Genomic DNA, 57,671 nt, shown 5'->3' on the forward strand with positions numbered 1-57,671 from the left:
AAGCGACGGCCGAACCGGTGGCCATCGAACCACCCACACCCATCCTGACCAGGTAATCAACACCTCCCGCACAGCGGGGGAAGCTCAGTACCGAGAAGCCCGCCTCTCTCAGCGACTCGCTCAGCGTGCCGTAGTAGTCAGTACGTCCTGCAGCCGCCCAGCTCTTGACGAGTGGCGTCGACGTCCTCCGGACGGGCGCCACCCCCGATTTTCCCGACCTCAGGCGGGACCGCAAGGGCTCGGGATGACTACAAACGCCGAGGCCACACACTCCACATGCGGTTGCAGTACTAGCCACAGGGGGCGCTGTACGTGAGGTGGCTGGTGTACTTCGACCAGTCGGGCGGGGGCGGGAGTTGGCCGAGCTCGGCGCAGAGGTCCTGGTACATCCGATTGGGGTCGGCATACCAGAGGCGCACACCGTAGCCGAATGCGGAGGCGGACACGTCGGTGGCGATCAGGCCGTTGTCCGGGCCGAACGCGAGGTCGGACTGATTGGGCAGCGTGACAGCGTCGTCGGCGGTCACCCTGCCCGGGGCGGCCACGTTCCAGACCTGGACTTTGTCGGTGAGAGTCCCGGCGATCCCGAGCAGCCGGCCATCGTCGCTGACGGGGATGTCGAGCGGCTTGCCCTGGATGGCGATCCGACCGACCTGCCTGCCGGGACGGCTGAGATCCCAGAAGGTGAGGGAGTTGTCGTCGCCGGCCGCTATCGCCAAATAGCGGCCGTCGTCGACGGCGGCTGCAGAGTCCGCCGCCGCCGTCACGGTGAACTTCCGCACCGGGTTCCTGGCGTCGGGCACGTCGTACACCAGTACGTTCCGCCCCTGTTCCTGGACGAACATCTGGTGCCGCGAAGTGCTCGCCACGCCCCACGCGCCCCTGCTGTCGGGCAGTGCATGCGGTCCGTCCGGGTGGCGCGAGTCGGTGAGGCTCCAGAGCTGAACGGGCGTGGATTCGTCGAAGGCGACCAGTACACGGCCGTGCTGCTGCAGGCCGAGACCGTCGAACCGGCCGGGCCTCGGCACCGTCGAGATGCGCTGCGGCCGGTGCCGGTCGGAGATGTCCCAGAGTTCGATCGTGTCCAGGCCGTTCGAGAGCGCGAGCAGGTTGCTCTCGGTGCTCGCGACTGCCAGCGGCACGGAGGTGGGATCGGCTGGGCCGGGTGAGGGGACTGTGGCATCGAGGACCGGTTTTGTCGGGTCGCTCGCGTCCCACAGCGCGACCGGTTGCTTGTCGCCGAGGGTCAGCAAGGTGTGATCGTCGTCGAGGAAGGAGACGCTCGTCCAGGCTTTGGGGAGAGACGCCGCGAGGTGCGGGCGGCGCTGATCGCCGATGTCCCAGAGCTGATACCCGTTGTCCGGGTCATGGGTGACGAGGATTCGCCCGGCGAGGCCGAACACCGATCCGGGTCCGAAGGTATCCAGGCTCTGCGGAATTCGCGCCGCCGGGGTGGTCCAGATCCGTAGCTGCCCGTGGTCGTCCCCGGTGGCCACGGTCTGGTTGTCCGACTGGAACGCGACGGCCCGGGTGGCGACCGAACCGGGGCGTACATATGGGCCCGGGGTGAGCATCGAGGACGGCTGCGGGTGCTGATCGAACTTGAACAGCTTCACCGAGCCGCCTGTGCCCACCGTCGCGAAGGTCCGGCCATTGGCACTCACCGCCGAGGAGAAGTAGTCATCGCTGCCGTCCGACGGATCGAGGGGCTGCGCCGACCCCGGGTGGCTCGGGTCCGTGAGGTCGAAGTAGTTGATCTCCCCGTACGTACCGGTGGTCAGCAACAGGTTTCCGGCCGGGTGGAAGGCCACCGTCCAAGCGCTCTTGACCGGGAGCGTCGACAGCACGCTCGGGTGGGCGCCTGTCAGGTCCCAGAGTCGGACCGTGCCGCCGTTGCTCGCGGCGGCCAGCAGTCGGCCGCCGGGGTGGAAGGCCACTCCGGTGACGTCCTGAAAATCGGCCTGGAGGGTGGCGAGTGGGGCGGGGCCCGCCGGATCGGTGATGTTCCACAGCTGCGCGGCTCCGCCGTCGGCGCCGGTGGCGAGGGTGCGCCCGTCCGGGCTGAAGGCCAGGTCGTACGCGACCCCGGTCTGATCGGGCGTGCTGCTGAGCAGCGTCGGGTGGTGGGTGTCGGCGACGTCGTACAGTTGGAGCGAGTCCTTGCCGTGCACCGCGAGCAGGCGGCCGCTCGGGGCGAAGGCGAGGGCGGCGGTGCCGTCGGTGGAGAAGGCGCCCGCGTAGGTCGGGTGGTGCTGGTCGAGGACGTCCCACAGCCGCACCTGGTGGCTATTGTCGGAGCCGGCGAGCGTCTTCCCGTCCGCACTGAAGGCGAGGCTCACCACGGCCCCCGGCTTGTGTTCCGTTGCGGCGGGGTCGTCCAGCGCGACCGGGTAAGGGGCCTCGGCCGAGGCGTACAGCTGATCGCGAGCGCCCTTGGTGGGGGCGGTGTGGAAGGCGGCCAGGCTGAGTCGAAGCGCCATCCCGGGGTCGACGTCGCGCACCTTGCCGGCCTCGTCGGCGAGTTGGGCGGAGGCGATCTGGGCCGCGCGGTGCGCGGCGGCCCGGCTCTGCTGGACGGCGATCAGTCCGGCGACCAGGCCCAGGATCGCGGTGAGCGCGGCGGCGCCGAGACCGAATCGGCGCAGCCGGGCTAACCGGATGCCGGCGGCCAGGAACTCCTGCTCCTCCTCCGTGAGTTCGGGCCGATGGTCGGGTTGTTCGGCCCATTTGCGGGTGCTCGCCAGACGTTGGCCACGCAACAGGCCGGCCCGGCTGCGGTCGTCCCATAGCCATGCCTCGGTCGCCTCGGCGAGCCGTTGGTGGGCCAGCAGGCCCGGGCGGTCCTCGGTGATCCAGTCGCGCAGGCGGGGCCAGGCGCGCAGCAGCGCCTCGTGGGTGATCTCGACGGTCTCGTCCCGCTGGGCGAGCAGTCGGCCCCGGATCAGGGCGTCAAGGATGTCGGGGTGCGGGATATCACGGAGCAGGTCCTCCCGGGCGATCCGGCGGCGGGTGTCATCGGTGTCGTCGCCGAGTCTCACCAGGCGCAGCAGCATCGACCGGGCCGCTCGCCGCCCGGGCTCGTCGAGGCCCAGGTACACGCCGTCCGCCGTGGTGGCCACCGAGTTCTCGATGCCGCCAGCGTCCCGGTACGCCTGGACGGTCAGCGTGTGGCCGTGGCGTAACTGCCAAGTGGCGCGCAGCGCGTGCGCGAGCAGCGGGAGTCGGCCCGCCTCGTACTCGCCGTCGGCGGTGCCGCCGAGATCCTGCAACAGCAGCTCGACCAGGCCGGGTTCGACCTCCAGCCCGACCGACCGGGCGGGGAAGAGGACCGCCTCGCGTAGGCCCTGCTCGGTCAGCGGCCGGACGATGATCGGCCGGTCCTCCAGGGCGGCACGCAGCTGGGGGTATTCGGCGGCCCGGGCGTAGAAGTCGCCGCGCAGGCCGTAGCCCACCAGCGCGCCCGCCTCGGCCAACCCGGCTAGCAGGTCCAGGAATTCGCGCCGCTCCCGGTCGTCCTGAGCGAGCGTGAAGAGTTCCTCCAGCTGGTCGACCAGAACGATCGTGCGGCCTCCGTCCGACGGCTCCGCCAGCCGGCGGCGCGCCTCGGCCATCGGATGGGCGGTGGGGGTGAACACCACCCGCGGCCATTCGGCCGACCCCGGCGCGGGTAACCGGCCCTCGGCGAGCGCGGGCAGCAGGCCTGCCCGCAGCAGCGAGGACTTGCCCGCGCCGGAGGCGCCCAGCACCAGCAACGGCCTGCCGGTGGTGCGGCGTTCGTCCAGTCGGACCAGGAGGTCGGCGATCTCCCGCTCCCGGCCGAAGAACCACCGGGCCTGCTCGGTGTCGAAAGCCGTCATGCCCGGGTACGGGCACTCGGTCACCGGCTCGCCGCCCGGCTCGACCTTCCGGGTGCCGTGCACACCGTCGCTCAGGTGCATGTGCAGGTCGCGCCCGGCCACGTACGCCCGGGCGTCGTCGGAGGCGTTCACCTGCAGGTGAACCTGCGGTTCGTCCTCGCTCATCGCTCGGTGATGTGCAGGTCGCGCCCGGCCACGTACGCCCGGGCGTTGTCGGATGCGTTCACGTTCACCGTAGTGCCACCGGACCCGCTCCCGGTCTCGGGCAGGTGCGGGGCCAGCTCGTCCAGCAGGCGGCGCAGCTCGTCGGCGAGCTGCGGATCGCCCTCACGCAGCAGCCTGGCCAGCCGGCGGCGCCAGTCACCGATCAGCTCCTGCTCCGCCTGCTCGTCGCCGCTCTCCCGAGCCGTCAGCACCTCGCCGCGGGTCTCCTCCAGTTCGGCCACCACGGCCGCGGCCCGCTCCGGGTGCACCTTGCCCCACAACCATCCGACGGCGCTCTTGGCCTTCTCCCAGCTCTCGGTGGCCAGCAACTGGACCACGGTGGTCGCCGCGGTGGCCGCCAGCGCGGTCAGCTCCGGATCCATACCCGTCCCCCTGCGCGAGTCAACTCCCTGACGACCGTTCACCTTAGCCCGAACGGCCTACTACCGGTGGCATGTCATGGCAGGCCCTTGAACAGCGAAGCGTCATACACCGCAAGCGGATTGCGGATGCCTTCTCAGTCGAGGGCCTCTGCAGCGTTCGTCCCGGCTGCCGGTGGGGGAGGCAAGCCGAGGTGGATTCGATGGACGCGAGGGGGCGATGGTGGGAAGGAAGCGCAGGTCGGCGACGGCCAGGCGGCGGGCGGCCAGACTGAAGATGTTCGGGATCGGTGGGTTGGTCGCTGCCGTGCTGCTGGTGATGTTCTGGCACCTGGTGTGGGTGTACGTCGTGGTCGCGCTGGCGGTCTCGGGCGCCCTGGTGGGCGGCTGGACGCTGTGGCGCAAGGACCGTGCTGCCCGGGCCGAGGACCGGCGGTGGCGGGCGCTGGACGCCGTCGCGGCTGGGCACCGCACGCTGGCCGAGGTCGACCGGATGACCGGCACCGAGTTCGAGGGCTTCGTGGCTGGCCTGTGCCGACGGGACGGCTGCACCCAGGTGGAACGGGTCGGCGGGGCCGGCGACAACGGCGCCGACATCAAGGGCGTCCTGCCCGACGGCCGGACCATGATCGTGCAGTGCAAGAGATACGCGCCGGGCAACGCGATCCCCGCCCGGGAGATCCGCGACATGATGGGCGCGCTACAGCATCATCGAGCCCAGGTCGCCGTGTTCGTCACCACCTCCCGGTTCACCCGTCCCGCCCAGAACCTGTGCATCGAGCACGGCATCTGGGCCCTGCACCGCGACCTGCTCGGCCTGTGGAACAACGGCGCCAGCCTGCTCTCCTTCCCCCAGATCAACGGAGCCGGACAAGGCGACCGCCAGCACCAAACACGGTGGAGACGCACCTACGAGAAGTAGACGACTCAGCCGGGCGCGACCTTGTCCCAGGTCGCGCCCGGGGCGCACGGGGCAGCTGCCGCAGACCGGGCGGAGCCAGGCCGGCGAACCGGCCGCGCGGCTACCGCGCCCACCCGACAGCTACGCCCGTGTCGCATCCAGCTGTCGCGCCCCTACCACACCCGGGGAAAGCACCCATCCACGCAGGTCACAGCACACGACAGCACCCCACGCGACAGCCTGCGCCCGGGGACGCGACAGCGGCAGCAGGCCGCCGGCGGGGACGGGCCGATCTGGCGCCGCGCTCGGGCAGGAGCCAGGACACCCCGGCCACCCAGCAGGCAGGCGCCGGCCCCGGCCGGCGGTGATCCGTCCGTCCAGCCGGGGCGGTTGCACGGATCGCGGGTGTGACGCGGACTGCGTTACACCCCCGTGTTGCACCAGTGGCGGGATATCCGTGCGGGTCAGGGGTGTAACGCAGGTTCTGCGTTACACCCGCGTTGCACCCCGCGTTGCAGTCGGCGGCCGGGGTGCACAGGTGACCTGTGACAGCGGAGCTGGACGGCGTGTCACTGAAGTTGGACCGAACGCAGTTCCTGCCAGCGAAGTTGGACCGCACCAGGTCGGAGCAGCGCGCCCGGGTTGTGCACCCGCCGCCGGAGGCCGGACAGCGCGCCGGCGGTGATCCCCGCACCGACTTCGGACAGGCCGTCCAATTAGCAGGAGGACGGGCCCGAGAGTCCGACGTACGACCGCGTCGGCCCCTGACCAGCAGTGATCAACTTCGCTGTCACGAACTGCGTTCGGTCCAACTTCAGTGGCACGCCGTCCAAGTTCGCTGTCACACGACACGGGGCGCGGGCAGCAGCGGGAGCGCGGCAGCCGTGCTCACCCGGCGGTCGTGTCCCTCCAGCCGGCGCACGACGGGCAGTCGACGTAGGCCACCGTAGCCACGCACCCCGCCGGGCAGTCCGCACAGCTCTGCAGGCCCTGCTCGATGGCCTCCTCCTCCGCGCCTTCGTTGAACTCGGGGTCGTCGCGCATCCACTGGCGGGAGTGCGTGTAGAGCTCGCCGGTGGAGGTGATCGCCTCGAAGCGGACCCGGCAGCCGCACACCACCACTCCGGTCGCCACCAGCGCCGGGCTGCGCTGTGGCTCCTGGCGGCGCAGCCACGCCCGCTGTTGTGTGAACAGCGAGTGGTTCTGCTGGTCCACGCGGTCCATGGTGTACTCCGCGCCGGAGAAGAACAGGTCCCTCTGGTTCGGGTCGGCGTCGATGTGCAGGGCGAGCCAGTGCTCCACCGCCAGGGTGATCGCGCACTCGGGCGCGTACTCCTGGCTCAGCACGCGCAGCGCCAGCGCATCGAACTCGTCCACGGGCACCGTCAGGTCCAGGCGCCCGGCCATGGCCAGGCCGACGAGCTCCGCGGAGCGCTCCGCCACCGGCCAGCCCACGCGCTCCTCGACGTGGAGGCCCCAGGCGGGCATGTCCTCGGGGCGGCGATGTCGCACGATTGCGTTGATAGCGGTCATTTGGTGTCAGATCTTCTCGTCCGGGCTGTACTTGAGATCTGACCCCACTTCACCTGTGGACAACTTTCCACGCCCTGCCGCCATACCAGCATGAAAGCAATTAAAGCGGGATGGATCGGGCATCGGCGCCGCCCGGTCGGCGGCCGCCTCCAAGAACCTGTCGCACCTGGCTGTCGCGCCCAGACCTCGCACGGGGTGAGCGCCCATCCGCCCAGGTCACAGGACACGACAGCCCCCAACGCGACAGGGGGCGCGACAGGGCCCGGCAGAGCACATGGCGGAGCCAGGGCGATCTGACGACGCCACCGGAGAACGCGCACACCAAGCCGCCGAGCAGCCGGAGCGGCTCGGCGGGCTCAGGCTCGGCGGGCGCTGACCCCGGCCGGGCCCGGCGCCCGCCGAGAAGCGTCCCGGGCCGTCTCTGCCCGCCGTGTCCGAGGAACACGGCTGCCAGGTCCGGCGGGGCGGCTTGGCGGCCTTCCGGGGCCGCCCGCGCGCCCCGGCCCCCGCCCCACCGCGAGCGGCCGGCACCAGCCGGACGCGAGAGAAGAAAAGCCCGCCGCAGGCGCAACGAACCCTCACCGCCACCGCCCCACCCAACCAGCCAACCACCACCCACAAAGCCAAGGACAGGAAGGGGAAGGAGAGGGTTGTCGGGGTGGTGAGTTTCGCCTTGACGGCCACTCACCACGCCTCCTGACCTGCGCTTTCATCCGAAAACAGGGCGATCCGGCGAGAGGGAGCGGCCTCCGGTTCACGCACCGGTTCACACCACCGGTTGTCGCACCGGTTAGAACACCCGTTGTCGGATCGTGACCGGATCGGCCGATCTTGGTAAGAAATCCGGTGAGAACCGCGGGCTTACCTACGGGTGCTCGCCGCCACCGGGGCGGCGGGCCCCGACCTTTGAGGAGCCCGTGATGGCGACGCCGCCCGAGATCGACCACGCCGTGGTTGCCGCGCTGTACCAGTTCCGGATGGCCACGGCCGAGCAGCTGCGCATCCTGCACACCCCAGACAGCCAGCCGGAGCTGATGCGCCGCCGGCTGCGCAAGCTGAAGGGCGAGGGCCTGGTCGAGGACGTCGTCCTCCCGCAGGCCGGACGGCTGCGGGCCTGGTACCTGACCGAGCGGGGCGCGCGGATCGCCACCCGCTTCCCCGAGCTGGAGAACGTGGCCTCCCCGCCGCTGCCCGAGGACAAGACCGAGGCGCGGCTGCGGGTCGGACACATCCCTGGCCGTCACCCGCACCCAGGCCGCCTTCGTCGCCGGCGCCCGCAAGGACGGGGACGAGTGCCGACCGCTGGACTTCCTGCCAGAGGTCTACCACCGCTACGGCGAAGGCCGGGAGGGCGCCATCATCCCCGACGGCCTGCTGCACTATGCGACCGGCGGCCCTGGCCGGATGCTGTGCCGGGCGTTCGTCGAGGTGGACCGCGGCACCATGGCCAGCGAGAAGCTCGCCGCCAAGCTGATCGGCTACGCCCGCTTCCGCGAGCACCACCCGATCCCGCCGCACCTGCGGCGCACCGTCGGCGCGCAGAGCGTCCTGCCGGCCTGGCAGCAGCACTACGTGGTCTTCCCGCGGCTGCTGTTCGTCCTGGCCGACACCGGCGAGCGCGCCGCCCGGCAGCGCATCCGCGACCTCCAGGGCATCGCCGACGCCCACCCGCTCGTCGCCCGGATGCTGATGACCGTGAAGGCCGGCGCAGCCCGCCTGGCCGACCTCGAGCAGCACGGCACCAGCGCGGCGGTCTGGCACACCCTCACCGACCACACACGGCCCCTGCGCGGGGCCTGGGAGCTGTAGGGCGCAGCGGCGGGCGGGGGCGGCATCAAGGTGCCCGCCCCGGCCATCAAGAGATTCTGGGGCCGTCATCAAGGTGCCCGTCCCAGGCATCAAGGTGTCCGGGGCGGACCATCAAGGAGTCCACCAAGGTTGGTGCTGTTCGCGGCACCAACCTTGGTGGCGGCCGTTACGTGATCGTTGCGGCCAGGGGGGCTGTTCACCAAGGTATCCGCCAAGGTTCGCGGGGTTGCCTTCGGCGACCGTGTGGAGCATCCGGCTCCGCGCTCGGCCGGAGGGAACCTCTGCGATGACGAAGGATGACGGCGCCAGGACGAAGTCCAGGGCGAGGACCGGGGCGGAGCCGGACAGCGAGGTGCGGGAGGTGGAGATCACCTGGGCCGTCATGGCCGCGCTGTTCCAGTTCCGGATCGCCACCGCCGAGCAGCTGCGCCGGCTGACCGCCCCGGACGCGGGCATCGAGAAGATGCGCGGCCGACTGCGGCGCCTGCGCGACGAGGGCCTGGCCGAGGAACTGGTCCTGCCCCAGTCCGGGCGGACCAGGGGCTGGTACCTGACCGAGCACGGGACCAGGGTCGCCGGCGCCTTCCCCGAGCTGGCGGACATCCCCGCCCCGAGGACGCCCGGCGACAAGAGCGCCTTCAAGTACACCCTGTGGCACCAGCTCGCCGTCGTACGCACACACCTGGCGTTCCTCGCCGACGCCCGCAGGCGCGGTGACCGCTACGGGCCGTTCGACTTCATCCCGGAGATCACCCACCGCTTCGCCGAGGGCCGCGAGGGCACGGTGCGCCCGGACGGCCTGCTCTACTACAGCCGCACCGGCGCGGACGGCGCCCGCGTCACCAACCTGGCGTTCGTCGAAGTCGACCGCGGCACCATGGGCGGGCCCCGGCTGGCCGCCAAACTCAACGCCTACGCCCGCTACTGGGCCACCGCGCCACTGCCGGCCGGAGTACGGTCCGGCACCATCGAGGCGCAGGACGGCGGCGTGCCGCTGTGGGAACGCCGCTACGTGCACTTCCCCAGGCTGCTGTTCGTCCTCACCGGCACCGGCGAGACCGGGTTCTTCAACCGGGTCGACCAGCTCCACCTCCACGCCCGCGACCGGCATGTCGCCAGGATGCTCGCCACCGTGCCGGCTGGCGCCGCCCGGCTGGAGGACCTGGAGACCGAGGGGTACGACGGCGCGGTCTGGTGGCCCCTGGTCGATCCGGACGCCGATGCCATGCCCTGGTGGAAGCTCACCGGCAGCGGGCGCTGACGGCAGCGGCGCCGATTCCTTGATGGCCTGCCCCGATCCCGGGGGCGGGCCATCAAGGAATCCACCGGGCACCGGGGGCGGGCATCAAGGAATCGGCGGGAGGGCCTGGGGAGACCATCAAGGAATCGGCGCGAGCCCCGGGGAGGCCATCAAGGTAACGGCCGGCCGCGCCCGGGAGAACAACATCGTCCCTCCACCCCTCCCCCTCCCGCCCGCTTCCTCCTCCGGCCGGTGGCGTCGCGAAGCGGGGCCGCCGGGCCGCCGCGCAGCGGACTACCCGTCACGCCGTCGGCGCGCAGCATCAGGTGGCCGGGATCTTGTCTCCGCTCCTGCTCTGCGCGCCGACTCTTCTACTCGTCCTCTTCTTCGACGGCTCCGGTGCTCGGACTTCACCCAGCACCCGCCGAGGTGTCCTGGGAGAAGTAGTCGGCGCCCGGCGACCTATGGACAAAAGGCCGCTGAGCTGCGCGAACTCCGCTTCCGGCGGCGCCGTCTGGGGCAAGCCCGAGTAGCAACCTCAAGTAGCAAGCCCGAGTAGCAACCGGCAGTAGCAACCTCCAGAAGCAACCGCAGAGGCAACCCGCGCCGGGGCGGCTGCGCCGTGTGCTCGGGAGGTGTGCCGGGACACGTTAGTTGTCACCTGGACAGGCTTGTTGTCACCGCGGGGAAACACTCGTGCCGCGCCGGTGTCGGCCCCCTTGTCCTGTCGCACCGCAGATGGCGGATTCTCACTCGGTCTCATCCGTGCTGTCGGGATCTCACCGCTTCGCGTGCCGAGTGCGAGCTTTTGTGTCCCGTCTCGCTGAGCTTGGATGAGTCTCACTAATCCGGGCTGGGCGGCCTCGGTTCTCAGGTTTGGTGGCTGCCGTCGAGAGTGCTGTCACTCTCTGGGGTGACTTCCGTCCCGTTCTGGGTGGCTTGTCTCACGGAATCCGTGATGGTCATGCTCATGGGTGGGCTACGAGCGTTGAACGGCGGCGCTCCGCCGCAGGTGTCGGATTTCGATCTGGCCTGGCTGGAGCACGGAGTCGAGGTACGGAAGCCTCTGGACCATGCGGCCGAGGTGGCCTTCGAGAAGGCGACTCCGGTCCGGGACTTCCCGTCGTACCGAGGGCAGCGGCACTTTCCCGGGCTGTACTGGGCGGCAACGACCGGGCGGCATGTCGGGTTCGAGTCGTGGTTGGAGCGCGATCACGCGATCCTCTTGGACTTCGATCCGCAGGTCGTGGGGTTCGCTTCGCAGCCGTTCTGGTTGTTCTGGCGTGATGAGGCGTCGGGCCGTGGCCGCTCGCACGCGCCGGACTACTTCGCACGGGCGGACGACGGGACGGGCCTGGTGCTGGACTGCCGTCCGAAGGATCGTGTCGATGCCCGGTCCGCCGCGTCGTTCGCCGCGATGCGCCTCGCGTGTTCACAACTGGGCTGGGCCTACCGGCTGGCCGGGGAGATCCCCGCGGTGCGGGCGGCGAACCTGCGGTGGCTGGCCGGCTACCGCCACCGCCGGTATGGGGAGTCGGCGGGTCTGAACGCGGCAGTGACCGCAGCCTTCGCCGTCCCTGCACCGCTGGTGGCCCAGGCCGCAGCGGTCGGCGACCCCATCCAGGTTCTCCCAGTGGTGTTCCACCTGCTGTGGTGCGGACAGCTGACTGCGGACCTGTCCTACCCGCTGAGCGACCGCACCCTCGTGAGCCGGAGTGAGGAACGATGAGGCAGGCAAGTCCGCGTGGAGTTCTGCGCGTTGGCGATCGCGTTCGCTTCGATGGGCGGGTCCATTCGGTGGCCGGACTCGCGGGAACCACGGTCCGGCTGATCGACAGCAGCGGGGCGCCATCGTTGGTGATGTTCAGCCACCTGATGGCCTCCGACGGGTTCGAGCTTCTCGACTCCGAGCCGGACACCCCGGCGCTTCCGGCGTTCGGATTGCTGGACACAGTTCCTGAACCTGCTTTGCGCAAGGCTCAGTTCTTCGAGCGCCACCTGATCGAGACCGAGACCGGGGTGCCTCCGGATTCACCACCGGGCACGGCTCCCCGGCCGGAGTTCGACCCGAAGTGGCGCACGATCAACGAGCGGATCGTCGCGAAGGCCGCCGAGTTGACCGCTTCGGGGACACCGGTCTCGGAGCGCACGTTGCACCGCATGAGGGTGAGGTGGCGTGACTCTGGCGTCTGGGGTCTGGTCGACCGGCGGGCCACTCGACTGTCCATGCCAAGTACCGGGCGGGCCGACGAACGCCTGGTGGAGGCCCTTATCGAGGTGCTGGCCGATCAGGAGGACAAGTCGACCGGCACCCGGAGCCGAGTGATGCGCCAGGCGGAAAGGCTGGTGGCCGAACGTCACGGTGAGGGGGTGGTGCCCATCCCGCCTCGGTCGACGCTCTACCGGCTGGTCAAGGTTCTGTCCGAGGGCCGGCACAGTTTCGATGCGGCCACGACCAGGCGGTCGCTGGCCCGCCGGCCGGAGGCGCCGTTCACTCCGACGATGGCGGCTCGGCCGGGCGAGATCGTGCAGATCGACACCACTCCGCTGGACGTGCTGGCTGTCCTGGACGACGGGGTGACCGGCCGGGTCGAATTGACCATCGCTGTCGATGTCGCGTCGAGGACGATCTGCGCGGCCGTTCTTCGACCAGCTGGCACGAAGGCCGTCGATGCCGCCCTGCTGCTGGCACGGATGATGGTGCCCGAGCCGATGCGGCCCGGGTGGGCGGACGCGTTGCGCATGTCGGCCTCGCTGATCCCACACGCCCGCCTGATGAGTATCGACGCCCGCCTGGAGCATGCTGCGGCCAAGCCGGTGATCGTCCCAGACACGATCGTCGTCGACCGCGGGAAGGTCTTCATCTCCGACACGTTCACCGCGGCCTGCCGGTCGCTGGGCATCTCGATCCAGCCCGCGCGGCCGGCGACCCCGACGGACAAGGGCGTGGTCGAGCGGACCTTCTCCTCGATCAACACCCTGTTCTGCCAGCACGTCGCCGGCTACGTCGGCTCCAACGTCACCCATCGGGGACAGGACGTCCGGGCGGTCTGGAGCATCGCCGAACTCGCCGACCTCTTTCAGGAGTGGGTCGTCGCCTGCTGGCAAAGCCGGCCGCACGACGGGTTGCGCAGTCCGTTCCTACCCGGCAGGGCGCTGTCGCCCAACGACGTCTACGCGCTGATGGTCTCACGCACGGGACATCTGCCGGTCTGCCTGAGCGGGGACGACTACATCGAGCTGCTGCCGGTGGAGTGGCGGAAGATCAACGACTACGGGATCACCATCGACTACCGCACCTACGACTGCCGGGAGTTGGGCCCCTACCGGCGCCAGCCCTCGGGCATCGACGTCAAGGGCAATCTCTGGGAAGTCCACTACGACCCCTACGACCTCTCTCACGTCTGGGTACGCGACACACGGGCCGAGGGATGGATCACCGTTCCGTGGACCCGGCTGGGGACGGTCTCGGCGCCGTTCGCGGACTTCACCTGGCGCCATGCGAGATCGTTGCTGGCCGCGAAGGGGGCGGACGGCACTGACGAGGGCGCTATTGCGGCTGCGGTCGAGGACCTGCTGACGCGGGCCGGGTCCGGACCCGACAGGCGGGTCGCCGCACGAACCCGGGCCGCGTCCGCGGTCCCCGTCCGCCCGGCCGCCGAGCCTCCCCGGGATGAGGTCGAAGAGGCCGAACCGGACGAGGACGAGGTGATCGGCAAGGTCATCCCCTTCGGCGTGTTCGACGCCTTCACTGACGGGAGCCGCTGATGACGCACGTCCTGGAGCCGGACAGGACCGAGCACCCTCTGACGACGAAGGAAGGCTGGTCCGCCTTCGTCCAGGAGAGCATCGCACCGCCGGTCGCCCTGCCGCCGGCCGTTCTACAGCGGCTGAGCGAGCCCGAGCGGGCGGACTACGACCAGGCCCGCGAGGACTACCACGCCCAGCTGGTGATCGTCTCGACTCCGACGATCCGCCATGTCGCAGCGACCGGCCGCAAGCGCATCCTGCTCAACCGGCACCAGCACTCGGCCCGCCGGGGACTGATCGTCTCCGGTCTCGCCGGGACCGGGAAGACCACCGCTATCACCCAACTGGGCAAGAACTACGAACAACTGGGGCGACGTCGGGGAGAGATCCCCCCGAAGGCCCTGCCGGTCGTCTACGTCACGGTCCCGCCGGCCGCGACCCCGAAGATGCTGGCCATCGAGTTCGCCCGGTTCATCGGACTGCCGCTGCCGTCCCGCTACAGCCAGGTCGAAGTCACCAACAGGGTCTGCGACCTGCTCTGCACACTCGGCTGCCGCCTTGTTCTCATCGACGAGCTGCACAATCTCGACATCGGCACACGGGTCGGTGCCGAGGCGTCGGACCAGATCAAGTACCTCTCCGAACGCATCCCGGCGACGTTCGTCCTGGCCGGCGTCGACGTTGAGGGAACCGGGCTGTTCGCCGGACGCCGCGGCGGACAGATCGCCAGCCGCTACAGCCTCATCCCCACCAGCCCGTTCCGGCACAAGACCGCGGAAGAACGGGCGGCTTGGCAGTCGCTCGTCGCGACGCTGGAGGAAGCACTACGGCTGCACGCGCACCGGCCGGGCACCTTGCTCAAACTCAGTGCCTACCTGCACGACCGCACGGGCGGCATGATCGGCAGCCTGTCCCACCTCGTCCGGGAAGCAGCCCTGGACGCCATGCTCGACGGCACGGAAGGGATCACACGCGCCTCTCTGGAGCGTGTCGACCTGGACGAGAGCGCCGAGCAGCAGAACCTCCCCCGCGCACGCCAGCGCCGCGCACGCGCTTCGAAGCGAACCGCGTGATCACCGGGCTGCGGGTTCTCCCCTTCGCGCCACCGCCCGTTCACGGCGAGACGATCGGCTCCTACTTGAACCGGCTCGCCGACGCGAACCACCTCACCATCGGGCACCTCTCGTCCTTGATCGGCCCAGGACGCCGATATCGCCGAGATGACAACCGAGTCGGCTATTGGACGACCTCGATGCTGCCCCGGCTGGCCGCCCTGACCGGGCGGAGCGTGTCCTCGCTGGTCCACGCGATGCCTCCGCTCGGCACGATCCGCGATCCGGGTCTGCGACTGCCGCCCTCCCTTATTGAAGAGATCACCGAGCCTCGGCGACGTCCGGCCTGTCAACTCTGCATGGCCCGATGCCACATCCGCGGCCTCGTCGTCCGAAACACCCCGTCGCACGACTGCGTCTGCCATCAACATCACCGTTGGCTTCTCGGCGACGAACAGCACGGCCTGGCACAGCTGCCCGAGATCCTGCGCGCCAACCGTCGGCACAGGCGGATCGTCCGCCGCGGCACCCACGCTTCCACGGCACTCGCCTACATAGACGCCCGCGACCGCCTGCTCAAGTGGTTCACCGCCGATGCCAGCACACCGGCGCTTCAGCAGCGATGGCACGATCGACTCCAGGTGCTGGGAGAGGACCCCTTCGGCGACCCATACCGTCCATCCGACGCACGAATCGAGCTGGCCACCTATCCCGAAGCCGTTGTTCTCACCGAATTGTTCGTCTCACCGCACTGGCGAGACCATCCCCAGTTGCCCGCAGAAGCGGCACGGCGTCTCGACATCTCTCCCCGGCAGCTGCCACCTGACGTGACCAGGAAACCGCTACTTCAATGAGAACCCTGACGCGGCCGTCTCAGACCTCTCTCGGGGAGTGCTCAAGGCGATCCGGGCGTTTCAAGGTGATGCAAAGTCATGAAGCGTCAAGCTCACGCCGAGTCGTCCAGATGGTGGAAGGCTCCTTCGAACTCTCCAGACGCGAGCAGCTCGGCGATCACGCTCACCATCCCTCGGATGCCGGGATCCCGAACGATCAGCCCGTCCGAGCACCAGAAGCACCGGCCGCCTGCGGCTTCTCCCGTCTCCTCCCACCTCTTCATCAACCGGCTGACCTCGGCGACTGTGAAGATCGTCGCACTCCAGCGTGAGCCATTTGGGAGGCGAACCTCAGCATCGACGTTGCAGACCTGGTCGAGTACATCACCAGGGTTCGAGAGGAAGAAAGCCTCGAAGCCATCGGTTCGGACACGATAGTAAGGGCCGTCCCATCCGGCCTCGGAACGCAGTTCCGTGCTCATGCTGGTCACCTGGGGAGGATCCCAGCCCGCGACGCCGGGCACAACTGGCTTGCGGGCAGCTGATCACACTGGTGACACCCAGGCCAGTGAGCAGGTAGTTTGCGGGACGACAGAGAGAAGAGTTCGCATGGACTCCCGGATCATCCGCATCCGACGCAAACTAGCCAAGGTGCCCTACGCCGCGCTGCGAAGCCACTCCTTCGGTGAAGAGAAGCACCGGTTCCGCCTCGAACCCCCGCTGCCGGACACGAAGGTCGCCGAGTTCGAGGCCGACCACCACATCGAACTGCCCGATCCCTACCGCAGCTTCCTGACCACACTGGGCGGGGGCGGAGCATCGCCTTTCTACGGCCTGCTGCCGTTGCAGTCATGCCGACCGTTCACGATGGACCACCAAGGCGAGCCCAGCCGCCCTCGGGGGTTCACGTTCGCCAGCTGCCCGCCTCACCGAGGTGACCTGTTCCTGCACATCATCGAGGCAGGGTGCACCGACCTGGTGCTTCTCGGTATCACCGGTCCCCTGACGGGCCGCGTCATTACCGGAAACGCTGACGGCTTCTGGGGCCCCAACGTCTCGTCGGCCACTGACTTCCTGGCCTGGTACGAACGCTGGCTCGACCACATGCTCGCTGGGCGCGACAACCGTGACCTCGAACTGACCTCACCAGCCCTGCGAGCGCCGGTCGACCGCATCCTGAGGCAGCACCGGAACTGCACCCGAAGGGTCCATGCCGCATAGAACGCCAGCATCACTTCGATCGCGCCAACGATCATGGAGTAGCCCATGGGTGCGCTACCGCGATGTCCCGCGCGTGTCAGGACCCACAAACGCAGCCATCCGTTGCTTGGAGCGCGATCGACTGATACCCGGGATCGTCGCCACGGCCGTGAGCGTGTGGTCCGCCCGAGTCCACGGGACCCAGCGACGTTGGAAGCCATGGGAGGCCGAATTCACCTGCGCCTGCTGCGGCGAAGGCTGGGCCCGCGACAAGCTCGAAGAGACTATCTTCATGCTCCCGCCCCGAGCCTCAGGCGAACTACGAGCACGGGTCGATGGTCTGGACTCGGTGTTGCTGCGGCGGACCCATCACGAACCACAGGCAGCTTCCGAACTGGCCTGGTGGCACCGCAGGTTCTGATCACGGGAGCTCGCGCTCGTCGCCCCTGGAAAATGCCATCTTCAATGAGACTCTCGCCACCGACGTCCCAGCAAAAATGACAATTCGCAGGCCAGGGCCCCCTTGTCAGACCGTGATCGACGGGATGGCCATCCCCTCTTGACCAGGCACACCACCAAGGCGTCGGGCCTACCCGCCTCGAATCCCAATCAGACCTGACAACTCGCAGGCTAAGTAGGCATCTACATGTCGCGATGAATGAGACGGGACACTTATGCATCGTTCGGGTGGTTTGGTGGCGTTAACGGCCTGAAATGGCCCCACGTTTCCGGCTCGAACTGGCCCCACTGTGAGGCTGTGGCGAGGATCGTTCCGGCCTGAGGTGGCTCCGGCCTCCGGTTCGAACCGGCCCCAGCTCAATTCGGCCGGAATGGGAGAATCCTCGGCGTCACGATGTGGAAGGCACGGTCGGTGCCGACGCGGGAGGGGGAGGACATGACCCGGAGGGCACTGGGCTACTGGAGGTCTGCACGTGCACCGGAGCTGCCGGATCCGGTGCCGTTGGTGGACGAGGTATGGGATGAAGAGGAGCAATGGCTGGTCGCGATGTACCTCGACCGGGGCCAGCTGGGACGCGAGTTCATGGGGTTCTCCCGGTGCCGCATATGCCAGTGCCTCAACGGCAACGCCGAGCGGATGGACGACGAGTTCCTATGGCCGAGCGGACTCAGTCACTACGTGAGTGAGCACTCGGTCAAGCTCCCCGCCGAGTTCATCAGGCATGTTCTGCGTCGACTCGATGAGCTGGAAGAAGCTGACTACGACCTCACCTGGTGGAAGGAGCAGGCCCACCGGGCCTGAGTCGAGCCCGAGCCGGTGTTGATGGCGAACATTCGCTGGTTGTCGGGCTACCGGCACCCCCGTTACCGGGTCGGCGCCGTTGTCGACCGGCTGCGGGAGGTCTTGCGGAAATCGGCTCTGCCGGCGGTCGCCCGGGTTGCATTCGAGTCGGTGACCCCGGTACGACGGTTCTCGTCGTACCGCGGGCAGCGGTATCTGTCGCGCCCGCCGTGGATCAGGTGCTTGATCTCGTGCACCGCACCTGGGGTGAGACCGGTGAGACGCTCGCGGTCGTGGCCATGGCACATCCTCCAACGCATCGCGAACCTGCAGACCGGGCCCGGCCGGGCCGGTACCGAGTAGCGGCCGAGAGGGATGCTCGGTGCGCTGGCGGGGGCCTCAGTCGCTATGGGCGATAGGCTCGGGATCAGCGTCGAGCGCATCGAGCACCGCGTCGCCGTTCGCCCTCGCCCACTCGGTCAGCATGTGGATCGGATCGATCAACGTTGCCCCGAGCGGCGTGAGCTCGTACTCGACGCGGGGAGGCACCTCGGCGTAGGCGTGGCGGCGGATGAGTCCGTGCGCCTCGAGCCGTCGGAGCGTCTGAGTGAGCATCTTGCGAGAGATGCCGCCGATCAGCTCGATCAGCTCGCCATGGCGCACCGGGCCCTTGCTGAGGCCGTAAAGCACGACGACCGTCCACTTGTCGGCGATGAGCTCGACCGCCAGACGCGCCGGACAGTCCGCGAGAAAGGGATCACCGGGACCGAAACCGCTCATGACGCCAAAGGTACCCGCGCCAAAGGCACCTGCTGGTTCCTATCGGAAACCTAGCCTGGGTTCTCACCCCGTCCCACAAACGCCAGGAGAGTCATGCGAGTCATCACCCAGCAGAGGTTCGGCGGCCCCGAGGTGCTCACCATCGTGGACGCGCCCGAGCCCCGGCCCATCCCTGCGGAGGTTCTCGTCCGCGTCAAGGCGATCGGGCTGAACCCCCTGGAGGCGCGCCTGCGCGCCGGCGAGTTCCCGCTGATCGGCCCGCCGCCGTTCATCCTCGGCTGGGACATCAGCGGCGTGGTCGAGGAGGCGCAGACGTGGCGGTTCAGGCCCGGCGACGAGGTGTTCGGGATGCCGCTGTTCCCGCGGGCGGCGAGCGCGTACGCCGAGGTCGTGGCGGTGCCGGCGTTGCACCTGGCACGCAAGCCGGCGTCGCTCTCGCACATCGAGGCGTCGGCGCTGCCGATCGTCGGGCTGACGGCGTGGCAAGGCCTCGTCGACCTCGGCGGCGTCACCGAGGGCGACCGCGTCCTGGTTCACGGCGGTGGTGGCGGGGTCGGCCACGTCGCGATACAGATCGCGAAGGCGCTCGGCGCGCACGTGATCGCGACCGCCAGCGGGAGCAAGCGGAAGTTCGTCGAGGGGATGGGCGCCGACGAGGTGATCGACTACACGGCGGTCGACTTCACCGAGGCGGTCCGCGACATCGACGTCGTGCTCGACACGATCGGCGGCGACACCGCCGAGCGATCGCTCGAAGTGCTCCGCCCGGGCGGTCACCTGGTGACGGCGGTCGCCGACGAGGATTCCGAGCTCATCACCAAGTTTGAGGCGGCCGGCATGCGCTTCAGCGGCGTCGGGGTCGACCCCGATCCCGTCGCCCTGCGGGGTCTCGTCGAGCTCGTCGAACAGGGCAGGCTCCGGGTCCACGTGCAGGAGACGTTCCCGTTCGAGCGGGTCGCCGACGCGCACCGGCTGCTCGACGGTGGTCACCTCCAGGGCAAGCTCGTCCTCACCGTCTGATCCCGTGAGCTGTCCCTTCCGTCAGTACGGATCCGCGAAAGCCATGTCAGTTGGGAACACCGAGGGCCAGCGTTCGCAATCGATGTGGCACCCCACCAGGTCAACGGCTCACCGTCTGACAGATGTACTTCGACAGGACACCAGCCGCGACGGCGTGATGTCGGACTGCAGCTGGAGCATGACCCGCCAACTATCGCTATCAAGATCCGCCAACTGGCTCCTCCTGTAGGCCTCTGGCCTGCATGGACGGGATAGCGATCCGCCAACTACGGCCTTCGGTCGCACTGGCGTCGCCTCCGGGTGCGCGGCGGGCATCACGCCAGGAACCGGTGGCGCCGGGCTGGGTAGGGCGGCGTGATGGGGACGTAGGCACACACACATGATCGAACATATATTCGATGCCGACCGAACGTCAGATGATCAAGGCTCTACAGCCCCTCGCGGCCGCTGGACCTGCCACCCGCCCGGTCGACGCCGTCACGGCGTAGCCTGGCGCGCCGCTTGTGATCGCAACCGTCACCGTGGAGTCAGCGGCCCCGGTGCCCGAACCCCCGAGCGGGCCCGGGCGCCGTGGGCCGACGGCTTGGTCTGTGCTCATCCGACCTCGGTCGGAAAGGCTGCGGGCTGACGCCCGTCTGCCTTCCGGCCGTATGTTCGCCCGTTCAGCGCTCTGTTCACCAGGGTGTCGGTGAAGAAGGTCGAGGGTCCGCGCCACTGCTCGTCGATGCGCGAACCCTCGGTGACGAGTATCCGGTCACGGGCGTGATCACTTCCGGGCTTTCGCCCGGGCGGCGAGCATCGCCGTGGTGGTGGGGTGCGGCCACGGTGTGATCGCGCGCGCCGGCGGCGGGGGCGTCGCGTTCAGCTCGGCGTCAACCTGAGCCATGTACCGGGCGTTGTCGGCGCGGTCCTCGGCGTCCTGGGCGATCCAGCGCGAGGCGTCATCGCCGGTGGCGTCGATGATGTCGTGCAAAAGCCTGGCCTGCCGGTCCAGGTAGTGACACCGCTCGGTTGCGCTGGCGCGGTAGCCGGCGGCGTCGCGCGCCACCGTCTCCAGATCGGCGAGGACCCGCAGCGGCAGCACGACGTCCTCGGCCGCGACCAGGGCGCGGGCCTGCCCGGCCGAGTGCTCGGCCAGCGCGATCCGCGCCGCCTCGTCGGCGGGCAGCTCGCACTCGACGCCGTTCAGGAAGCCTTTGAGCTTGGCCACCAGCATCGACGCGGTCACGAACCCTCCCCGTCGACCAGCGCAGAGATCAGCTTGCGCGCTGTTGCCTTCGTCAACCGCTTGGAGGCGGTCGCGGCCCGCTCCCGGGGACGGCGCGGCTCGATGCCGGTGCCCTTGACGGCCTTGGCGAACTCGGCGTCGAAGCGCTCCTTGCCGACCTGCTCCACGAGGCTGGTGAGGTACTTCAGCTGAGCGGGAGTGGCCGACTCGGTCTTCGCCGCGGCCTTGCGCTTCGCGCTCTCCTCGCGGATGCGCCCGTAGTACTCGTCGTTGGCCGCCTTGCGGGCCGCCTCGGCCTCCGGGCTGCGGCAGGTGACCTGCACGCTCTCGTACCAGGTCTGGGTGCCCGGCTGCCCGGTGACCGCCTCCCACAGGGCATTCGTCGTCAGCGTCGACTCATCGACGCCTTCCGTCAGCCCGGGGCCCACGACGCCGTAGTAGCCGGTCTTGCCTCGTGGCAGGACCGTGAAGCCGGCGGGGATGGCGTGGGCTTCGAGCCAGTCCTGGCCGCAGCCACAGTGCGTGGCGTGGTAGCGGCTCCACTTGCTTTCCAACGGCTCGTATACCAGACGGTCGCCGTAGTACTTCGTATCCCGCGCGAATCCTGACATCGCATCAGTCTGCCGCGCGGCGGCACCGACCGGCGCCGGAATCACCCGGTGGGCGCAAACTCACCTGTCGGCCTCAGTCCTCCGCCGTCTCGTCGTCCTCGGCGGCGGCCGCTTCCGGGTCCGCAGCGGCCGAAGCGCCTCGCCGACTGGGGAATCAGCGAGAGAACCCAGCATGTTGATGTGCTGCCGGACGGCCGACCCGGTGACGTCTCTGGTACTAGGAGTGCAGGCGGTTCACCGCGCCGGGGCCGCCGCCATCGAGTGGCTCTGGGCCTGGCTTCGCGTTAAAACGGCCGTTTTAGCGCGGGGCTCGATCGGCCATGCGGTACGCGTTCGGCGACGAGCCGTAGCGTCGAAAGGGGAGTCCGGGGAAGCGTTTCGGTCGAAACGCTTCCCGCGGCGCCCGCCCCCCGGGCGCGACTACCGTTGGGTGGGCCCGTGCCTCCGTTGTTGTCCGTCCTGAGCAGCTCGGCGCAGGTGCGCCGCTTGCTCGCCCGTTGTTGCGGTCGACTGGCGCTTCCCGGTCGGGGCGGTGGTGGTCGAGCGGGATCGTGCCGCGGCGGCTGACAGCCCGGGACCCGCCGGCCCGGGGATCCGGGTGGCGCCGCGGCGTAGTTCAGCCAGGGTCTGGGCACTCGTGCGGATCGCGTCTTCCACTGTGCGGACCGCCGGGCTCAGGGCAGTTCGGCGGCCGAGCTCGCCTCGCAGTTCTGCGGTGAGCCCGAGGGTGCGCTGGCTGTTCGGTTGGGCCAGCCTCGCGTGGATCACGGCGTCCGGGATGAGAAGGACGGGACGCTGCAAGTGCGGGCCCTCGTGTGCCCAGTGGAGCAACCGGTCCAGGCTGCTCTGGACTTCCTGCGCGTCGAGCAGCGACTGGCCGGCAGCGGCACTCGACATCGGAATGATGGCCCAGGCATCCGTGAGGGCGATGCGTAGCCCCTCGTAGGTCGTCGCGTTGACCTGCCCTGTGGCGACGAACCGGAGAACGACGTCCTGCTGGCGTGTCAGCCAGCCGTCGGCGTCGGCGGTCGGCAGCGGGCGGGCCCGCTCGGTGAGGACGGCCTCAGCAGCGGCCGGTGGGCGCTGCATGGTGCCGTCGGCCTGACGGGTGTTCGTGTAGAGGTCGGCCCCGCTCCGGTTGGTGACGATCACCCGGTGGACGTCGGGGCTCTCCTCGGCCGCAGCCACCGTGACCGGGATCGCGTTGTAGGAGGCGTTGGCCCACTCGGGCCAGACCCACCGGCCCGCCTCGGCGCCGGGCGCCAGATAGCGGTGCATGGCATCGAGCCGGCTGCGCTCCGCCCGTACCGCGAGGGCCAGGATCCATACCTGGTGCCGATCGCGGCCTTCGGGGAGCGGGGCGGCTAACTCCTCGCCGCGTTGGCCGGTCGCGAAGAACTTGGCGTCGGCGAGCACCGCTTCGGGGTTGCGGAAGGTGCCCTCGGAGACGAAGGAGTACCCGTGTTCGATCGCGTGGGTGAACGCCATCTGCATCCAGGCGTTCGCCGCCTGCTGGGTGGCCGGGACCATCGCGATGGGGTCGGTGTCCATCAGCTCGGCGAAGGCGGGGTGGAACTGGCGCATGTCGTCGCCCGACAGCTGGATCACGTCGCGGTCCGCGTTCTGCTCCCGAACCGCTGCCATCGCCCGGCTCTTGCCGGCGGCCGGCTGTGCGCCGGTGAGGATGGCGATCGGCTGGTTGCTGGGCTGGCTGGCGCCGAAGACGTACGGCACGACCAGCCTGTCGAACAGATCCCGCAACTGGCCAGCGGTCAGCTCGTACGGGTCCAGATCAGCCACGACGCTCCTTGAGCAGGCGGATCTCGGCCGTCCACACGGCGATGTTGGTGATCATGGCGTCCCGGTCGTGGGCACCGACAGCCAGCCTCGCGTCTCGGAGTTCGATGACCTTGTTCCACCAGCGGCGACGCTCGTCCTCGGTGGTGGCGTTCTCCGAGAGCTTCACGTAGCGGGCCGACAGGTTGGTGGCGGTGTCGGCGAGCATGTCGTAGACCACGGAGGTGGGCACGTCGTCCGGGATGGCCGGGGTCGGGTTGTGGTCGGTCATTGGGGGCCGCTCTCTTTCGGTGTCGGAGACATCGTTGGGGTGGGAACCGTCAATGGGTGGAGCCTGCGGTCACTCGGACACCGGGCTACTGCCCTTCCGCGGTGGTGACGGATGCGTCCACCGTGAAGTTCTGCCGGCGCATGTTGCGGAGCTCTGTAACCGTGACGGCCCGCTACCCGCCGGCTTCCTCGACCAGGCGCCGTACGGCGGCTGCCGGTGCGGTGGTCAGGTCATTCAACGAAGAGTCCTTCCGGTCGGGTGCCTTCTTGCGCCATCTTATCGTGAACACCATAAAATGGTGGGCATGTTGACTGGGAATCACGCGGAACAGTCCGACCTCGGAACCGACCACGGATCCAAGATCATTCGGGCGCTGGAGGAAGCGTGGGACGCGATCCGGCACAACCACCCCGGCATCCCCGGCGTCGTCATCGTGACCGGGCACGGACGCCAGCCCGGCGAGAGCGCGGTGACCTGGGGGCACCACTGGCCCGGGCGGTGGACCGCCGTGGACGGCACGGCGGTGCGGCCCGAGCTCTTCGCCGGCGGCGAGCTGTTGGCGCTCGGGGGACGCCGCATCCTCCAGACCCTCCTCCACGAGGCCGCGCACGCCCTTGCGACCGTTCGGGGCGTCAAGGACACCTCGACCTCCGGCCGCTACCACAACAAGGAGTTCGCCAAGCTCGCCACTGAGCTCGGTCTCAAACCACCCGCTCGTCCCGATGAACAACGGCGCGGCTACAACGACTGCCTCATCACGGACCAGACCGCCAGCCGCTACGTCCAGTCGATCTCGACACTGGACGCGATGGTCGGCCACCGCATCGAGGACCCGATCGCCCGGCTGATCGCCGCCGACTCGGCACAGCCAGGGGAGGAGCTGCCGACGGCCGTCACGCTCCTGCCCGGCGCGATCGGAACCGACCTGCCCCCGCTGCCGGAGTCGAAGCGGCGCACCAGTGACCCGCGCGGAGGCAAGCGCCTGACGATCGTCTGCCAGTGCGCAACCCACACCGCGCGCGATGCCCACGGCGGCACGCGGCAGGTTCCGGGCCCGAGGAAGATCACCGCGACGCCGGGCCTGCTCGACGGTGGTCCGGTTCTCTGTGGCATCTGCGGCAGCGACTTCGAGCCGGAGGGGTAGGCCCGCGCAAACCCGAGAGGTCCGGGCTCCACCCATAAAGAGGAACCGCGGCCGGGGCTACGGCGCCGGGTCGTCACCCTGTGCTGCTCTCCCGGAGCGGCAGCAGATCACGGGCAAGGCTTAGTGTGGCATAGATGCTAAAACGGCCGTTTTGACTGGAAGGCTCCCCTAGGATCTGACTGCTGGTCACCCGGAGGAACGGAGTCTGCTGGTGCGGGGAGAGTCTGCGGCGACGGAGACGGCGCGCTCGCTGCGCGCGATCACCGACGAGCTGTCGGGAAAGTTCTGGGAGCGCGACGACGTGGTGCGCACGCTCGTGGTGTCCGTCCTGGCCGGCCAGCACGCGCTGCTGATCGGACCGCCGGGGACGGCGAAGTCGGAGTTGGCCCGGGAGCTGACCGGCCGGATCGAGGGTGGCAACTACTGGGAGATCCTGCTGAGCAAGTTCACGGCGCCGACCCGGCTGTTCGGGCCGATCGACGTCGCCTCGCTGGCCCGCGGCGAGTACCGGCAGGTCTACGAGGGGCGTGCGACGCAGGCCCACATTGCCTTCATCGACGAAATTTTCAAGTGCTCCACGGCAGCGTTGAACGAAACCCTGGGCCTGCTGAACGAGCGGATTTACCACCCGGAGAACGGCGGGGCCCCGATCCACTGCCCCCTGATCAGCGCGATCACCGCCTCCAACGAACTGCCGACGGGCGAGGACAGCGCCGCGATCTACGACCGGCTGCTGGTCCGGCTGGAGGTCGGCTACCTCGTCGACCCGTCGAACTTCGCCGCGCTGGTGCGCTCGGCGGTCCAGCTGCCGGTCACCGCGAAGCGGACGACGGTCGAGCTGGCCGCGCTGCAGCACGCGGTGAACGTCGCGGTGCCCTCGGTCGCGGTGCCGGATCCGATCGTGGATGCCGTGTGCACGCTGCGGGCGTCCCTGCGCCGCAAGGAGCTGGTCGCCTCGGACCGCCGCTGGCGGCAGTCGGTACGCCTGCTCCAGGCGTCCGCCTTCCTCGACGGCCGCCAGGAGGTCGCCGACGGCGACCTGGCGGTGCTCACCCACGTGCTGTGGGACTCCCCCACCGAGCGCCCCCTCGTCGAGCGCGAGGTGCTCCAGCTGGTCAACCCCGACGCCAAGGAAGCCCTCGACCTGGACGATGCGATCGCCGAGCTCGAAGCCGAGCTGGACGCGCGGGCCGGCCGGTCGCGCGAGGAGCTCAGCGAGTGGGCGATCAAGGAGGCCAACAAGAAGCTGGCCCGCGCCGGGAAGCGACTGACGGCAATGCTCGCCGACGCGACCACCGCCGGGCGCTCCACCGCCACGCTGGACCGGGTCATCATCCGCCAGCGTGCCGTGCACGCCCGGGTGCTGACCGAGGCGCTCGGCGTGGACGCCAGCATGGTGCAGGCCCAGCTGTGATTCGACGGCGCAAGCGGGAGGAGCCTCGGTGGGCAAGAGGCTGAACAAGCTCAAGGACCTGGCCCGCAGGGCCGGACGGTGGCTCGGGTCGGCGGCCGCCGCTGCACCCGAGCAGACGTCGGCGGTGGTCGCCGACCGCTTCGACCAGATGGCCTGGCGCGAGGTGGTCGAAGTGGCCCCGGCGCTGCGGGACCTCGTTGAGGACCTGGGCGAGAAGCACGACTACGTCCACGACCTGCTCGCCGACGTCTTCCTGGCCGCCTACAAGGTGCCCCCGCAGGTGCGGGAGCGCTCGGAGATGACGCCCTCGCGACTGGTCAACCACCAGGTCATCACGGCCATGGTGGCCTCCCCCGAATTCGAGGAGCTGCGCCGCGAGACAGCCGGAGACCCCTACGCGGCGGCGATGGCCGTGCTCGCGCAGGCGTCGGAGCTTCGCCGGCTGCTGGAGCATGCCCGCCGCGCGCAGGAGGAGGCTCGGCGGGCCGAGGAAGCGCGACAGGAGGCCGAACGGGCCGCCCAGGCGGTGGGCGATGCGATGGAGCGTGCCGGCGCGAACGCCGGTGAGGACGGCGTCGTCCCCGAAGCCGTCGCCGCGGACGTGGAGCGCGCGCTCCAGCAGGCCGAGGCCGCGGACGAGACGGCCCGGTCGGCCGCTGCCGCCGCCGAGGCGGCGCTCGCGTCTGCCGCGCCGGGCATCCGCGCCGCCATCCGCCGGGCCGTGGCCCAGGCCGCGGACAACGCCCGCGAGGAGACGGCCCTGATGCGGGCGTGGGGCATCGGCCCGGGCCAGCTGGAGCGGATGCCCTTCGAGCAGCGCGCCCGCCTGGCCGAGCGGCTGCGCACCGGCCGCATGGCCCGGTTCGCCGAGCTGATCGGCCGGTTTAGGCAGATGGCGTCCGGCGAACGGGCCCGCAGGGTCGAGCACGCGCCGGGCGAGCTGGTGGGGGTGACCCTCGGCGCCGACCTGGCCCGCGTCGTTCCCTCGGAGGTCGCCATGCTCGGCACGCCGGCCCTGCGCGCGGTGTTCGCCGCCCGCTTCGCCGAGCAGCAGCTGATGCTCTACGACAACCGGGGCGAGCAGCCCGCCGGCCAGGGCGCGATCATCGCGTGCGTCGACTGCTCCTCCTCGATGACGGCCCCCTACGGCGGATCCGGCATCACGGGGGAGGCGTGGGCGAAGGCGTGCGCCCTGGCGCTGCTTGACCAGGCGCGCCAGGCGAAGCGTGACTTCGTCGGCATCCACTTCTCCTCGGCGCACGAGGTGAAGGTCTTCCGCTTCCCCGCCGCGGCACCGGCTGCCATCGGCGACGTCCTCGACTTCGCCGAGCACTTCTGGGGCGGCGGCACGGACTACCAGGCGCCGCTGACCGAGGCCGTGACCCTCCTGCAGGCCGAGTACAACACCGAGGGCCGCCAGCGCGGCGACATCGTGTTCATCACCGACGCCGAGTGCGAGGTGGGCGAGGACTGGATGCGCTGGTGGAACGATGCCCGCCACCTGCTGGGCTTCCGGACCTTCGGCGTCGCCATCGGATCACCGGACGCCACCGAGCCCGGCGGGGTGCTCGACGCCCTGTGCGACAACCTGCGGGCGATCGATGACCTCACGGACGCCCGCGCCGCCGCCGACCTCTTCCGCGTGATCTGACCTTCCTCCCACACTCCGCACCCTGACCTTGGAGACCACCACCGTGACCGCCGCCCAGCCGCAGCCCCCGCATCCCGATCTGGCGACCGGCGACGCACTTCTCGACACCTACGCCGCAGCGCTGGCCGGCGGCGACGCACCCCTGCTCGGGCACCTGGTGCTCTACAGCGTCTTCGATGGCGCCGTCACCCGGGACGACCTGGCGCGCTGGTTCGCCGAACTCGGCCTGGACCCCGATCTCCTGCCGCCGCCCCTGCGGCCCGTCGACGCCTACGAGCGGATCACCGGCCCCGACGGCGTTCGCTACAGCTACCCCCTGGACGACCCCACGGCAACCGGGCGCGACGGACGCAGGAAGCGGCGCAAGCCCTCCGAGCTCGGACGCTCCGCCGTCCTGATGGTGCGGCCCGTACGCCGGGACTCCGACCGGATCGTGCGGCACATCGTCCGGGAAGTCCGGGACGAGCAGAGGACCAAGCTGCGCTACGACACCCGCCTGGGCGCCGTCACCTTCCACCGCGACCACGCCACCACCGCCGACGGCGCCGGCACCCTGCAGGTCGAGCCCGACCACCAGGCCATTGCCAAGCTGCCCGTGGCCGAGCAGGCCACGGTGCACGAGATGATCGAGGGCCTCAAGACCAGCTACCAGCGCCGCTGCACCTACCTGACCGGCGACAAACTGCGCGCACTCGTGCGCCGGTACGTCGAGGATCTGAGCGCGATCAAGGTCCGCCCGACCGGCGGCGTGTATTTCGTCCACCGCCAGTACGCCCCGGCGCTCGCCGCGCTGCGTGAGCTCGTCAGCCGGTTCGGCACGGGCAGCCACCTGGTGCGCGTCCCACTCCCGGACCAGGAGGAGATGCGCGAGATGATCGTCGCCGCCTTCACCACCAAGGCGAAGGATGACCTGGACCGTCTGGCCAAGGACATCGCCGTCGCCCAGCACACCGGCCGCAGCGCAGACCTGAGGCGCCTCTACGACCGGTTCGCCGCGTTGCAGAAGGCGACCGACGAGCACGCGGCCCTGCTCTCGACCTCCCTGGACGACACCGCCTCTGCCCTCCAGCTGGTCAAGATCCAGCTGGGCAGCCTACTCGCGACCGCCGACGAGGGCGCGTAGCCGCGAAGCACCCCGTCGCCCACAGCTCCAGGGCATCCCAGTCGACGCAGTGGGTCCACTGCGAAGGCAAAGTCACGGTGTCGTTCGTGACGACAGTGTCGACCTGAGGAATGTCGAAAACCAGGCCAGATCGGACACCGCGCGGTACTACAGTCCCATCGTGACGAACCTGACGAACGACCAGAACGGTGCGGCCATTTCCCGCGCCGCAGCCCTCGACCTGATCAAGGCCGCCGACTCCATCCTCACGACCGACCTCAGCGTCGAGGCGGGCAAAGCCCGGATCTTCGGCGCGATATACAGCTGGTGGCGTCTGGTCTGCCGCACCTCGGAGGCCGTCCTCCTGCTGACTGAGCAGGGGTTCACCGCCGAGGTCGGCCCGCTGATGCGGAACATCTTCAACCACGCCTACGCCATCCACTGGCTCGCCGACAACGGAGACGCCGCCATCGAGGCGCTCGCTGCCAAGGATGCGGACGACCGGGAGAAGCTCTGCAAGAAGCTGGAGGACACCGGCTGGGTCCGGGCCGCCGAATTCCGCGCCGAACTGGACCGCCAGACCGCCGCGCAGCCGACGGCCCCCGTACGGACGCCCACTGAGCAGGCGCTGCACGGCAAGTTGGTCCACGAGCTCCGCAACGTCTTCGACATGCTCGATCATTACGGGTCGCCCGACCTGTACCCCGTCTACGCGCACCTGTCGGCGCTCTCCCACACCAGCGGCCTGACTGCGCGCCTGTACCTGGAGCAGGCCGACGACGGGACTGTCCAGATCCGCCGCACCGCCATCGACCTCGGGGCCCATGCTGATGTCGTGCAGGTCGCCCTCAGCCTCCTGCAGGTTGCCACCGTGGTGAGCCCGATGCTATCTGGTGACCCGTTGCGGGCCGCGATCGACCAGGCGACCGCCGACCTCGGCGTAGCGGGAGTCCAGCTCCTCCCGGTGCGTGTGAAGTAGGCCTGACCTCCTCTGAGGGCACGGCCGGTCGAATCCCCGGGCTGTCCGACTCACGTCGTCGGACAGCCCGGAGCCGCAGCCTGGGTAGAAGTGGCGCAGCAACGGGTTGGGCGGCCACCCCGGCGCGTAGGGATCGGTGCACGGTGCCTCGGGTTAAAACGGCCGTTTTAACCCGAGGCACCGAGGACTACGGGGTCGGCGGCGCCCAGTGGGCTGGTGCTCGGTGAGCCGCTGCCACAGCGTGTCTGCCATGGTCAGCGGGTCAGGCGATAACGTCATTCCGGTTCCCTCCGATGGGAGTTGGCTCACGGGGTCTGGGTCTTCAGGGCGTTGGGTTCGAGCTGGAAGAAGACGACGTTGGCGTTCTCCAGGAGGTGCCCGGTCCGCTCCAGGATGGTGTCCTTGAGGCGGTCGATCAGCTCGGTGAGGATGTCCAGTCGGGTGGTGGTGGAGGGGTCGCGTGTCACGAGGCCGTGGTCGCCCACCGTCACCTGGTGCTGCGAGGGACCGATGGCGCCGGAGAGCGTGACGACCCAGTGGTACTCGACGGCGGCCACGGCTAGCCCTCCTCGACCTGGTCGGTGGCGAGCCGGTAGACGGCGCGGTCGGGGTCGGTTTTGATGATGAGTCCGGTGTCGGCGAGGTGGCGCAGGATGATCTCGGCGCCGTTGGGGGTGGTGTCGAGGCCGCAGATTCCGAGTACCTCGGCAGCGAGCTGGACGTCCCAGGGGACCTCGGGGCCGCGGTTGGTGATCTCCTGGCTGAGGGTGGCGTGGCGTCGGGTGGGCAGCGGCAGCACGGCGGCGGCGAACGTGTCGTACAGCTCCTCGGGGACCTTGTAGCCGACGACCTTGCCGAAGCCGGGTCCCCGGCCCTGGACCGGGGCCAGCATGGTCGCGGGCCACCAGCCCTCGTTGATGCCCCGGTTGAGTGCTCGCTTGAGGCCGTTGCTCCAGCCCTTGAGGCTGTCGGTGCCGTCCTCGCCGCGCAGCTTGGTCGCTGCGACGTAGCCGCCGCGGCCGAGGGCTTCTTCGAGGATGTACTGGGAGCGGGGCGAGAGGGCGAGGTAGTAGCGCTCGGCGCGCTCGGGGGTCCAGGTGTCGTCCTGGTCGACGGTGACGGTGCCGGCGTAGTGGGCGAGGAAGGCGTGCGCGCGGGCGAGGTCTTCCTCGGTTGCGGCGTCGATGGTGAGCTGGAGGGTGATCTTCACGAAGCGTCCCGGTGTATATGACGTGGATTAAGGCTGGTTGGACGTGTCCGGGCCAGCGTAGCGCCTGATGTCTCGTCAATCCACCTCAATCCAGCATTCATATGAACGAGACGCCCCGGTTGTCCTCGACCCGAGAACAACCGGGGCGCCGAGGCGCGAGGTAGCGGATAACGTATTGTTATGCGCTAGAATCCGGCCATGCCGACGAGTCAGCTCGACCCGATGGAGCGCGGGTTCGTTCCGTCCCTTGTGTCCAGTCCGTTGCAGGACGCGGTGTTTCGCAAGGTTGTGGACGACCTTGGGCAGGTTCAGACCGGAAGATATGGGCAGCAGCGCTTCTACACCCCTCGCGTAGAACTCCTGGCTCAGGTGGTTACGCCCGAGACCTTCGTTTTCGTCCTGGAATGGATCTCTTCGACCCGCCGTGGGTCGATCAACACCAAACGCACGTATGTGGACGACATTCGGCGGGTGTGGGGCGGTTACGCCCAAGAGCTCGGCCACGAGCGGTTCTCCGTCGGCTGCTTCACTGCGGATCAGATCACCACGTGGCGGATCCGCGAGGAGGCCCAGGGCGCCCGGCCAGCCACGATCGCCCGCTACCTGCGCTCGCTGTCCTCGCTGCACGTGTACGTCGCCGAGCGGCGCGAGGACGTGCGCAACCCGGTGCTGCGCGACGACCTCCCGAGGATCGACAAGGGCAACACCAGCAGCAGCACCCCGGTCCTGGAGAAGGAAGAGGTGCAGGCGCTCTACATAGCGGCGGACGGCGAACTCGACCTCCTGGTAGTCGAGTTGCTCTACACCCTGGCCGGCCGGGTCGGCGAGATGTGCGCGGCCGACGTCACCCACCGGATCGAGCGCGGCCGACGCTCTTTCCTCGACGTGACACGCAAGGAGGGCAAGGAGCGGATCCTGCCGCTCGGCGTCAGCCTCGCCGAACGACTCGACCGCCACACCGCCGGCCGCACCGAGGGCCCGCTGCTGCTGGACGCGGACGGCAACCGGCTCGACCCCTCGGACGTCGACCGGCTCCTGACCCGGCTCGGCCACCGCGCCCGCGTCCTCACCTGCCCGGACGTCGACACCAAGGGCCACGCATTCCACCGGTGCAAGCGGTGCCGGGACGTCACGCCGCACGTCCTGCGCGCCAGTCGGATCACGCACCTGCTCGACGACGGCGTCGACCTGGTCGAGGTGCAGGCCTTCGCCGACCACGACAACCCCGCCACCACGGTCGCCTACCGCGAACGCCGCCGCAAACACGAGCGCAACGCCGCCCTGGTCGACGCCGGATCCGCCCTCTTCGAAGGCATCCGCCCGGCCGCGCAGGACGCTCCCACCCTCGACACCCCGGTCGATGGCACCGGCCTGGTCGAGGTTCGCTCCCCCGACCAGAACCCCGGCCAGCTGGCCATGCCCGTCTGAACTGCCCTACCTCCCGGAGGATTTCAATGAGTCGCAGCGCCCAGGCGCATAAGCTCGGCAGGCACCTGAGCAAGGTGACCGGCGTCACCGTCGAGCTGGTCTACCACAGCGGCAAGCAGTGGCTGGTGGAGTGGCCCGACGGCCCCACCCGCACTGAGATGCGCGACCTGGTCGCCAAGACCATCGAGGCCAACCCGTACCATTTCGGGCTGATGGCGGACCGCGAGATCCGCACCGTCCGCATGGAGTCCGCCCGGGCCTGGGCCGCGTGTGCCGTCGCCGCCCGCCGAACCGGCTCCCTCGCCGAGGAGACCCGCCGAGGCGCGGTGCAGCGCAGCGCGCTCGGGCTGGACCGGATCCGGCTCGGCACCTCGGAGCCGAAGACACTGGAGTACTACGCGCTGACGGACTACGTCGAGCGGCTGATCGAGACCACCGCCTATCCGGACCGGCCCAGCGACCCGGCCGACGCGCCGCTCATCGAGGAGCTACTGAGTGCCGGGCAGCGCCAGGAGTACCGGATGGCGGAGATCCTGGCCAACGAGCTTCGCGCCCCCAAGCCCGGCACCGGCCCCACTCTGCGGGCCGTGGATGCGCCCACCGACACCGACCAGTCCTGAGAGGGGGTGACTCGACGGCGCGGTCCCGGCTGGCCATGCCCGCATAAACCGCGCTGCCGTCCAAAGATGCCTCGGGTTTGTTACGTGACAATCAAAGGGTGCCCTCGTAAGCTCGGAACGTTACGTAACAAACTAGGAGGCCGGCATGCCCACGTGCGAGATCTGCGGCATTGAGATGACCCAGGGGCGCGCCCGGGCCCGCCGCACCTGCTCCGCTGCCTGCCGACAGGCAGCCCACCGGCGCCGCCGCACCGCCGAGGTGACCGCACTCCGGGCCGCCGCCGCGCAACTGCCCACGGTCGCACCGCTACGTAACGAACCCTTGGGGCCGGGGCCCGAGGGCAGCCCGGCCGGGCGAATCCGCGCCGCCGGTGCCGCCCTGGCCGCCGCTGCCGAGCACGCGGCTGCGGCGGCCGAGGAGAACGCCTACCGGGACGACTCCCTCGCGGCCCTGCAGCGCCACTACGCCGAGCTGGTCGACGCCATCTGTGCCGCCATGCGGCCCAGGGAGCCGTCACGTAACGAACCGGCAGCCCCCAACCCCGTCCAGGCCCGCGCCGCCAGCCCCGGGACGGGCCGATCGATTACCGCCGAGGCTTCGACCGCGCCCGACGCGGTACGACGTGAGCCGTCACGTAACGAACTCGACCGCCCCTCGCGAACCCCCAAGCGGCTGTACCTGTCGCGCAAGAAGGCCCTCGCGCTGCTGGACACCGTCGAGCTGGTCAAGAGCGAGCACTACCAGGAGACGGGCAACTGGGACGTCGTCGCCGCCGACGGCACCGTCATCTGCCACATCGGCCCCAACTACAACAACCTGCGCCGCAGCGGCTGGAACGCCTGGCCCCACGGCTCCACCCCCAACCGCCGCGACCACTACCCCACCCGGGAGCGCGCCGCGGCGGCCGGCGCCGACTCCTGGCTGCGGATCGTCACCACCAAACCGCGCCGCTGAACCAGCCTGGGTCCCGGCCGTACAGGGCAGCGGCAGAGGTTACCCGGCGGGTCCCTGAGCGAAGCCTGCGCCTCGGGTGCACCCGGAACGGCACGATGGTGAGTCACGCTTGCTTGAAGGTGTGTTGGGCCCCGATGGGGCTTCTCCTTCGTCCGGTAGCGTCGGCGCTCGGCGGAGCGCCGCGCCCCCACCGACCGAGGGAGAACCGTCATGACCTGGCAGCAGAACATCGGATACGCCCTGGCCGTCACCGGGGGGCTGGAACTCGCCAGCCACCTGCTGGTGGGCGAACACGACGCTTATGAGCGGATCGCCGTCCAGCTGTTGGGGCGTCACGGCGGCGGCCGCTGGCTGCGGGCGCTGTGCGTGCCGGACCGTCCGGAGCTGGACGCAGGCCTGGCGGACGTCATCGACTTGCGCGAGTCCCCGGTCCGGCTGAACTGGCGGCTGCTGGCAGCGGCGCTGCAGGTCCCGCAGGCCTTCCGGCAACCGGCCGACGACCTCGCGATGCTGGAGATCGCTACCTCTATCGCCGGCCCCCACCGTGTCAACCTCCGCAGCGCCCTGAGTGCCCTTCATCCGGACGACCGTAGGCTGGCCGCCGCCGCGGTGCAGGAGGCTGCACTGCTGACGAACGACGACGGACCGGCCGCCCTGGTCTGAGGCTGTCGGCCGGATCCGCCCGGGCCGATGCCCCGCGCTTAGTGGTCGACGCTGGAAGTCCTTCGGGGGTTGATCAGGCGGCCAGTGCGACGGAGGATTCTTGGTGTCGGTCGGCGAGCGTGTGCCGGTCGAGCCGGGCCAGCAGATCGTCCAGGTCGGAGGTGGTGAACTTCCACTGGAACGGCTGTGCCGTGGCGTTGTAGCGGTCTTCGAATCCTCGGAGACGATCCCTGACCTGGTCGAGGTCGGTGAAGTCGTTGGGCGAGACGACCTTGCGTTGCACGATGGAGAAGAAGATCTCTATCTGGTTCACCCAGGAGGCGTGGACCGGGGTGTGGACCAGGGTGGCGTTCGGGAACCTGGCGGCAAGGCGGTCGATGGCCTTCTTGCCGCGGTGCGAGGAGCCGTTGTCGACGATCCAGAAGACGCGCTTCGCACTGGCGTAGGGCTCCTGCGTCATGACCTGTTCGACCAGGGCCATGAACGGCACGATGCCGGTGGTGGCCTCGCAGCGGCCGAAGACTTTCGCTTGGTGGACGTCGTAGGCGGCCAGGTAGGCCACGGCGCCACCGCGGCCGTACTCGTGGTTGACGCGCATCGCCCTGGCCTGGCCCGGAGCCAGGGTCGGGTGGCAGCGGCAGCGGGCCTGGATCGAGGTTTTCTCGTCGCTGGAGAGCACGTACTCGTCAGGGCCGAGGGGTTCGCCCTCGTATGTTCGGGCGTACAGGTCAAGGACGCGCTGGGCCTTGGCGCGGAAGTCCAGGTCCCGGATGAAGATCCAGGACCGGTACTGCCAGGGCTTGAGCGCATCCTCGCGCAGCCAGCGGCGCACCGTGGACGCCGAGATGCTGTCGGTGATCCCGCGCACGGTCAGCTCGGCGGCCAGTTCCGGGCACGACCAGCGCGACAACGGCGCCCCGGTCTCAGCCGGGAGCTGGCAGGCCAGGGCCTTGGCCTCGGCTACCTGCACGGGGGTGAAGCGGGCCGGTCGCCCGCTGCGCTTGCGGTCGGCCAGGGCCGGCAGCCCGCCCTGGGCGAACCGGTTCCGCCAGGTCCGCACGGTATCGACGTGCAGACGGGTTTCGGCGGCGATCCGGGCGTTGCCCCGGCCGCGTGCTGCCAGCAGGACGACGGTTGCCCGTTGCCGGGCCTGGTGTCCGGTCTTGTGGCCGTAGGCCATCTTCTTCAGCCGGGGGCGCTCGGCGGCGGTCAGGGTAAGGCACACGGCGCGGCCCAGGGGCATAGGAGGCAACGGCCAATCTCGGGAGAAGCGTTCGGGATGATCGACACCCTCTCCGATCTCTTTGGCCGTGTCTCACGCTGTTCTGGTGAGCCAGCTGGCCAGGATTCCAAGAGCGGCAACTGCCCCGGGGGTCAGGATCCCGAGAAGTGCATCTGCACATGCGCGGGCTGCCCGGTATGCAGTTGAGGGCTCGTTGAGGCCAAGTCCGACGGCCGCATGCCGAGAGATCTTCACGGTTCCCAGGGAGCCCGAGATCTCCGAACTGTGAACCACTGCGTGCCCTGGGGGACCCATGAGTACCTCCTTGTCCACAAGGAGGACGACGCCTCGGCAGTCCTTGATCCAGAACTCGTCCAACCAGCCGGCCTTGCTGGGGACACGAACTCGACGTATCTGCGTCAGCTTGCTCAGATCGACCGTGCGGTCGCCCGTAACAGTCCGAGCAGTGAGAAGCTGCCAACCAGGACCGTGACGTTCCGAGCGAAACGTTGTGTACAGGAGCGGAAACCCCAGCGCCAAAGCCAACCCCGCGAACATGCCGGGCACCCACGCACCGGACCGCATTACCCCGAATCGCTCCAGGAGCGCAGGTACAACGATGGCGCCCCCTACGGCCCCGCCGAGAACTGCAGCACCCACGTGCAGGCGACGACGGGCTGTCTCGGCCGGAACCGCCGCCCGTGACGCCTTCTCGACAACGATGCCCGCGCCAGCGGCGCGGGCCGCAGAGCGGAACTTCCTCTTCTGCTTCTTCGACACCAGCGGAGCGTACCTGCAACATTCTGAGGTGTGCCCCCTGCACCGAGTCCAACCTCGCCGAGACGTCAGACCTGGGTCAGCCGCCAGTTGAGACGATGCCGGTTGATCCCCTGACGGCCGCCCCAGCACTGCTTGGACTCCGACGTCAACCCTCGAAGGATTTCCGGAGCCGACCACTTAGCTTGCCCGGTGGGCAGCCGCACTTCGTCAGGGGTTCTCGGCGGTGCCGCCGTCCGCGGGCAGGCCGTCGGGCTCATCGTCCGTCTCCGTGGTCCGCCGGTGGTAGGGGTGGTCGGCGTCCATCTTGCGCGCCAGGCGAAGCGGCGTAGGTTCGGCCTGGCGGGCGTCCCAGCTGATGCCCTGGTTGGTCAGGACCGCGGCACCGGTACCGATCAGGTCGAGCTCGGCGCCTTCGCTCTGTTCGATCACCGTGAACCGGGTGGCGGTGTGGGCGTAGCCGTTCTTGCTCTGACGGCTGCTGGCGAAGCGTGTCTCGTCCTTGCCGAATCGGCCGCTGACGCTGGCCGAGTAGGGGCGGGGGACGTTGACGAGCATGAAGTCCGGGTAGAGGTGGGTGGCGTCGTCGTTGGCGAGTTGGTAGAGGCCGTTGGTGGTGTCGGTGGATCGCCAGCTGCCGTCCTTGGTGCGCATGTAGGCGCCGGTCGGCCGGCCGATGCGTTCGAGGTTGCTGATGACGCGCACGGTTGCGAGGGGGCGCTGGGCGCGCGGAAGACTGTGACCGGGAAGCCAGGAGGACGGGCGGGGCAGGTCGGACGGCGGGGTCTGGCCTAGTGATTCGTCGGCGAGGCCTGCCCAGATGTACTCGGTGGCGTCGCTGTCGACGTACACCACCGTCGGTGCTGGTGGGGGCAGCTGGGATCGGGCGCTGACGAGGGCGGATTCGACGAGCTGGGCGGCGGCGCTGGCCTGCTGGGTTTCGTTGCCGATTGCGGTGTACGGGGTGACGTCCCAGGCAAGGTCGGTGGCGTGCAGGGCGGTGTTGGCGGGCCCGTAGGTCATCCATCGGCCGGCTTGGGGGCTGTAGGCCCAGACGTGCCACGGGTCGTCGGGGCCGCCGGTGGGCCGGATCGCGGCGAGGGTGATGGTGAGCGGGGCCGGTGTCGCCGTTCGGCGCTTGCCGTAGGGCCGGCGCGGGGCGTGGCGGCGTACGTGGATCCCGATGTGCCACCAGGGCCGGAGCGGGAGCTTTCCGAAGGCGGCTCCGAGGCGGTGGTCGCTGGCGCCGACGCCCCGGAGGATCTCGCGGAGGGTGTTCTCGGTCGACTTGTCGAGCCCGGCCTGACGGGTGGCGACGAGGTCCGCGCGGTACTTCTCGTTGTACGGGGTGCCGTCCTTCCTGTGTGTCGGTACCGGTGGTGGCGCCTGTTTGATGTACTGCGCGGTGGCGCCGATCTTGGCCAGTGCCTGCTTGGACGGCGGCTTGGCGTCTTCTGCTTCGGCCTTCTTGCGGGCCTCGATGGTCGGGTACCACCGGTTGGGGTCCCAGTCGGTCTCGCAGATGACTGCGGTGTGGGTGTCGGGGCCGGTGAACGGGGCGAGCAGGTTCTCCAGGTGCTGCTGGCGGGTCTGGGCCGTCTGCGGTCCGTGGCGCAGCGCGCCGGGCTTGTCCTGGAGGAAGACGACCTTGAGGCGGCCGCCGAGGGTGGGGTATTCGGTGGCTTCGGCGGCGACGAACTCAGGTCCGAACCCCCACTGGCGTGCGATCTCCGACTGGAGGCGGGATCGGACCTCGTCGGTGTCCCAGAGGACGACGACGAGGAGCGTGTTGATGCCGGCTGTGTCGAGGGCCGCGGGGATCCGGTCAGCGGTGATCGGCCCGTGTACGCGCGCGCCGGTCTCTGTGGGCGGCAGTGCGATGCCGGGGACCTCCAGGAACAGTGGGCTGCGGTGGCTGTAGGTCTCGCCCTTGTCGTCGAGGAGCTTTTCGAGGCGGCGGTAGAAGTCCATGCCGTGGCCGCGTCCGAGCCCCGAGGTCTTGGTGCTGATCGGGGCCACGGCCCACACCGGTCCCAGGTGACTCTCGGTCAAGGCGGTGTCGTCGAGGTGCTCGGGGAAGGGCGGGATCTTGGTGGTCAGGCGGGGCAGGGCGGCCAGGCGTCTGCTGGCGGCGACGGCAGGTACGTTGAGCCGCCGCTGCCATGGCGGTCCGTCGGTTTTGGCCGCCACCACGATCGGCTGGTCGGGGTTGGCGAGGAGAACCGTCGAGACCCCCTTCCAGGCCGTGGCGAGGAGGGTGGCTGCGGCGTTCACGGTCAGCGCGTGGCGGCCGGAGTGCCCGGTGGCCGCCGTACCGATGATGATCCTTGCCAGCAGGTGCCGGACGCGGCCGGCTGCGTCCGCTGCGCCGGTCAGTTCGTGTCCCAGGGCCGCGAGCGTGCCGTCGGAGCAGAGGGTGAACCGGACGGGGTGTTCGGCACCGAGGGGCCAGTCGAGGCTGGCAAGGTGCTCGGCCAGGCGCCACCGGGCGAGTTCACCCGGCCACCACGATCGGGCCCGGCGTCCGCCCCGCGGTGGTGGCGGTACCTCTGCCTCGACGGGCGTTGCGTGGGCCACGAGTTCGGCGAGCCGCTTGCCGATCTCTGCTCCGGCAGGACCGGGAATGACGGCCTCGGTCCAGTAGAGGAAGACGTCGTGGCGGTCCTCCGGGCTGATCTCCCGGCCCGCGAGCAGTTCGCACTGTCCGTTGTTCCACTGCCAGCGCGCCCAGGTACCGATAACAGCCCGCAGGACTGCTTCCAGGGCGCGGTAGGGCGGCTGGACGTCCTTCCTGCCGCCGAAGCTCTGGGTGTAGGTGCTGCACAGCTCTTCCCAGATTCGGGATGCCGGCTTCGCGGGCCGGTAGGCGATGACCTGCCCGAGGTCGCTCGGTTCGGTGCGGTAGCACAGGACGCGGGCCTGCTTGCGGGTGGTGTCGTCGAACGGGCGGGTCATACGCGATCTCCCAGGTAGGAGTGGAAGCCGGAGTGCAGGACGGGCACCAGGTGCGAGGCATGGGCGTACTCGGCGATTTCCTCCATGGAGTAGCCGTAGCAGGCGCCGAGCTGGGCGAGTTGGGGTGCCGTTAACGGCCATGTCACCAGCCCCAAATGCGGGTGATCTTTGGTTGTTTGTCCGCGTTGACCCGATGTTGTCCGGCATGATGCGGGGCCATGGGGCGGCAGCCGGTAGGCATGGACGAGCTGGTGGAGCACTGGACGGTGCTCGATGACGAGGCGGACCTGGTCGCGGGGAAACGCGGCGGGACGCGCGTGGGCTTCGCGCTACTGCTGAAGTTTTACACCCGGTACGGCCGGTTCCCGCGGGGCCGGGTGGACTTCCCGGACGAGGTGGTGGAGTTCGTCGCCCGGCAGATGAACGTGCTGGCCGCCGACTTCGAGTCCTACCAGTGGACCGGCAGCACGATCGAGTACCACCGTGCCCAGATCCGCGAGCACCTGGGCTTTCGGGTGTGCTCGGTGCAGGACGCGGAGAAGCTGACGGGCTGGCTGGCCGGCAACGTCGCGCACGCCGAGCGGAACCCGGACCGGGTGCGCGAGGAACTGTTGAAGCGGTGCCGGGAGGAGTTCATCGAGCCACCGGCGCCGGACCGGATCACGCGGATGGTCCGCTCCGCGCTGCACACCGCGGAGGAGACCTGGTTCACCACCGTCTTCGCCCGGTTGCCCGAGCTGGTGCAGGGGCGGGTGTTGGCCCTGGGGCGACCGCGCCGGAGGAGAGCGGGGCTGGCGCCGAGCAGGGTGACCAGGAGAGCCAGGACGAGGAGTCGGTGCTGGCGCTGGTCAAGGCGATGCCGGGCAACGTGAGCCTGGAGTCGATGCTGCGGGAGATCCGCAAGCTGACGGCGATTCGGGCGATCGGCCTGCCGGCCGGACTGTTCGCGGACGTGGCGCCCAGGGTGCTGACCGGCTGGCGGCAGCGGGCGGTGGTCGAGTCGCCCTCCCACCTTCGCCGCCGGTCGCCGGAGTCCGCGGTGACCCTGCTGGCCGCGCTGCTGGTCGAGCGGGAGCGGGAGGTGACGGACTGCCTGGTGGACCTGCTGATCGCCACCGTGCACCGGATCGGCGCCCGCGCCGAGCAGAAGGTGACCAACGAGCTGATCAACGCCTTCAAGCGGGTCTCGGGCAAGGAGAACCTGCTGTTCCAGATCGCCGAGGCCTCGCTCGCCACCCCGGGCGGTGAGGTCCGCGAGGTGGTGTTCCCGGCGGTGCGCGGTGGCGAGCAGACGCTCAAGGAGCTGGTCCACGAGTACCGGACGAAGGGCCCGGTGTACCGGCGCACGGTGCAGACCACGTTGAAGGCGTCCTACACCAACCACTACCGCAAGGGCCTGATCGAGCTTCTGGGGGTGCTGGAGTTCCGCTCCAACAACTCGGCCCACCGGCCCGTGCTGGATGCGCTCGCCCTGGTCGAGCGGTACGCGAAGGCCGGGAACACCACCTACTACCCGCTGGGCGAGAGCGCCCCGGAGCACCGAGGCACCAAGGGGCAGTGGGCGGAGCTGGTCTACCGGGCGGACAAGCGCGGCCGGCGCCGGGTGGTGCGGATGGTCTACGAGGTGGCCACCTTCCAGGCCCTGCGCGAGCAGCTGCGCTGCAAGGAGGTGTGGGTGGTCGGCGCCGGCCGGTGGCGCAACCCGGACGAGGACCTGCCCAGCGACTTCGAGGCCCGCCGGATCGAGCACTACCGCGAGCTGCGCAAGCCGCTGGACGGCGCCGTGTTCATCGACCAGTTGCGCGGCGAGATGACCGAGGCCCTGGCCAGCCTGGACGCGGTGGCTCCGGGGCTGGACTGGTTGGAGATCAAGGAACGCGCCGCCGGGGCGATCAAGTTCACCGGCCCGGAGGCGCAGGAGGAGCCTCGCAACCTACGCCGGATCAAGGCCGAGGTCGGGCGGCGCTGGAGCGCGGTGCCGCTGATCGACATGCTCAAGGAGGCGATCCTGCGCACTGGCTGCTTGAAGGCGATCACCTCGGTGGCCGGGTCGCGGACGCTGCCGGAGGAGGTGCTGGCCGAGCGGCTGATGCTGGCGATCCACGCGTACGGCACCAACACCGGCATCAAGTCGGTGGCCGGCGGCGAGCACGGGCACACCGAGGAGGAGATCCGCTACACCCGGCGCCGCTACCTCACCCTGGAGTCGGCCCGCCAGATCACGGTGGAGATCGCCAACGCCACCTTCGCCGCCCGCGACGCGGGCCTGTGGGGCGCGGGATCGACCGCGGTGGCCTCGGACTCCACGCACTTCCGCTCCTGGGACCAGAACCTGTTCACCGAGTGGCACTCGCGCTACGGCGGCCGGGGCGTGCTGGTGTACTGGCACGTCGAGCGCGGCTCGGTGGTGGTGCACTCCCAGACCCTGCGAGCCTCCGCCTCGGAGGTCGCCGCGATGGTCGAGGGCGCGATCCGCCACGGCACCACGATGAGCGTGGAGGGCAACTACGTCGATTCCCATGGCCAGTCGGAGATCGGGTTCGGGGTAACCAGGCTGCTGAACGTCGACCTGCTGCCCCGCATCAAGCAGATCAACCGGGTCAAGCTCTACCGCCCGGCCGCGGGCGAGCCGGGCGCCTACCCGAACCTCGCGGCGGCGATGACCCGCCCGATCCGCTGGGAGGTGATCGCCGCCAACTGGGACCAGGTCATCAAGTACGCCACCGCGATCCGCACCGGCACCGCCTCCACTGAAGCGATCCTCTCCCGCTTCACCCGCGCCGCCTCCCACCCCGCCTACCAGGCGATGCTGGAGATCGGCCGCGCCCAGAAGACCATCTTTGTATCAGTTACGTGGAATCTGACCGCAGCGGAGATCATCTCCGTGCGGTACAACCACGGACTGAGGAGATGTGTTGGGCACGGTGGTGCTGGCGGAGAAGTGGCCGGTGCTCGGCAGGCACGAGCGGGCGGCTGGGTGGTTGCAGGTGTGGACCGATCTGGGCCGTGCGCCCCGGACGATCGACGCGTACGCCCGGGGGCTGGCCGAGTACCTGGAGATGTGCGAGCGGGAGAACGTCGACCCACAGACCGCCAACCGAGCACACATCGCCCTCTATGTACGGGAGTTGACCTCTCGGCCGAGTCGCCGAGGTGCGAACGTCGTCTCGATCGACTCGGGCTCGGGCCTGGCCAACGCCACCATTCAGCAGCGCCTGGTGCCGGTCCGGCTGTTCTACGACTTCCTCATGGAGGACGGGCAGCGCGACTCCAACCCGGTCGGCCGGGGCCGCTACACGCCCGGCCGCCGACGCGGCGGGCACGAGCGCGGCCTCGTGCCGAGGCTCACGAAGCTGCCCTGGATACCCACCGAGCAGCAGTGGATGGACGTCCTCGCGGTCGCCGCCGAGGAGCCGGTCCGCAACCGCGTGATGCTCGCTCTCGCCTACGATGCCGCACTGCGTCGTGAGGAGCTGTGCTCGCTGCGTACCGACGACCTCGACCCGGCCCACCGAACCCTGCGGGTTCGGGCTGAGACGACCAAGAACCGGCTGGAGCGCGTCGTGCCGTACTCCGCGCCGACCGGCATCCTGTTGTCGGGCTACCTCGCACACCGGTCCGGAATCAGTCGGGCCCGCGGGCCGCTGTTCCTGTCGGAATCCCGGCGCAACCACGCCCAGCCGCTGAGCCTGTGGACTTGGTCGAAGGTGGTCCGCCGGATCGCACTGGCCGCCGACGTCCCGCGGTTCTCCACCCACACCACGAGACACCTGTGCTTGACCGACCTGGCCCGGATGGGCTGGGAACTGCACGCCATCGCCACCTTCGCCGGCCACCGCCACACCGACTCCACCCTCACCTACATCCACCTCTCGGGCCGGGACCTGGCTGACAAACTCAGCCGCGGCATGGAGCAGATCCACGGCTGGCGGGTGCAGATGCTGGCCCGCTTGGGCGAGCAGGCGACCGGGACGGCCGCGCTGTGACCGTGGTGATATCGGCGGCCGTCACCGAAACGGCCGCGGACCCCTGCTGGCCATGGCCCATCGACCTGGCCCGATACGACCGCCGACCTGAGCTCAGCGAGCGCGAGAGCACGGCACTGGCCAGCCTGGGCTGGCAGGTCCGCCGGCGCCGCGGCTACGACCCGGACCGGGTTGAGTGGCGGGCGATCGACCGACTGCTCCGCCCGCTCGACGACGCGCGAGCCTCGCTGCGATGGTGCCCGGACACGCCCGCCCACCGCCGCTCGGTCACCGACGCCGTCGGCCTGATCCTGCGGCGCTGCTTGGAGGACGGGACGTCGTTCTGGGCGTGGTCGGCAGACGACTGGGTCCGCCTCATCGGCCCTGGCCACAAGGAGTTCGAGGCCGCCTGGCCCGGGTGGATCGACGGCACGGTCCGGCCCTACGTGGCCGCGTTCGCCTACCTGCTCGGCGGCTTCACCGACTTCCATCGCATCGGAGGGTTCATCCGCCGATCGCTGGCCTGGCGGGTCTTCGGCCAGGAACCGGTCGAGGAGGCGATTGCGCAGGTGGCTGCCACTCTCCAGGGCTGGGGCTACCACCCGTCGAACGGAGCCTTCGGCCAGTTCCGCACCGTGCTGGTCCAGATCATGCTCATCAACCGCAGTCCGCTCCTGCAGGACATGACCACCGACGCCTTGGAGCGAGTCCGCGAGAGCCCCGCCCTCCCATACGGGGCACGGCGCGGCAATCTGCACGGTGTTCACCGGGCGATAGCCGCTCTCGGCTACGCCGACCCGCCGCCCAAGCCCGTCCACGGCGTGATGCCCGACCTCGAAGGCGTCCCCGAGTCCTGGGCCGCGGCGGTGGAGCGCTGGCACGACACATCCACGCTCACGCCGAAGGTCAGAGGTATGTTCCGCTCCGTCATGGCCAAGGCGGGCCGGTGGCTGGCCGCCGAGTGCCCCGACGTCGTCGAACCCGCCCAGTGGACGCGCGAGACCTGCGCGGCCTGGGTGGCGGCGCTGGACCGGATGACCGTCGGCGAGTACGTGCAGCGCCAGGCCGGAGTCGACAAGCGCGGCGGCGAACCGCTCTCGCCCCGCACGAAGGCCGGCTACCTCACCGCGACCAGGACGTTCTTCCGGGACTGCCAGGAGTGGGAGTGGATTCCCCGCCGGTTCGATCCCGTTCGCGCGCTGGCCACCCCCAGGAGCGTCGCGGCGCTGATCGGCCCCAACCCCCGGGTGATCGCCGACGACATATGGGCGAAGCTGTTGTGGGCCGGGCTCAACGTCGATCCCGAGGACTTCCCGACCAACACCTACGGGCTGTGCTATCCGATCGATCTCATCCGCGCGGTCACCCTGACCTGGCTGTTCAGCGGCCTGCGCAGCGACGAGATAGCCCGCCTCCGCATGGGCTGCATCCGCTGGCAGCACGACGGCTTCCCCATCCCCGGCGACTCCGACGAGGTACTGGCGCGGGACGCCGTCTGCCTGCTGGACATCCCCACCCACAAGACCGGCACCTCGTTCACCAAGCCCGTCGATCCTCTGCTGGGCAAGGCGATCGAGGCGTGGCAGGAACTCCGGCCGCAGCAGCCGAAGATGCTGGACCGCAAGACCGGTGAGCAGGTGGACTTCCTGTTCGCGCACCGGGCCAAGCGCCTCGCGAAGACCTACATCAACACCGCGGTCATCCCATCGCTCTGCCGCAAGGCCGGCGTCCCGACAGCGGATGTCCGGGGCAACATCACCAGCCACCGGGCCCGCTCCACCATCGCCAGCCAGCTCTACAACGCCAAGGAGCCGATGACGCTGTTCGAGCTGCAAGCCTGGCTCGGACATCGCTCACCGCAATCCACCCAGTACTACGCGAAGATCACGCCGAACACGCTCACGAAGGCGTACACCGAGGCCGGATACTTCGCCCGCAACGTCCGCACGGTCGAGGTCCTCCTCGACCGCGACGCCATCACCTCCGGGGCCGCGGCCACCGGCGAACCATGGCAGTACTACGATCTCGGTCACGGGCTGTGCTCCTACTCGTTCTTCGAACAGTGCCAGCACCGGATGGCCTGCGCCCGCTGCGACTTCTACACCCCCAAGGAATCGACGAAAGCCCAACTCGTCGAAGCCAAGGCCAACTTGCAGCGCATGCTCGTGAGCATTCCGCTCACTGAAGAGGAACGCGCCGCCGTCGACGACGGCCAGAGCGCCCTCGACCGCCTTCTCGAGCGCCTCGCCGAGGTGGCCACCCCAGCCGGCCCGACGCCGAGCGAGCTCCGCGCCGAACCCGGTCGACCCCTGCCCCTGACTGTCCGATCACCACCTGACTCCACCGACCGAAAGTGCTGCTGACATGCAACCCGCCCTCTTCACCATCGACCTCCCCGGCCCGGGACGACTGAGCACCATGGCCAGACCCCGTGGCAATGACTGGCTTGAAGACGAGATGGCCGCGCTGAAGAACTGCGGCGTCGACGTCCTGGTCTGCGCGCTCACCGGCCCCGAACTCGACGAAATCGGCCTCGCAGACGAACCCCGGACAGCCACAGCAGCTGGGCTGCAGTTCGTCGCGATACCCATCCCCGACCGCACCGTCCCCGACCGCACCGCGATCCTGCCTACTCTGCACAAACTGACCGAACAGCTACACGACGGCGCGCACGTCGTCACCCACTGCCGAGCCGGCATCGGACGCTCGTCCCTCCTCGCGGCCGCACTCCTCATCCTCAAGGGCGTCGATCCCGACAGCGCCTGGAACCACATCGAACGAGCCCGCGGACTCGCTGTCCCAGACACCGCCGAGCAACGAGAGTGGACGATGGGACTGCTCAAATAGCCACGAAGTTGACAAATCAGATTCCACAGAATCGCCCGCTACCTGCGCGACCGCGCCCTGCAGCGCGAGATCGAGGAGGGCCTGAACGTGGTGGAGGCCTGGAACCGAGCGAACGCGGTGATCTACTACGGCAAAGGCGGGGAGATCTCCAGCAACCGGCGCGAAGAGGTCGAGATGGCCGCGCTGTGCCTGCGCATCCTCCAGGCGTCCCTGGTCTACGTGAACACCCTGATGCTGCAGGCCGTCCTGGCCGAACCCGAGTGGGCCGGCCTGCTTGGCCCGGCCGACCGACGCGGCCTGACCCCGCTGTTCTGGGGCCACGTCCGCCCCTACGGCGAGGTGAAGCTCAACCTCGCCTCCCGCCTTCAGATCGGGGGCGCCGACCTGGGCGACCTGGGCTGATCGGCCCGCCAGTCAGACCAGTGCCCTTCCACGTCGACGGGCCGCCACAGCGCACGGCGACGACCTCCGTCGGCCACCGTGCAGCAACTGCGCACCGCGCTGGCCGCCCTTTGGCGCTGCGTACATGTAGACCTTCTCGTGTTCGGCCTTTTCTCCCAACGGGTAGCGGGTACGGTCGGATGCAACGTCAGTAGGGAGCTGGGGGTTCGGTGACGGGCATAGAGATCGCGGTCGGGTACGTGTTCGCGTGGGCCCTCCGCAAGGCGAAGCGGGTGGTCGGCCGGGCAGACGCGGAGGTCGACCGCACGCTGGACACGGCGATGGACCGGCTCCACGACCTGGTCGGCCGCAAGCTAGGCGAAGACCCGGCGTTCAAGAAGCTGGCCGAGGAGGCCGAGGCGGGGCAGGACAAGCCGAGCGACCGTACCCGCCGGCGGGTGCAAGATGCACTGGAGGAAGCCGCCGAGCAGGATCTCGGCTTCGCCGAGGCCCTGGACCGCGCGGTGAAGCAGCTGCAGGGCCTCGACCGCGCGTCCCGCGCATCCGACGGGGTATCGGCCGGGGACGGCGGACAAGCCGCAGGCGAGAATGTGATCAACTACAACCACGCAGAGGATGGCTCGGTCGCCGCTGGAGTGGTCCAGGGGGGTGTGCACTTTGATACCCCTCGCAGGCCGGATCCGTCAGAGGGCTGAGCGGACCGGGTAACAAACAGCCCACCACCTCGGGAGTACCTCCCACCGCTTCCCAATCGGGAGGTGCGATCACCCACGCCGCGGGCGGCAGCGTCGCCGTCGGGATGGCCGATCACGTCCACGTGTACCTTCCCCAGGCTCGGAGCAACCCCCGCCCCGATCGGCCCCGGCCAATCCAGGAGTGGCAGCCCCAGCAACTCGGCGTTCACCCTGCCATCCACGGCACCAACCCGCCTGACGACGACCACGAGTTCGTCCTCCCCTCGTATCTCGAACGCGACCACGACCAGCAACTGCGCGCTCGCCTGCGTAACGCGGCCAGCGACAAGCAGGCGGTGTTCGTACTCGTACGTGGGTCGTCGTGTGTTGGTAAGAGCCGCACCGCCTTCGAGGCCGTCCGCGCCTGCCTGCCCGACTGGCAGCTCGTCTTTCCCAAGAACGCCAAGGGTCTCCTCAATCTGCTCAACGCCGCTGCCCTCGCCCCGCGCACCGTGCTGTGGCTCAACGAAGCCCAGAACCACCTCGACGGCCCAGACGGAGAGGAGGCCGCCGCCGCACTGCACAGCCGCATGGAGGAACCCGGCCCTCTCGTGATCCTCGGCACGCTGTGGCCCGAGTACCACCGCGACCTCACCGCCACCCCTCAGCCCGGCCAGCACACTAGAGGCGCCCACCCCAGTGCCCACGCCCTGCTTGACCAGGCTGTGCTCGTCGACGTCCCACCAAACTTCACCACGAAGGTCCTTGGCACCCCGAGCGTGAAGTCCGACCCCTCGCTGGCCGCGGCCGTGGCCACCAGCAGCGGTGGGAGGATCACTCAGACCCTCGCGGCCGGCCCGCAACTGGTCGACCACTACGAAATCCCCACCGACCCCCACGGCCCATACGGCCGCGCCGTCATCACTGCCGCCATGGACGCCCGGCGCCTCGGCCACACCTCACCCTTGCCTGCTGCGCTCCTCGAAGCTGTCGCCCCCTGCTACCTGACCGACGAAAGTCGCGCCACCGCCCCCGACACCTGGTTCGCCGACGCCCTCGCATACGCCCGGCAGAACGTGCGGGGCGTGGCGGCGGCCCTGGAACCCGTCGCCAACCCCGACGGCATGGGCGCCCTCCCCGGCGTCTACCGCCTCAGCGACTACCTCGACCACCACGCCCGTATAACCCGTCGCTACACCTTCCCGCCGGAGTCCTTCTGGACTGCGGCCCGGGATCACGCAGCCACCACAGCGGACCTGATGGCGTTGGCAGACGCGGCTGGTTTACGGCAGCGTGACCGTATCAGCGCCCTCCTGTACCGGCGGGCCGCCGACGCCGGGAACGCCAGGGCGCTGACGAAACTGGCGCAGATGCGCGAGGGTGCCGGGGACTTCGAGGAGGCGAAGGGGCTGTACCGGCGGGCCGCCGACGCCGGGAACACCCAGACGCTGGCGCAGATGCGCGAGGGTGCCGGGGACTTCGAGGAGGCGAAGGGGCTGTACCGGCGGGCCGCCGACGCCGGGAACACCGGGGCCCTGACGGAACTGGCGGAGCTGCGCGAGCGGGTCAGGAACATCGCGGAGGCGGACAGGCTGTACCGGCGGGCCGCCGACGCCGGGAACACCCAGACGCTGACGGAACTGGCGGTGATGCACGAGCGGGCCGGGGACATCGCGGAGGCGGAGCGCCTCTACTTGCAGGCCGCCGACGCCGGGGACACCACAGCCCTGACGACACTGGCGCATATACGCGAAGATGCCGGCGACTTCGAGGAGGCGGAGAGGCTCTTCTGGCGAGCCGCCGACGCCGGGGACACCCGGGCCCTAACGGAACTGGCGGAGCTGCGCGAGCAGGCCGGGGACATCGAGGGGGCGAAGGGGCTGTACCGGCGGGCCGCCGACGCCGGGAACACCCAGGCACTGACCGAACTGGCGCAGATACGCGAGGGTTTCGGCGAAGTCGAGGAGGCGGAGTGGCTGTACCGGCTGACCATCGACGCCGGCGACACCAGGGCCCTGATGCTGCTGGCGAGACTGCGCCGACGGGCCGGGGACGTCGAGGAGGCGCAGAGGCTGTACCGGCGGGCCATCGACGCCGGGGATACCCGGGCCCTGCCGGTACTGGCGCAGATGCGCGAGCAGGCCGGGGACGTCGAGGAGGCGCAGAGGCTGTACCGGCGGGCCATCGACGCCGGGAACACCACGACGGCCCTGGCAGCACTGGCGCAGATACGCGAGGAGAACGGGGACCTTGAAGGGGCGGAGCGAATCCTCTTGCAGGCCGCCGACTCCGGGAACATCACGGCCCTGACGGAATTGGCGGGGCTGCGCGAGCGGGCCGGCGACCGCGAGGAGGCGGAGCGACTGGCCTGGCAAGCCGCCGACTCCGGGGACACCCGGGCCCTGCCGGCACTGGCGCGGATGCGCGAGCGGGCCGGGGACATCGAGGAGGCGCAGAGGCTGTACCGGCTAGCCGCCGACGCCGGGAACACCCGGGCCATGGCGGAACTGGCGGTGATTTGCGTGGTGCGCGGCGATTTCGAGGGGGCGGAGCGGCTGGGCCGGCGGGCCGCCGACGCCGGGGACACTCAGGCCCTGACGGCATCGGCGATCATGTGCGAGCGGCTCGGCGACATCGAAGGGGCGGAGCGGCTGCACCGGCAGGGCGTCGAGATCGGGAACGCCTGGTACTCCGATCTGGCCGTGCGTGAAATAAGGCGACTGCGCGAGCGGGCCGGCGACACCGAGGGCGCGGAAAGGATAAGGCGATTTGGTCTGGAGGCAGACGGTTCTCCAGCCCAGCCGTGGTAGCGCACTCAACGCCGTCCCGCGAAGAGCGCGCTCCGCCGACGAGACTCCAGGGGGCGTAATTGGTCGATTCCGCCCCCAGGCGCAGATCCAATCGGATCGGCCCCCCGACCTGCCGGAACCGGCCGCCTATCCAATCGAATCCGGTCCACCGTTCCACCTCCCCATTCCGCCCCCGCTAGGGTGGCCCGCGGACACCGCCGGGCCCTTCCCGGCCCACCCGGGGGAAGGCGAAGAGCGCATGGTCGACCGGCTCTACCTGCGGCACTCCACCGACAAGCAGACCGACGCCCGCCAGCGCCACGCCCTGGCCCCGCTGCTGGCCGCCGGCGCCCCCGTCTACGAGGACCCCGCCACCTCCACCCGGCAGCTCTCGCTCGGCCGCGCCGGCTTCACCCGGCTGCTGAACGAGGCCGCCGTCGGCGACACCATCCGCATCGCCGACGCCGCCCGGCTCTTCCGCTCGGTGGCGGACATCCTCGCTCTGCGGCCGGTGCTGATCCGCCGCGGCCTGCACCTGCGAGTCGAGTCCGGGCTGCTGTCTGGCATCGACCTCGCCTCCAACGACCCCGGCACCAAGATGATGGTGAACGTGCTCGCCGCTGTGCTGGAGTTCCAGCGCGACATGATCTCGGAGAACACCCGCGAAGGCGTCGCCGCCGCCAAAGCCTCCGGCAAGACGCTCGGCCGCCCCGCCTCGCTCGACCCGGACCAGGCGGCGAAGGTGGTCGAGGCGTTCGGCGAAGGCACCGCCGTCAAGGCCCTCGCCCGGCAGCACCAGGTCGACCCGAAGACGATCCGCCGCGTCCTGGACGCCGCCGGAGCCCGTGAACTGCCCGAGCTGCTCGACGTCGCCCCGGACCCGACCGCCGAGCAGCAGCCGGAACCGGACCCGGTGATCACCCTCGATCTGCCTGGCCTGCTCGCCGACCACCTGCTCGCCGGCGGCGACGAGACCGTCCGCGCCGCGCTCGCCTCCGGCCGAACCATCCGCCGCGGCCAGGGCCGCTCCCTCCGGATCACCGCACCGCTCGAACTCCACCGCACCGCGCTGCAGCAGGCCGCCACCCTCGCCACCGAATCCGCCAGCTCCGCCGAGCGCAAGGCTCACCGGGTCTACGCCACCCGCATCACGGCCGCGGCGACTGCCCCCTGAGCTCCAGAGCCGCGAGCGGGCTTACCGCTAGCTCTGCCTGATCGATCCCCGAGGCCGGCGTCGGTCCGGATGCCCGATCGGTTCTCAAAACTCGTTCTCACTCAAGTGGCGGCGGATCCCTGTTCTGGGCGGCCTTGCGTGAACAGGGCGCCCCCCGGGGAGGCTTGACCATGCGACCCCGCAGCTGCTTGGAGGAACCATGCCCCAACCCGCACGACTGATCTGGACCAACAACCACGACGACCCGGCTGGTACCACGCTTACCGGGACCGGCCACTCGGAGCCCATCGACTTGACCCAGACGGAGGCAGTCTTCTTCTCCCTCGTCGTTGGCAACCCACCAAAGGACATGTACGCGGGGGAAGCAGATGGGCGGGAGCATGACCACCTGACCGTGACCTTGCAGGTACAGGACGCCAGCGGCACCTGGCTCCCTGTCGTGCACCTGCGGCCCGCCGGGATTGGGGCCCGGCCCGAGCACCCGATGCACTCCGAGCCTCACAAGCCCCACAGCCGCGCATCCGTAGGGCTGTTCCTGCCCGACAGCAGCCCTCACCAGTCGAGCGTCGTGCCAATGGTCCTCCCGCCGACCGCGCGAATCCGCTGGGATGCCTACCGAGAGCTCCAGGGCCGCGTGTTGAATCCCGCGTCGTTCCATCAGACCGTGATCTCCCTGTACGGGCGCTGACTCCTTCGCCCCAGAGCACTGCGCACACAGCGCGAGCAGATTATGCAGGCATACCGGGCCGGGCACGAAGACCAGCCCGGCCGAGCGCAAGGATCACCGGGTCTACGCCACCCGCATCACGGCCGCAACCTGATCATCAGTGGCTTACCGCTAACCACGTCCTGATTGATCCCCGAAGCCGGTTAAGGCCCTCGCCCGGCAGCACCAGGTCGACCCCAAGACGATCCGCCGCATCCTGGACGCCGCCGGCGCCCGAGAACTGCCCGAGCAACTCGACGTGCTCCCGGCCGACCTCGGCGAGCAACCCGCGCCAGCGTCAGACCCGGACCTGGTGCTCGACCTGCCCGGCCTGCTCGCCGACCACCTCGCCACCGTCGGCGACGAAGCCGTCCGCCGAACGCTCGCCTCCGGCCGAACCATCCGCCGCGGCCAGGGCCACTCGCTCCGCATCACCGCCCCGCTCGAACTCCACCGCGCCGCGCTGCAGCAGAGCGCGGCCCTCGCCGCCGACACAGCCGGACCTGCCGAGCGCAAGGCCCACCGCGTCTACGCCGCCCGCATCACGGCCGCCGAGAGGCCGTGAGCTCGCTCGTTTGGGGCTGGTGACATGGTCGTTAACGGCACCCCGAGAGGCCCGCGGGTTCATGGAAACTGAAGGGTTCTCAGCCGGAACCTGAGGATGGGCTGTCGTGTTTCCGTGGGATCGGCCTTCGGGTTCAGGCGAACACGCGGGTGAGCGCCGTGCGGACCGCCCCTGGGCAGCTTTCTGGGGAACGGTGCTGGCATCGTAAGAGTCATGACACCAGTAGGAACGACACCGGAACCGGAAACCTCGATGCAGAGCGGCCTCACGACTCTGGGGGAGGTGGCGTGCCGCTATCAGGCAGATGAGATCCGCCCGGAGGACCTGCCGATGATCGCTGCTGAGGCACTCGCGGCCGGGCTGGACACCCCGACGCTGTGTGAGCTCGCCGGTTGGCCGCGCAACGCGAATACCCACGACATCCGCAACGCGTTCGAGCAAGCACTCTCCGAGTCCGGGATCGAGTTGCCCGATCCGGGCCTGGCGCGGCGCCACGCCCTGCGCCGACTGGCGGCGAGACTCGTCAATGGAGAAATCGCTCCCGCCGACCTGGCGACGGACGACTGGTGGGAGACAGAGGTCGAAACCGTGGAGGAGCGATCCTTCGTGCGGCTGATCCCGCAATGCGTGTGCTGCCTTGAGTACACGTTGAGGCTTGACCAGCAGACGTGGGCAGCCGAGCTGCGGATCGCCGCGCTCGCCCTGACATCGTCTCCACCGATCGGCCCTGGTTGCTGACTCTGCCGTGATGGCACGCTCACCCTCGCCGATGACGTAATCCCGGTGGAGCGGACTTCACCGAAGTCACTGTTCAGCGTCCTGGCCCAACAGCGCCCGTGCGGAGTCCGCGTAGCGGATGGCGGTCTTCTCCGCCAGGCCGAACACCTCTGCGAGGTGGAGCGGGTCGGGGCCGTGGACGAGGGCTTCTTCAAGCTGGCGGTCGACGCGGAGCCGTTCCAGGGTGGCCCTCTGGCCTCGAAGCGCGGCGGAAACGGAGACGCCGCTGATGGGCCCGGTCTCCAGCGCGGTCTGCTTGTTGATCAGCAGGTGCGGGTTGGCGGTGTCGGGCCAGCGTCGTCGCCGGTGCTCCAGCCAGGCGAGGGCGAGTTGCAGGGTGAGCTCGTCCAGAGGGCGGACGCGGCCGTCGATGACGAGCCGACGGTTGCCGATGTCGAGGTCGTCGAGCTGGAGGCGGCGGATCGCGCCGGGCCGGGCGGCGTGGATGGCCGCGAGGGCGAGTATCAGCCGGTCGGCCGGGCGGGTCACCGCGGCGACGGAGGACCGGACGTCCTCGGCTTCCAGCGGCTGGATGACACCGCTCTCCTGCTGGCCGACCCGAATGCGGCTGGTCGGGTTCTTGAAGATCGTGCCGTTCTTCTTGGCCCGGGCGAACAGGGACCGCAGGGCGACCAGGGTGTGCTTGCGCTTCGAGCCATGGACGGTGGCCAGGTGGGCGAGAACGTCGTCGCGGGTGACCTCACGCAGGTGGTCGTAGCGGCCGGACCACTCCAGCAGCACCGGCCGCAGCCGGTTGAGATAGCCCCAGACGGTTGCCACGTCCCGCGGCTGGGACCGCGGGCCGCCGTCGTGCAGGAGCCGGGCCCAGTCCTGGACATCTCGCCGGATGCCACCCGCGAGGCCGTCGAGCTTGGACTCCAGCCAGCGGTCGAAGGAGGACGGCCGGTCGTCGAGGAACACGCCGATGAGGCCTAGCACCTCCGCCGTGCGTTCGACACTGAGTCCACGAGACCGCAGCGCCGGGAACATCTCGGAGTGCCGGACGACGTCGCCGCCGGTGTGACCGGACAGCACGATGACCAGGGCCCGATCGACGTCCAGGCGAACGCCTCGGGGCCAGCCGTGGGCCTCGCCGAGGCGGTGGGCGGTATGACGGGCCCAGGCCAGCCAAGGGTTGTCGAGACGTACGTGCTCCCGTCGGTCGAAGCGGGTGAAATCGCGACGGGCCTCGAACAGAGCCGGTTGGACCCAGCCGCAGGCCGGCGGACGTGCCGGGGCCGGGTCGGGAAGCCGCGGCCGTCCCCGGCGCTTACCACGCGGAGGGCCCGGACACCGCGGACGGTGGAGGTTGATCAGGAACAGCTGGTGATGCCGCACCTTCTCCAAGTAGGGCTGCAACACAGTGACTTCACCCTTGGCATCCTGGCTCGCCTGGTGCCAGCACAGCCGGCAGTAGCCCTTCTTCAACCGCACCACCCGGTGGCAGCCACTGCACTCGGTGGGCTCCTCGGTGCGGCGGAAGCTCTGGCACGCACTACAAGCGCGGCCGGGCAGCACTCCCCAGCCGAAGCAGTCCGGGCAACTGGTCGGCGGCCTGCACCTGCGCGCCGGCAGAACGTAGGCCATCACATCGGAGAGAGCGAGCGCCCATCACGGCGACGGGGAACCACCGTCGGCCTCGCCACCGCAGCGACAGCGACTTGCTCGGTCTCCTGCTGCCCGGGACGGGGGACCTTCTCCGGCTCGGGCAGCAGCAGATCGCCGATCTCGCAGCCGAGCACGACGCAGATCACGTCCAGGTCCTCCAGCTTGAGGGAGACCGGTTGGCCGGACCACAGGCCGGACATCTTCCCGGCCGAGATGACCAGCCCGTGCTCGGCCAGCATCCGCTGCAGCTCGGATGCCTTCCAGATGCCCTTGTTCGCGGCGGTCAGCCGCAGGTTCCACTTCATCCCATCAGTCCTTCCAGTCGCTTCGCAGCCCGTTGCTGCCCGGCGAGCCAGGCGTCTTCCACCCTCGTCTGCTGGACGTGGACGTATCGCATCGTCGTGGCGATCCAGGAATGTCCCAAAACCTCCTGAATTGCGAGCAGGTCCAGGCCGCCCGAGTAGAGCTCGGACGCGCAGAAGTGCCGCAGGACGTGCGGCGTCAACTTCTCAGCCCAGACGGGAAGATGAGCCGCGACGGCGGCGGCCAGACCGTTCCGCAGGGCGTCGTCGCCGACCCGGCGCGAGGACCCGTCGGCGCATCTGCGCTCGGACGGGAACAGCGGGGCGCCGGGGCGGGTGTGGTCGTCGTCGAACTGGCCCCAGACGTCCTCGATGAACCACCGCAGCGTCCGGTCCGCTCCGTTGATCAGCGGCACCATCCGCTCGCGCGGCCCGGAGCCGCGGACGCCCTTGCCGAGGCGGACGTGGAGCTTGCCGAACCGGCCCAGGTGCCACTTGATGTCGCCCAGGTCGAGGCCGCACGCCTCGCTCACCCGCAGTCCGACTTGCGACATCAGCTTCGCGGCGGTGTAGTTCCTCGCGGTCGGGGCGAACTTGCGGCAGGTCGCCAGCTCGCCGCCCCAGCCGGTGAACAGCCGGCCGACCTCCGGCGCGGTCGGCGGGATCCGCAGCTGGGCGTCCTTGGAGCCGCGCGGACGGTTCATCTCGTCGATCGGGCACTCGACAACCCGCCCGGTCATCCGGTGGATCTCGACCTTGTGCCGCAGCTCCAGGAACAGGAAGTACGTGCTCAGCGCCTGCGAGCGGGCCAGCCGGGTGCCGCTGGGCGAGCCCCGCAGAACCCGCCCGAAGTAGGTGTCCGCGTCGGCCGGCTCCATGTCCCACAGCGGGCGGCCGAACCAGGTCCTCACCTGCTCCAGGTGCCCAACGTCCCCGCGGATCGTGCCGTCCGTCAGCCCGGCCGAGGCCCGCGCCAGCACGAAGCCGGCCAGCACGTCCGTCTCGAACCGTTCCAGCTCCTCCGCCGAGACCGGATCCCGGTACTCGCGCAGGTCCCGCACTACCGCCAGCGCCGACAACCCACGCCTCCTCGCCTTCGACCAGACCGCAGATCGGTCGCACGAGCTGAGAACGCTTCAGGAATCCCGAAGTTACGTCACTGCCGAGCAGAGCACTCGAAGGGGGAAGAAGCCGCTGGCCACGGCCTCGGGCACTCAGCAGGGCTCAGGAGAACTCGCGGGATGTCGCACAATCGGGATCGAAACGGCCCGCACGTTGACCGCAGCTGGGGCACAGGTGACGCTCGCCGTGCGGAACACGGCAGCGGGTGACGCCGTCGCCGCAACGATCGAGAGCTCGACCGGAGGGATCCGCCCCCGAGTCGTCCGGCTGGACCTCGCCGACAGGGCCACCGTCACATCGTTCGTCGACGCGTGGAGCGGCCCGCTTCACCTGCTGGTCAACAACGCGGGCGTGGTCACCGGCGGCCTCGAACGAACCCGCGAGGGCTGGGAGTTGCAGTTCGCGACGAACCACCTGGGCCACCTCGCACTCGCCATCGGTCTGCACGACGCCCTGACCCTCGGAGCGTCCGAGCGCGACGGGGCACGGATCGTCTCGGTCAGTTCGACGGCGCACATGCGTTCCGGCATCGACTTCGACGACCTCCACTTCGAGCGGCGCAGCTACGACCCGCAGATCGCCTACGCCCAGTCGAAGACGGCGAACTCCCTGTTCGCCGTCGAGGCGACCCGCCTGTGGGCGTCCGACGGCATCGTCGCCAATGCGGTGAACCCCGGCGGGGTCGCAACGGGTCTGCAGCGGAACTTCACCGCGCAGCAGAGGCAGTCACTCGATGCGGCCGAGGCCGCCGGAGTCTTCACGTACAAAACGGTCCAGCAGGGAGCCGCCACCACCATGGTCGCGGCCGTCGCCTCGCAGTTCGCCCACTCCGGAGGCCACTACCTCGATGAGTCGCAGGAGGCCTACACCGTGCCGAACGACGCCGACCTCGCGCAACATCCGCACGGTGTCAA

The 57,671-nt window shown here is 69.6% G+C and carries 49 protein-coding genes and 3 pseudogenes (1 of these 52 running past the window's edge); 34 read left to right on the forward strand and 18 right to left on the reverse strand.

Going from position 1 to position 57,671, the window contains the following annotated elements:
• Positions 1-290: 290 nt before the first annotated feature.
• Positions 291-4,022 (reverse strand): hypothetical protein, encoded by a 3,732-nt coding sequence (locus ACIRYZ_RS36520; RefSeq protein ID WP_402952623.1) that lies wholly within the window; start codon positions 4,020-4,022, stop codon positions 291-293.
• Entirely contained in the window at positions 4,019-4,444 is a 426-nt protein-coding gene (locus ACIRYZ_RS36525) for a hypothetical protein (RefSeq protein WP_360433835.1), read from the reverse strand. The genes ACIRYZ_RS36520 and ACIRYZ_RS36525 overlap by 4 nt, the downstream gene beginning before the upstream one ends.
• 274 nt (positions 4,445-4,718) lie before the next feature.
• Here ACIRYZ_RS36525 and ACIRYZ_RS36530 point away from each other — a divergent pair, with 274 nt between their 5' ends.
• On the forward strand, positions 4,719-5,363 hold the full coding sequence (locus ACIRYZ_RS36530; protein ID WP_402952625.1) for a restriction endonuclease: 645 nt from the start codon (positions 4,719-4,721) through the stop codon (positions 5,361-5,363).
• A gap of 867 nt (positions 5,364-6,230) precedes the next feature.
• On the opposite strand, the gene ACIRYZ_RS36535 is transcribed toward ACIRYZ_RS36530, so the two are convergent.
• The gene (locus ACIRYZ_RS36535; protein WP_402952626.1) at positions 6,231-6,854 is read right to left on the reverse strand and encodes a hypothetical protein; all 624 of its coding nucleotides are present in this window, start codon (positions 6,852-6,854) and stop codon (positions 6,231-6,233) included.
• Positions 6,855-7,795: 941 nt separating this feature from the next.
• On the opposite strand from ACIRYZ_RS36535, the pseudogene ACIRYZ_RS36540 reads away from it, so the two are divergent.
• From ACIRYZ_RS36540 to ACIRYZ_RS36570, 7 genes and pseudogenes are all read left to right on the forward strand, one after another.
• Positions 7,796-8,032, forward strand: a pseudogene (locus ACIRYZ_RS36540) (replication-relaxation family protein); the annotation flags it as partial.
• A gap of 76 nt (positions 8,033-8,108) precedes the next feature.
• Positions 8,109-8,684 carry a replication-relaxation family protein gene (locus ACIRYZ_RS36545; protein ID WP_402952701.1) on the forward strand — a complete coding sequence of 192 codons (576 nt, stop codon included), beginning with the start codon at positions 8,109-8,111 and terminating at the stop codon, positions 8,682-8,684.
• Positions 8,685-8,970: 286 nt separating this feature from the next.
• Positions 8,971-9,945, forward strand: coding sequence for a replication-relaxation family protein (locus tag ACIRYZ_RS36550; protein ID WP_402952628.1), 975 nt, complete (start codon positions 8,971-8,973; stop codon positions 9,943-9,945).
• A gap of 937 nt (positions 9,946-10,882) precedes the next feature.
• Positions 10,883-11,653 carry a TnsA-like heteromeric transposase endonuclease subunit gene (locus ACIRYZ_RS36555; RefSeq protein WP_402952629.1) on the forward strand — a complete coding sequence of 257 codons (771 nt, stop codon included), beginning with the start codon at positions 10,883-10,885 and terminating at the stop codon, positions 11,651-11,653.
• Complete coding sequence (locus ACIRYZ_RS36560) at positions 11,650-13,692, forward strand: Mu transposase C-terminal domain-containing protein (RefSeq protein WP_402952631.1); 2,043 nt, start codon at positions 11,650-11,652, stop codon at positions 13,690-13,692. The genes ACIRYZ_RS36555 and ACIRYZ_RS36560 overlap by 4 nt, the downstream gene beginning before the upstream one ends.
• Positions 13,692-14,747, forward strand: a complete 1,056-nt coding sequence (locus tag ACIRYZ_RS36565) for a TniB family NTP-binding protein (RefSeq protein WP_402952633.1) — start codon at positions 13,692-13,694, stop codon at positions 14,745-14,747. The genes ACIRYZ_RS36560 and ACIRYZ_RS36565 overlap by 1 nt, the downstream gene beginning before the upstream one ends.
• The gene (locus ACIRYZ_RS36570; RefSeq protein ID WP_402952635.1) at positions 14,744-15,580 is read left to right on the forward strand and encodes a TniQ family protein; all 837 of its coding nucleotides are present in this window, start codon (positions 14,744-14,746) and stop codon (positions 15,578-15,580) included. Before ACIRYZ_RS36565 ends, ACIRYZ_RS36570 begins: the two co-directional genes overlap by 4 nt.
• A gap of 92 nt (positions 15,581-15,672) precedes the next feature.
• On the opposite strand, the gene ACIRYZ_RS36575 is transcribed toward ACIRYZ_RS36570, so the two are convergent.
• Complete coding sequence (locus ACIRYZ_RS36575; protein ID WP_402952636.1) at positions 15,673-16,041, reverse strand: hypothetical protein; 369 nt, start codon at positions 16,039-16,041, stop codon at positions 15,673-15,675.
• Between the two features lie 127 nt (positions 16,042-16,168).
• Between ACIRYZ_RS36575 and ACIRYZ_RS36580 the strand changes: the two genes are divergently transcribed.
• Both ACIRYZ_RS36580 and ACIRYZ_RS36585 read left to right on the forward strand, forming a co-directional pair.
• The gene (locus tag ACIRYZ_RS36580) at positions 16,169-16,780 is read left to right on the forward strand and encodes an SMI1/KNR4 family protein (RefSeq protein ID WP_402952638.1); all 612 of its coding nucleotides are present in this window, start codon (positions 16,169-16,171) and stop codon (positions 16,778-16,780) included.
• An 874-nt stretch (positions 16,781-17,654) separates the two neighbouring features.
• Positions 17,655-18,020, forward strand: a complete 366-nt coding sequence (locus ACIRYZ_RS36585; RefSeq protein WP_402952640.1) for a hypothetical protein — start codon at positions 17,655-17,657, stop codon at positions 18,018-18,020.
• 378 nt (positions 18,021-18,398) lie between these two features.
• On the opposite strand, the gene ACIRYZ_RS36590 is transcribed toward ACIRYZ_RS36585, so the two are convergent.
• A complete protein-coding gene (locus ACIRYZ_RS36590) occupies positions 18,399-18,779 on the reverse strand; it encodes a winged helix-turn-helix transcriptional regulator (RefSeq protein ID WP_402952642.1) in 381 nt (126 codons plus the stop codon).
• A gap of 93 nt (positions 18,780-18,872) precedes the next feature.
• On the opposite strand from ACIRYZ_RS36590, the gene ACIRYZ_RS36595 reads away from it, so the two are divergent.
• The gene (locus ACIRYZ_RS36595; RefSeq protein ID WP_402952643.1) at positions 18,873-19,799 is read left to right on the forward strand and encodes an NADP-dependent oxidoreductase; all 927 of its coding nucleotides are present in this window, start codon (positions 18,873-18,875) and stop codon (positions 19,797-19,799) included.
• Positions 19,800-20,565: 766 nt separating this feature from the next.
• Here ACIRYZ_RS36595 and ACIRYZ_RS36600 read toward each other — a convergent pair.
• The 4 genes from ACIRYZ_RS36600 to ACIRYZ_RS36615 form a co-directional block, all read right to left on the reverse strand.
• On the reverse strand, positions 20,566-21,027 hold the full coding sequence (locus ACIRYZ_RS36600; RefSeq protein ID WP_402952645.1) for a hypothetical protein: 462 nt from the start codon (positions 21,025-21,027) through the stop codon (positions 20,566-20,568).
• Positions 21,024-21,638 carry a hypothetical protein gene (locus ACIRYZ_RS36605; RefSeq protein ID WP_402952647.1) on the reverse strand — a complete coding sequence of 205 codons (615 nt, stop codon included), beginning with the start codon at positions 21,636-21,638 and terminating at the stop codon, positions 21,024-21,026. The genes ACIRYZ_RS36600 and ACIRYZ_RS36605 overlap by 4 nt, the downstream gene beginning before the upstream one ends.
• A 420-nt stretch (positions 21,639-22,058) precedes the next feature.
• Positions 22,059-23,438, reverse strand: a complete 1,380-nt coding sequence (locus ACIRYZ_RS36610; RefSeq protein WP_402952648.1) for a zeta toxin family protein — start codon at positions 23,436-23,438, stop codon at positions 22,059-22,061.
• On the reverse strand, positions 23,431-23,706 hold the full coding sequence (locus ACIRYZ_RS36615) for a hypothetical protein (protein WP_402952649.1): 276 nt from the start codon (positions 23,704-23,706) through the stop codon (positions 23,431-23,433). The genes ACIRYZ_RS36610 and ACIRYZ_RS36615 overlap by 8 nt, the downstream gene beginning before the upstream one ends.
• 304 nt (positions 23,707-24,010) lie before the next feature.
• On the opposite strand from ACIRYZ_RS36615, the gene ACIRYZ_RS36620 reads away from it, so the two are divergent.
• From ACIRYZ_RS36620 to ACIRYZ_RS36640, 5 genes are all read left to right on the forward strand, one after another.
• Positions 24,011-24,850, forward strand: coding sequence for a hypothetical protein (locus tag ACIRYZ_RS36620; protein ID WP_402952651.1), 840 nt, complete (start codon positions 24,011-24,013; stop codon positions 24,848-24,850).
• Positions 24,851-25,061: 211 nt separating this feature from the next.
• On the forward strand, positions 25,062-26,264 hold the full coding sequence (locus tag ACIRYZ_RS36625; protein ID WP_402952653.1) for an AAA family ATPase: 1,203 nt from the start codon (positions 25,062-25,064) through the stop codon (positions 26,262-26,264).
• Between the two features lie 28 nt (positions 26,265-26,292).
• Positions 26,293-27,915, forward strand: a complete 1,623-nt coding sequence (locus ACIRYZ_RS36630) for a VWA domain-containing protein (protein ID WP_402952655.1) — start codon at positions 26,293-26,295, stop codon at positions 27,913-27,915.
• Between the two features lie 28 nt (positions 27,916-27,943).
• On the forward strand, positions 27,944-29,038 hold the full coding sequence (locus tag ACIRYZ_RS36635; RefSeq protein ID WP_402952657.1) for a DUF6744 family protein: 1,095 nt from the start codon (positions 27,944-27,946) through the stop codon (positions 29,036-29,038).
• A 160-nt stretch (positions 29,039-29,198) separates the two neighbouring features.
• Positions 29,199-29,996, forward strand: a complete 798-nt coding sequence (locus ACIRYZ_RS36640; protein ID WP_402952658.1) for a DUF5677 domain-containing protein — start codon at positions 29,199-29,201, stop codon at positions 29,994-29,996.
• Positions 29,997-30,301: 305 nt separating this feature from the next.
• On the opposite strand, the gene ACIRYZ_RS36645 is transcribed toward ACIRYZ_RS36640, so the two are convergent.
• Positions 30,302-30,553, reverse strand: coding sequence for a hypothetical protein (locus ACIRYZ_RS36645; protein WP_402952660.1), 252 nt, complete (start codon positions 30,551-30,553; stop codon positions 30,302-30,304).
• A 2-nt stretch (positions 30,554-30,555) separates the two neighbouring features.
• The gene (locus ACIRYZ_RS36650) at positions 30,556-31,206 is read right to left on the reverse strand and encodes a hypothetical protein (RefSeq protein WP_402952662.1); all 651 of its coding nucleotides are present in this window, start codon (positions 31,204-31,206) and stop codon (positions 30,556-30,558) included.
• Positions 31,207-31,659: 453 nt separating this feature from the next.
• Here ACIRYZ_RS36650 and ACIRYZ_RS36655 point away from each other — a divergent pair, with 453 nt between their 5' ends.
• The 4 genes from ACIRYZ_RS36655 to ACIRYZ_RS36670 all read left to right on the forward strand — a co-directional run bounded on the left by ACIRYZ_RS36655 (position 31,660) and on the right by ACIRYZ_RS36670 (position 34,872).
• Entirely contained in the window at positions 31,660-32,634 is a 975-nt protein-coding gene (locus ACIRYZ_RS36655) for a tyrosine-type recombinase/integrase (RefSeq protein WP_402952663.1), read from the forward strand.
• Positions 32,635-32,660: 26 nt separating this feature from the next.
• Complete coding sequence (locus tag ACIRYZ_RS36660; protein ID WP_402952665.1) at positions 32,661-33,254, forward strand: hypothetical protein; 594 nt, start codon at positions 32,661-32,663, stop codon at positions 33,252-33,254.
• A gap of 145 nt (positions 33,255-33,399) precedes the next feature.
• Positions 33,400-34,209 (forward strand): hypothetical protein, encoded by an 810-nt coding sequence (locus ACIRYZ_RS36665; RefSeq protein WP_402952667.1) that lies wholly within the window; start codon positions 33,400-33,402, stop codon positions 34,207-34,209.
• A 210-nt stretch (positions 34,210-34,419) separates the two neighbouring features.
• Positions 34,420-34,872, forward strand: coding sequence for a hypothetical protein (locus tag ACIRYZ_RS36670; RefSeq protein ID WP_402952668.1), 453 nt, complete (start codon positions 34,420-34,422; stop codon positions 34,870-34,872).
• Positions 34,873-34,945: 73 nt separating this feature from the next.
• On the opposite strand, the gene ACIRYZ_RS36675 is transcribed toward ACIRYZ_RS36670, so the two are convergent.
• The 4 genes from ACIRYZ_RS36675 to ACIRYZ_RS36690 all read right to left on the reverse strand — a co-directional run bounded on the left by ACIRYZ_RS36675 (position 34,946) and on the right by ACIRYZ_RS36690 (position 39,972).
• A complete protein-coding gene (locus ACIRYZ_RS36675) occupies positions 34,946-36,097 on the reverse strand; it encodes an IS630 family transposase (protein WP_402952670.1) in 1,152 nt (383 codons plus the stop codon).
• A 90-nt stretch (positions 36,098-36,187) separates the two neighbouring features.
• Positions 36,188-36,874, reverse strand: coding sequence for a hypothetical protein (locus ACIRYZ_RS36680; protein ID WP_402952671.1), 687 nt, complete (start codon positions 36,872-36,874; stop codon positions 36,188-36,190).
• A 207-nt stretch (positions 36,875-37,081) separates the two neighbouring features.
• Entirely contained in the window at positions 37,082-39,826 is a 2,745-nt protein-coding gene (locus ACIRYZ_RS36685) for an RNAseH domain-containing protein (RefSeq protein ID WP_402952672.1), read from the reverse strand.
• Entirely contained in the window at positions 39,823-39,972 is a 150-nt protein-coding gene (locus tag ACIRYZ_RS36690) for a hypothetical protein (protein ID WP_402952674.1), read from the reverse strand. The genes ACIRYZ_RS36685 and ACIRYZ_RS36690 overlap by 4 nt, the downstream gene beginning before the upstream one ends.
• A 72-nt stretch (positions 39,973-40,044) precedes the next feature.
• Between ACIRYZ_RS36690 and ACIRYZ_RS36695 the strand changes: the two genes are divergently transcribed.
• The 13 genes and pseudogenes from ACIRYZ_RS36695 (at position 40,045) to ACIRYZ_RS36755 (ending at position 53,686) form a co-directional block, all read left to right on the forward strand.
• The gene (locus ACIRYZ_RS36695; RefSeq protein WP_402952675.1) at positions 40,045-40,698 is read left to right on the forward strand and encodes a DUF4158 domain-containing protein; all 654 of its coding nucleotides are present in this window, start codon (positions 40,045-40,047) and stop codon (positions 40,696-40,698) included.
• A 1,118-nt stretch (positions 40,699-41,816) separates the two neighbouring features.
• Positions 41,817-42,659: pseudogene (locus tag ACIRYZ_RS36700) on the forward strand (Tn3 family transposase); the annotation flags it as partial.
• Between the two features lie 154 nt (positions 42,660-42,813).
• A pseudogene (locus ACIRYZ_RS36705) lies at positions 42,814-43,020 on the forward strand (site-specific integrase); the annotation flags it as partial.
• Positions 43,021-43,209: 189 nt separating this feature from the next.
• On the forward strand, positions 43,210-43,812 hold the full coding sequence (locus ACIRYZ_RS36710; RefSeq protein ID WP_402952702.1) for a tyrosine-type recombinase/integrase: 603 nt from the start codon (positions 43,210-43,212) through the stop codon (positions 43,810-43,812).
• Entirely contained in the window at positions 43,809-46,154 is a 2,346-nt protein-coding gene (locus tag ACIRYZ_RS36715; protein ID WP_402952677.1) for a tyrosine-type recombinase/integrase, read from the forward strand. The genes ACIRYZ_RS36710 and ACIRYZ_RS36715 overlap by 4 nt, the downstream gene beginning before the upstream one ends.
• Position 46,155: 1 nt before the next feature.
• Positions 46,156-46,638 carry a protein-tyrosine phosphatase family protein gene (locus tag ACIRYZ_RS36720; RefSeq protein ID WP_402952678.1) on the forward strand — a complete coding sequence of 161 codons (483 nt, stop codon included), beginning with the start codon at positions 46,156-46,158 and terminating at the stop codon, positions 46,636-46,638.
• An 87-nt stretch (positions 46,639-46,725) separates the two neighbouring features.
• Positions 46,726-47,040 carry a Tn3 family transposase gene (locus ACIRYZ_RS36725; RefSeq protein ID WP_402952679.1) on the forward strand — a complete coding sequence of 105 codons (315 nt, stop codon included), beginning with the start codon at positions 46,726-46,728 and terminating at the stop codon, positions 47,038-47,040.
• Positions 47,041-47,249: 209 nt separating this feature from the next.
• A complete protein-coding gene (locus ACIRYZ_RS36730; protein WP_402952680.1) occupies positions 47,250-47,735 on the forward strand; it encodes a hypothetical protein in 486 nt (161 codons plus the stop codon).
• Positions 47,736-47,839: 104 nt separating this feature from the next.
• The gene (locus ACIRYZ_RS36735; protein ID WP_402952682.1) at positions 47,840-50,524 is read left to right on the forward strand and encodes a hypothetical protein; all 2,685 of its coding nucleotides are present in this window, start codon (positions 47,840-47,842) and stop codon (positions 50,522-50,524) included.
• Positions 50,525-50,762: 238 nt separating this feature from the next.
• Complete coding sequence (locus ACIRYZ_RS36740) at positions 50,763-51,677, forward strand: recombinase family protein (RefSeq protein ID WP_402952684.1); 915 nt, start codon at positions 50,763-50,765, stop codon at positions 51,675-51,677.
• Between the two features lie 199 nt (positions 51,678-51,876).
• Positions 51,877-52,365, forward strand: a complete 489-nt coding sequence (locus ACIRYZ_RS36745) for a hypothetical protein (RefSeq protein ID WP_402952685.1) — start codon at positions 51,877-51,879, stop codon at positions 52,363-52,365.
• Positions 52,366-52,642: 277 nt separating this feature from the next.
• Positions 52,643-52,948, forward strand: a complete 306-nt coding sequence (locus ACIRYZ_RS36750) for a hypothetical protein (RefSeq protein ID WP_402952687.1) — start codon at positions 52,643-52,645, stop codon at positions 52,946-52,948.
• Between the two features lie 213 nt (positions 52,949-53,161).
• Complete coding sequence (locus ACIRYZ_RS36755) at positions 53,162-53,686, forward strand: hypothetical protein (RefSeq protein ID WP_402952689.1); 525 nt, start codon at positions 53,162-53,164, stop codon at positions 53,684-53,686.
• Positions 53,687-53,752: 66 nt separating this feature from the next.
• Here ACIRYZ_RS36755 and ACIRYZ_RS36760 read toward each other — a convergent pair whose 3' ends face one another.
• From ACIRYZ_RS36760 to ACIRYZ_RS36770, 3 genes are all read right to left on the reverse strand, one after another.
• Positions 53,753-54,760 carry a hypothetical protein gene (locus tag ACIRYZ_RS36760; protein WP_402952691.1) on the reverse strand — a complete coding sequence of 336 codons (1,008 nt, stop codon included), beginning with the start codon at positions 54,758-54,760 and terminating at the stop codon, positions 53,753-53,755.
• A 551-nt stretch (positions 54,761-55,311) separates the two neighbouring features.
• A complete protein-coding gene (locus ACIRYZ_RS36765) occupies positions 55,312-55,638 on the reverse strand; it encodes a helix-turn-helix domain-containing protein (protein ID WP_402952692.1) in 327 nt (108 codons plus the stop codon).
• Positions 55,635-56,714 (reverse strand): tyrosine-type recombinase/integrase, encoded by a 1,080-nt coding sequence (locus ACIRYZ_RS36770; protein ID WP_402952694.1) that lies wholly within the window; start codon positions 56,712-56,714, stop codon positions 55,635-55,637. Before ACIRYZ_RS36770 ends, ACIRYZ_RS36765 begins: the two co-directional genes overlap by 4 nt.
• 115 nt (positions 56,715-56,829) lie before the next feature.
• Between ACIRYZ_RS36770 and ACIRYZ_RS36775 the strand changes: the two genes are divergently transcribed.
• On the forward strand, positions 56,830-57,671 hold the 5' portion of the coding sequence (locus ACIRYZ_RS36775) for an SDR family NAD(P)-dependent oxidoreductase (RefSeq protein WP_402952704.1). Its footprint extends 70 nt past the window's final position; the window shows 842 of its 912 coding nt (coding positions 1-842); it begins with the start codon at positions 56,830-56,832; the stop codon falls past the right edge of the window.

The sequence above is a fragment of the Kitasatospora sp. NPDC101155 genome, from assembly GCF_044768305.1.
In the GTDB taxonomy this organism is placed as follows: Bacteria; Actinomycetota; Actinomycetes; order Streptomycetales; family Streptomycetaceae; genus Kitasatospora.

What these genes read in the sequence shown, in the direction of transcription:
- ACIRYZ_RS36580 (WP_402952638.1), top strand. Translation starts at nt 16,169, where the DNA reads ATGGACTCCCGGATCATCCGCATCCGACGCAAACTAGCCAAGGTGCCC.
- ACIRYZ_RS36555 (WP_402952629.1), top strand. Translation starts at nt 10,883, where the DNA reads ATGGTCATGCTCATGGGTGGGCTACGAGCGTTGAACGGCGGCGCTCCG.
- ACIRYZ_RS36660 (WP_402952665.1), top strand. Translation starts at nt 32,661, where the DNA reads ATGAGTCGCAGCGCCCAGGCGCATAAGCTCGGCAGGCACCTGAGCAAG.
- ACIRYZ_RS36745 (WP_402952685.1), top strand. Translation starts at nt 51,877, where the DNA reads ATGCCCCAACCCGCACGACTGATCTGGACCAACAACCACGACGACCCG.
- ACIRYZ_RS36720 (WP_402952678.1), top strand. Translation starts at nt 46,156, where the DNA reads ATGCAACCCGCCCTCTTCACCATCGACCTCCCCGGCCCGGGACGACTG.
- ACIRYZ_RS36695 (WP_402952675.1), top strand. Translation starts at nt 40,045, where the DNA reads ATGGGGCGGCAGCCGGTAGGCATGGACGAGCTGGTGGAGCACTGGACG.
- ACIRYZ_RS36550 (WP_402952628.1), top strand. Translation starts at nt 8,971, where the DNA reads ATGACGAAGGATGACGGCGCCAGGACGAAGTCCAGGGCGAGGACCGGG.
- ACIRYZ_RS36560 (WP_402952631.1), top strand. Translation starts at nt 11,650, where the DNA reads ATGAGGCAGGCAAGTCCGCGTGGAGTTCTGCGCGTTGGCGATCGCGTT.
- ACIRYZ_RS36620 (WP_402952651.1), top strand. Translation starts at nt 24,011, where the DNA reads ATGTTGACTGGGAATCACGCGGAACAGTCCGACCTCGGAACCGACCAC.
- ACIRYZ_RS36595 (WP_402952643.1), top strand. Translation starts at nt 18,873, where the DNA reads ATGCGAGTCATCACCCAGCAGAGGTTCGGCGGCCCCGAGGTGCTCACC.
- ACIRYZ_RS36585 (WP_402952640.1), top strand. Translation starts at nt 17,655, where the DNA reads ATGACCCGGAGGGCACTGGGCTACTGGAGGTCTGCACGTGCACCGGAG.
- ACIRYZ_RS36665 (WP_402952667.1), top strand. Translation starts at nt 33,400, where the DNA reads ATGCCCACGTGCGAGATCTGCGGCATTGAGATGACCCAGGGGCGCGCC.
- ACIRYZ_RS36520 (WP_402952623.1), bottom strand. Translation starts at nt 4,022, where the DNA reads ATGAGCGAGGACGAACCGCAGGTTCACCTGCAGGTGAACGCCTCCGAC.
- ACIRYZ_RS36710 (WP_402952702.1), top strand. Translation starts at nt 43,210, where the DNA reads ATGGACGTCCTCGCGGTCGCCGCCGAGGAGCCGGTCCGCAACCGCGTG.
- ACIRYZ_RS36685 (WP_402952672.1), bottom strand. Translation starts at nt 39,826, where the DNA reads ATGACCCGCCCGTTCGACGACACCACCCGCAAGCAGGCCCGCGTCCTG.
- ACIRYZ_RS36740 (WP_402952684.1), top strand. Translation starts at nt 50,763, where the DNA reads ATGGTCGACCGGCTCTACCTGCGGCACTCCACCGACAAGCAGACCGAC.
- ACIRYZ_RS36615 (WP_402952649.1), bottom strand. Translation starts at nt 23,706, where the DNA reads ATGACCGACCACAACCCGACCCCGGCCATCCCGGACGACGTGCCCACC.
- ACIRYZ_RS36565 (WP_402952633.1), top strand. Translation starts at nt 13,692, where the DNA reads ATGACGCACGTCCTGGAGCCGGACAGGACCGAGCACCCTCTGACGACG.
- ACIRYZ_RS36525 (WP_360433835.1), bottom strand. Translation starts at nt 4,444, where the DNA reads ATGGATCCGGAGCTGACCGCGCTGGCGGCCACCGCGGCGACCACCGTG.
- ACIRYZ_RS36590 (WP_402952642.1), bottom strand. Translation starts at nt 18,779, where the DNA reads ATGAGCGGTTTCGGTCCCGGTGATCCCTTTCTCGCGGACTGTCCGGCG.
- ACIRYZ_RS36670 (WP_402952668.1), top strand. Translation starts at nt 34,420, where the DNA reads ATGACCTGGCAGCAGAACATCGGATACGCCCTGGCCGTCACCGGGGGG.
- ACIRYZ_RS36530 (WP_402952625.1), top strand. Translation starts at nt 4,719, where the DNA reads ATGTTCGGGATCGGTGGGTTGGTCGCTGCCGTGCTGCTGGTGATGTTC.
- ACIRYZ_RS36575 (WP_402952636.1), bottom strand. Translation starts at nt 16,041, where the DNA reads ATGAGCACGGAACTGCGTTCCGAGGCCGGATGGGACGGCCCTTACTAT.
- ACIRYZ_RS36755 (WP_402952689.1), top strand. Translation starts at nt 53,162, where the DNA reads ATGACACCAGTAGGAACGACACCGGAACCGGAAACCTCGATGCAGAGC.
- ACIRYZ_RS36765 (WP_402952692.1), bottom strand. Translation starts at nt 55,638, where the DNA reads ATGAAGTGGAACCTGCGGCTGACCGCCGCGAACAAGGGCATCTGGAAG.
- ACIRYZ_RS36605 (WP_402952647.1), bottom strand. Translation starts at nt 21,638, where the DNA reads ATGTCAGGATTCGCGCGGGATACGAAGTACTACGGCGACCGTCTGGTA.
- ACIRYZ_RS36735 (WP_402952682.1), top strand. Translation starts at nt 47,840, where the DNA reads ATGGCCGATCACGTCCACGTGTACCTTCCCCAGGCTCGGAGCAACCCC.